Annotated in this window: 51 protein-coding genes and 1 tRNA gene (1 of these 52 running past the window's edge); 23 read left to right on the forward strand and 29 right to left on the reverse strand. The window is 66.5% G+C overall.

The features are described from left to right. Window positions 1-46 precede the first annotated feature (46 nt). From ACOGXC_RS09410 to ACOGXC_RS09420, 3 genes are all read left to right on the forward strand, one after another. Entirely contained in the window at window positions 47-217 is a 171-nt protein-coding gene (locus tag ACOGXC_RS09410; RefSeq protein ID WP_419917940.1) for a hypothetical protein, read from the forward strand. A gap of 95 nt (window positions 218-312) precedes the next feature. Further along, on the forward strand, window positions 313-936 hold the full coding sequence (locus tag ACOGXC_RS09415; protein ID WP_419917941.1) for a thermonuclease family protein: 624 nt from the start codon (window positions 313-315) through the stop codon (window positions 934-936). 64 nt (window positions 937-1,000) lie between these two features. Continuing rightward, on the forward strand, window positions 1,001-1,834 hold the full coding sequence (locus tag ACOGXC_RS09420) for a ChbG/HpnK family deacetylase (RefSeq protein ID WP_419917942.1): 834 nt from the start codon (window positions 1,001-1,003) through the stop codon (window positions 1,832-1,834). Window positions 1,835-2,072: 238 nt separating this feature from the next. Here ACOGXC_RS09420 and ACOGXC_RS09425 read toward each other — a convergent pair whose 3' ends face one another. Together ACOGXC_RS09425 and mca are read right to left on the reverse strand one after the other, a co-directional pair. After that, a complete protein-coding gene (locus tag ACOGXC_RS09425) occupies window positions 2,073-2,468 on the reverse strand; it encodes an SCP2 sterol-binding domain-containing protein (protein ID WP_419917943.1) in 396 nt (131 codons plus the stop codon). A gap of 5 nt (window positions 2,469-2,473) precedes the next feature. Continuing rightward, window positions 2,474-3,412, reverse strand: coding sequence for a mycothiol conjugate amidase Mca (mca, locus tag ACOGXC_RS09430; protein WP_419917944.1), 939 nt, complete (start codon window positions 3,410-3,412; stop codon window positions 2,474-2,476). A 157-nt stretch (window positions 3,413-3,569) separates the two neighbouring features. Here mca and ACOGXC_RS09435 point away from each other — a divergent pair, with 157 nt between their 5' ends. Then, window positions 3,570-4,472: an alpha/beta hydrolase gene (locus tag ACOGXC_RS09435; RefSeq protein ID WP_419917945.1), complete on the forward strand. Its 903-nt coding sequence runs from the start codon at window positions 3,570-3,572 to the stop codon at window positions 4,470-4,472. Window positions 4,473-4,535: 63 nt separating this feature from the next. On the opposite strand, the gene ACOGXC_RS09440 is transcribed toward ACOGXC_RS09435, so the two are convergent. The 3 genes from ACOGXC_RS09440 to ACOGXC_RS09450 all read right to left on the reverse strand — a co-directional run bounded on the left by ACOGXC_RS09440 (window position 4,536) and on the right by ACOGXC_RS09450 (window position 6,328). After that, window positions 4,536-4,826, reverse strand: coding sequence for a WhiB family transcriptional regulator (locus ACOGXC_RS09440; protein WP_419917946.1), 291 nt, complete (start codon window positions 4,824-4,826; stop codon window positions 4,536-4,538). Between the two features lie 226 nt (window positions 4,827-5,052). Further along, window positions 5,053-5,817 (reverse strand): SDR family NAD(P)-dependent oxidoreductase, encoded by a 765-nt coding sequence (locus ACOGXC_RS09445; protein WP_419920053.1) that lies wholly within the window; start codon window positions 5,815-5,817, stop codon window positions 5,053-5,055. A gap of 46 nt (window positions 5,818-5,863) precedes the next feature. Next, window positions 5,864-6,328 (reverse strand): cupin domain-containing protein, encoded by a 465-nt coding sequence (locus ACOGXC_RS09450; RefSeq protein ID WP_419917947.1) that lies wholly within the window; start codon window positions 6,326-6,328, stop codon window positions 5,864-5,866. A gap of 262 nt (window positions 6,329-6,590) precedes the next feature. Between ACOGXC_RS09450 and ACOGXC_RS09455 the strand changes: the two genes are divergently transcribed. Next, complete coding sequence (locus tag ACOGXC_RS09455; RefSeq protein ID WP_419917948.1) at window positions 6,591-7,721, forward strand: Fic family protein; 1,131 nt, start codon at window positions 6,591-6,593, stop codon at window positions 7,719-7,721. Between the two features lie 39 nt (window positions 7,722-7,760). Here ACOGXC_RS09455 and ACOGXC_RS09460 read toward each other — a convergent pair whose 3' ends face one another. Next, entirely contained in the window at window positions 7,761-8,699 is a 939-nt protein-coding gene (locus ACOGXC_RS09460) for a zinc-dependent alcohol dehydrogenase (RefSeq protein ID WP_419917949.1), read from the reverse strand. A 29-nt stretch (window positions 8,700-8,728) separates the two neighbouring features. Continuing rightward, entirely contained in the window at window positions 8,729-11,284 is a 2,556-nt protein-coding gene (locus ACOGXC_RS09465; RefSeq protein ID WP_419917950.1) for a CaiB/BaiF CoA transferase family protein, read from the reverse strand. A gap of 208 nt (window positions 11,285-11,492) precedes the next feature. Between ACOGXC_RS09465 and ACOGXC_RS09470 the strand changes: the two genes are divergently transcribed. Together ACOGXC_RS09470 and ACOGXC_RS09475 are read left to right on the forward strand one after the other, a co-directional pair. Then, window positions 11,493-12,767 (forward strand): cytochrome P450, encoded by a 1,275-nt coding sequence (locus tag ACOGXC_RS09470; protein WP_419917951.1) that lies wholly within the window; start codon window positions 11,493-11,495, stop codon window positions 12,765-12,767. Window positions 12,768-12,843: 76 nt separating this feature from the next. After that, window positions 12,844-13,707 (forward strand): MaoC/PaaZ C-terminal domain-containing protein, encoded by an 864-nt coding sequence (locus tag ACOGXC_RS09475; protein ID WP_419917952.1) that lies wholly within the window; start codon window positions 12,844-12,846, stop codon window positions 13,705-13,707. 19 nt (window positions 13,708-13,726) lie between these two features. Here the strand turns inward: ACOGXC_RS09475 and ACOGXC_RS09480 are convergent, their stop codons facing one another. Both ACOGXC_RS09480 and ACOGXC_RS09485 read right to left on the reverse strand, forming a co-directional pair. After that, window positions 13,727-14,563 (reverse strand): NAD(P)-dependent oxidoreductase, encoded by an 837-nt coding sequence (locus ACOGXC_RS09480; RefSeq protein ID WP_419917953.1) that lies wholly within the window; start codon window positions 14,561-14,563, stop codon window positions 13,727-13,729. A gap of 138 nt (window positions 14,564-14,701) precedes the next feature. After that, complete coding sequence (locus ACOGXC_RS09485) at window positions 14,702-16,015, reverse strand: PQQ-binding-like beta-propeller repeat protein (protein WP_419917954.1); 1,314 nt, start codon at window positions 16,013-16,015, stop codon at window positions 14,702-14,704. A gap of 88 nt (window positions 16,016-16,103) precedes the next feature. Here ACOGXC_RS09485 and ACOGXC_RS09490 point away from each other — a divergent pair, with 88 nt between their 5' ends. The 3 genes from ACOGXC_RS09490 to ACOGXC_RS09500 all read left to right on the forward strand — a co-directional run bounded on the left by ACOGXC_RS09490 (window position 16,104) and on the right by ACOGXC_RS09500 (window position 19,908). Then, on the forward strand, window positions 16,104-16,289 hold the full coding sequence (locus ACOGXC_RS09490) for a hypothetical protein (protein WP_419917955.1): 186 nt from the start codon (window positions 16,104-16,106) through the stop codon (window positions 16,287-16,289). Between the two features lie 232 nt (window positions 16,290-16,521). Then, on the forward strand, window positions 16,522-17,394 hold the full coding sequence (locus ACOGXC_RS09495) for a DUF6159 family protein (protein ID WP_419917956.1): 873 nt from the start codon (window positions 16,522-16,524) through the stop codon (window positions 17,392-17,394). 45 nt (window positions 17,395-17,439) lie between these two features. After that, window positions 17,440-19,908: a CaiB/BaiF CoA transferase family protein gene (locus tag ACOGXC_RS09500; protein ID WP_419917957.1), complete on the forward strand. Its 2,469-nt coding sequence runs from the start codon at window positions 17,440-17,442 to the stop codon at window positions 19,906-19,908. Between the two features lie 118 nt (window positions 19,909-20,026). Here ACOGXC_RS09500 and ACOGXC_RS09505 read toward each other — a convergent pair whose 3' ends face one another. From ACOGXC_RS09505 to ACOGXC_RS09515, 3 genes are all read right to left on the reverse strand, one after another. After that, window positions 20,027-20,518 carry a beta-class carbonic anhydrase gene (locus ACOGXC_RS09505; protein ID WP_419917958.1) on the reverse strand — a complete coding sequence of 164 codons (492 nt, stop codon included), beginning with the start codon at window positions 20,516-20,518 and terminating at the stop codon, window positions 20,027-20,029. A gap of 77 nt (window positions 20,519-20,595) precedes the next feature. Then, window positions 20,596-21,402, reverse strand: coding sequence for an SDR family NAD(P)-dependent oxidoreductase (locus ACOGXC_RS09510; protein WP_419917959.1), 807 nt, complete (start codon window positions 21,400-21,402; stop codon window positions 20,596-20,598). 117 nt (window positions 21,403-21,519) lie between these two features. After that, window positions 21,520-22,530, reverse strand: coding sequence for an LLM class flavin-dependent oxidoreductase (locus ACOGXC_RS09515; RefSeq protein WP_419917960.1), 1,011 nt, complete (start codon window positions 22,528-22,530; stop codon window positions 21,520-21,522). Window positions 22,531-22,751: 221 nt separating this feature from the next. Between ACOGXC_RS09515 and ppgK the strand changes: the two genes are divergently transcribed. After that, window positions 22,752-23,516 (forward strand): polyphosphate--glucose phosphotransferase, encoded by a 765-nt coding sequence (gene ppgK, locus ACOGXC_RS09520; RefSeq protein WP_419917961.1) that lies wholly within the window; start codon window positions 22,752-22,754, stop codon window positions 23,514-23,516. Window positions 23,517-23,590: 74 nt separating this feature from the next. Here ppgK and ACOGXC_RS09525 read toward each other — a convergent pair whose 3' ends face one another. Then, window positions 23,591-25,771 carry a DEAD/DEAH box helicase gene (locus tag ACOGXC_RS09525; protein ID WP_419917962.1) on the reverse strand — a complete coding sequence of 727 codons (2,181 nt, stop codon included), beginning with the start codon at window positions 25,769-25,771 and terminating at the stop codon, window positions 23,591-23,593. 151 nt (window positions 25,772-25,922) lie between these two features. On the opposite strand from ACOGXC_RS09525, the gene ACOGXC_RS09530 reads away from it, so the two are divergent. After that, a complete protein-coding gene (locus ACOGXC_RS09530; RefSeq protein ID WP_419917963.1) occupies window positions 25,923-26,138 on the forward strand; it encodes a helix-turn-helix domain-containing protein in 216 nt (71 codons plus the stop codon). Between the two features lie 85 nt (window positions 26,139-26,223). Here the strand turns inward: ACOGXC_RS09530 and ACOGXC_RS09535 are convergent, their stop codons facing one another. After that, a complete protein-coding gene (locus ACOGXC_RS09535) occupies window positions 26,224-27,939 on the reverse strand; it encodes an N-acyl-D-amino-acid deacylase family protein (protein WP_419917964.1) in 1,716 nt (571 codons plus the stop codon). 101 nt (window positions 27,940-28,040) lie between these two features. Here ACOGXC_RS09535 and ACOGXC_RS09540 point away from each other — a divergent pair, with 101 nt between their 5' ends. Then, entirely contained in the window at window positions 28,041-29,279 is a 1,239-nt protein-coding gene (locus ACOGXC_RS09540) for an amidohydrolase family protein (protein ID WP_419917965.1), read from the forward strand. Between the two features lie 54 nt (window positions 29,280-29,333). Here ACOGXC_RS09540 and ACOGXC_RS09545 read toward each other — a convergent pair whose 3' ends face one another. Both ACOGXC_RS09545 and ACOGXC_RS09550 read right to left on the reverse strand, forming a co-directional pair. Continuing rightward, on the reverse strand, window positions 29,334-30,485 hold the full coding sequence (locus tag ACOGXC_RS09545) for a cystathionine gamma-synthase (RefSeq protein WP_419917966.1): 1,152 nt from the start codon (window positions 30,483-30,485) through the stop codon (window positions 29,334-29,336). Then, window positions 30,482-31,966 carry a cystathionine beta-synthase gene (locus tag ACOGXC_RS09550; protein ID WP_419917967.1) on the reverse strand — a complete coding sequence of 495 codons (1,485 nt, stop codon included), beginning with the start codon at window positions 31,964-31,966 and terminating at the stop codon, window positions 30,482-30,484. The genes ACOGXC_RS09545 and ACOGXC_RS09550 overlap by 4 nt, the downstream gene beginning before the upstream one ends. A 21-nt stretch (window positions 31,967-31,987) precedes the next feature. On the opposite strand from ACOGXC_RS09550, the gene ACOGXC_RS09555 reads away from it, so the two are divergent. Next, complete coding sequence (locus tag ACOGXC_RS09555; RefSeq protein ID WP_419917968.1) at window positions 31,988-32,977, forward strand: D-isomer specific 2-hydroxyacid dehydrogenase family protein; 990 nt, start codon at window positions 31,988-31,990, stop codon at window positions 32,975-32,977. 69 nt (window positions 32,978-33,046) lie between these two features. Here the strand turns inward: ACOGXC_RS09555 and ACOGXC_RS09560 are convergent, their stop codons facing one another. The 3 genes from ACOGXC_RS09560 to ACOGXC_RS09570 form a co-directional block, all read right to left on the reverse strand. Further along, entirely contained in the window at window positions 33,047-34,333 is a 1,287-nt protein-coding gene (locus ACOGXC_RS09560; protein WP_419917969.1) for an ABC transporter substrate-binding protein, read from the reverse strand. Next, window positions 34,333-35,664, reverse strand: coding sequence for an acyl-CoA dehydrogenase family protein (locus ACOGXC_RS09565; protein WP_419917970.1), 1,332 nt, complete (start codon window positions 35,662-35,664; stop codon window positions 34,333-34,335). Before ACOGXC_RS09565 ends, ACOGXC_RS09560 begins: the two co-directional genes overlap by 1 nt. A gap of 102 nt (window positions 35,665-35,766) precedes the next feature. Beyond that, complete coding sequence (locus tag ACOGXC_RS09570) at window positions 35,767-36,237, reverse strand: hypothetical protein (RefSeq protein ID WP_419917971.1); 471 nt, start codon at window positions 36,235-36,237, stop codon at window positions 35,767-35,769. 23 nt (window positions 36,238-36,260) lie between these two features. Between ACOGXC_RS09570 and ACOGXC_RS09575 the strand changes: the two genes are divergently transcribed. The 6 genes from ACOGXC_RS09575 (at window position 36,261) to ACOGXC_RS09600 (ending at window position 41,997) form a co-directional block, all read left to right on the forward strand. Then, the gene (locus tag ACOGXC_RS09575) at window positions 36,261-37,667 is read left to right on the forward strand and encodes a serine hydrolase (RefSeq protein ID WP_419917972.1); all 1,407 of its coding nucleotides are present in this window, start codon (window positions 36,261-36,263) and stop codon (window positions 37,665-37,667) included. Between the two features lie 122 nt (window positions 37,668-37,789). Then, on the forward strand, window positions 37,790-39,688 hold the full coding sequence (locus ACOGXC_RS09580; protein WP_419917973.1) for an AMP-binding protein: 1,899 nt from the start codon (window positions 37,790-37,792) through the stop codon (window positions 39,686-39,688). A 108-nt stretch (window positions 39,689-39,796) separates the two neighbouring features. Further along, window positions 39,797-41,005, forward strand: coding sequence for an amidohydrolase family protein (locus tag ACOGXC_RS09585; protein WP_419917974.1), 1,209 nt, complete (start codon window positions 39,797-39,799; stop codon window positions 41,003-41,005). A 49-nt stretch (window positions 41,006-41,054) separates the two neighbouring features. Beyond that, window positions 41,055-41,140 (forward strand) — tRNA-Leu (locus ACOGXC_RS09590). 195 nt (window positions 41,141-41,335) lie between these two features. Further along, window positions 41,336-41,584, forward strand: a complete 249-nt coding sequence (locus ACOGXC_RS09595; RefSeq protein WP_419917975.1) for a CopG family transcriptional regulator — start codon at window positions 41,336-41,338, stop codon at window positions 41,582-41,584. Further along, complete coding sequence (locus ACOGXC_RS09600) at window positions 41,581-41,997, forward strand: type II toxin-antitoxin system VapC family toxin (RefSeq protein WP_419917976.1); 417 nt, start codon at window positions 41,581-41,583, stop codon at window positions 41,995-41,997. The genes ACOGXC_RS09595 and ACOGXC_RS09600 overlap by 4 nt, the downstream gene beginning before the upstream one ends. A gap of 86 nt (window positions 41,998-42,083) precedes the next feature. On the opposite strand, the gene ACOGXC_RS09605 is transcribed toward ACOGXC_RS09600, so the two are convergent. From ACOGXC_RS09605 to ACOGXC_RS09615, 3 genes are all read right to left on the reverse strand, one after another. Next, on the reverse strand, window positions 42,084-43,313 hold the full coding sequence (locus ACOGXC_RS09605; RefSeq protein WP_419917977.1) for a cytochrome P450: 1,230 nt from the start codon (window positions 43,311-43,313) through the stop codon (window positions 42,084-42,086). Window positions 43,314-43,350: 37 nt separating this feature from the next. Beyond that, a complete protein-coding gene (locus ACOGXC_RS09610; RefSeq protein ID WP_419917978.1) occupies window positions 43,351-44,268 on the reverse strand; it encodes an SDR family NAD(P)-dependent oxidoreductase in 918 nt (305 codons plus the stop codon). 117 nt (window positions 44,269-44,385) lie between these two features. Next, the gene (locus ACOGXC_RS09615; RefSeq protein ID WP_419917979.1) at window positions 44,386-45,249 is read right to left on the reverse strand and encodes an SMP-30/gluconolactonase/LRE family protein; all 864 of its coding nucleotides are present in this window, start codon (window positions 45,247-45,249) and stop codon (window positions 44,386-44,388) included. Between the two features lie 123 nt (window positions 45,250-45,372). Between ACOGXC_RS09615 and ACOGXC_RS09620 the strand changes: the two genes are divergently transcribed. Beyond that, window positions 45,373-46,302 (forward strand): TauD/TfdA dioxygenase family protein, encoded by a 930-nt coding sequence (locus ACOGXC_RS09620; protein WP_419917980.1) that lies wholly within the window; start codon window positions 45,373-45,375, stop codon window positions 46,300-46,302. A 69-nt stretch (window positions 46,303-46,371) separates the two neighbouring features. Here the strand turns inward: ACOGXC_RS09620 and ACOGXC_RS09625 are convergent, their stop codons facing one another. The 3 genes from ACOGXC_RS09625 to ACOGXC_RS09635 all read right to left on the reverse strand — a co-directional run bounded on the left by ACOGXC_RS09625 (window position 46,372) and on the right by ACOGXC_RS09635 (window position 51,123). Further along, window positions 46,372-47,733 (reverse strand): TrpB-like pyridoxal phosphate-dependent enzyme, encoded by a 1,362-nt coding sequence (locus tag ACOGXC_RS09625; RefSeq protein WP_419917981.1) that lies wholly within the window; start codon window positions 47,731-47,733, stop codon window positions 46,372-46,374. Between the two features lie 101 nt (window positions 47,734-47,834). Then, window positions 47,835-50,192 carry a CoA transferase gene (locus ACOGXC_RS09630; protein ID WP_419917982.1) on the reverse strand — a complete coding sequence of 786 codons (2,358 nt, stop codon included), beginning with the start codon at window positions 50,190-50,192 and terminating at the stop codon, window positions 47,835-47,837. Window positions 50,193-50,334: 142 nt separating this feature from the next. Further along, window positions 50,335-51,123 carry an enoyl-CoA hydratase/isomerase family protein gene (locus tag ACOGXC_RS09635; RefSeq protein ID WP_419917983.1) on the reverse strand — a complete coding sequence of 263 codons (789 nt, stop codon included), beginning with the start codon at window positions 51,121-51,123 and terminating at the stop codon, window positions 50,335-50,337. A 134-nt stretch (window positions 51,124-51,257) separates the two neighbouring features. On the opposite strand from ACOGXC_RS09635, the gene ACOGXC_RS09640 reads away from it, so the two are divergent. Continuing rightward, window positions 51,258-52,130, forward strand: coding sequence for an LLM class F420-dependent oxidoreductase (locus ACOGXC_RS09640; protein ID WP_419917984.1), 873 nt, complete (start codon window positions 51,258-51,260; stop codon window positions 52,128-52,130). Between the two features lie 113 nt (window positions 52,131-52,243). Then, window positions 52,244-53,179: an SDR family oxidoreductase gene (locus tag ACOGXC_RS09645; RefSeq protein WP_419917985.1), complete on the forward strand. Its 936-nt coding sequence runs from the start codon at window positions 52,244-52,246 to the stop codon at window positions 53,177-53,179. Window positions 53,180-53,182: 3 nt separating this feature from the next. Here ACOGXC_RS09645 and ACOGXC_RS09650 read toward each other — a convergent pair whose 3' ends face one another. From ACOGXC_RS09650 to ACOGXC_RS09665, 4 genes are all read right to left on the reverse strand, one after another. Continuing rightward, window positions 53,183-54,238, reverse strand: coding sequence for a hypothetical protein (locus ACOGXC_RS09650; protein ID WP_419917986.1), 1,056 nt, complete (start codon window positions 54,236-54,238; stop codon window positions 53,183-53,185). Between the two features lie 96 nt (window positions 54,239-54,334). After that, window positions 54,335-55,489: a sulfotransferase family protein gene (locus tag ACOGXC_RS09655; protein ID WP_419917987.1), complete on the reverse strand. Its 1,155-nt coding sequence runs from the start codon at window positions 55,487-55,489 to the stop codon at window positions 54,335-54,337. A gap of 107 nt (window positions 55,490-55,596) precedes the next feature. Beyond that, a complete protein-coding gene (locus ACOGXC_RS09660; protein WP_419917988.1) occupies window positions 55,597-56,478 on the reverse strand; it encodes a TIGR03619 family F420-dependent LLM class oxidoreductase in 882 nt (293 codons plus the stop codon). Between the two features lie 107 nt (window positions 56,479-56,585). Then, window positions 56,586-57,296, reverse strand: the 3' portion of a protein-coding gene (locus tag ACOGXC_RS09665) for an ABC1 kinase family protein (protein WP_419917989.1). 684 nt of this gene lie beyond the right edge of the window; only the last 711 of its 1,395 coding nucleotides appear in the window; its start codon lies off the right edge, out of view; it ends in the stop codon at window positions 56,586-56,588.

The raw sequence follows: 57,296 nt of genomic DNA on the forward strand, positions 1-57,296 counted from the left end.
CGGGGATTCGGGCGGTAATTGTCGCTCCCACCGGGATACTGGGGGTATGACTGTACAACTCGCACTGCTGGAGGCACCGCCCGACTGGCGGATCGACGAGCACACCAAGGAGGTCGGGCGACGGGGCCTGGCTCGGGCCCGGGCCGTTCTACAGAGCCACCCCCCTGCCGATTGGCCCACCACCCCGCCCGTGGACGATGTTCCCCGAGCGGCATGAAACCCCGTGGACGATGTTCCCCGGGCGGCATGAAAACCCGTGGACGATGTTCCCCGAGCGGCATGAAACCCCGTGGACGATGTTCCCCGAGCGGCATGAAGCCGCCGGCAAACCTCTCCAACCGGTTATATCCGGTGGGGGTGGCGGTTGCCGTGCTGGTGGTCTTCAGCCTGCCGGCGGCTTTTGGCTGTGGGGTCAACACCGGTGGTTCGGCGGACCGGGCAACCGTCCCATCCGCGACGGTGGAGGGAGCTCCCGGAATCGTCACGGAGGTGGTGGACGGGGACACCATAATGGTGAGCATTGCCGGCCGGAAAGAAAGCGTGCGGCTGATAGGTATCGACACCCCCGAGGCCACCGGTGGATTCTTGCCGGTTGAGTGCTATGGCGACCGGGCCAGCGCCCTCACCGGATCGCTGCTTCCGGTGGGAACCAGTGTGCGGTTGACCCGCGACGTCGAGGCCCGGGACCGTTACGGCCGACTCCTGGCCTACGTCCATCGGGCCGACGACGGCCTGTTCGTCAATCTCGAGATAGCCACCCGCGGGTACGCCGAGGCTTTGGTGATCGAGCCCAACACCACCCACGCCGATGACTTTTACCGGGCGGCGGCTCAGGCCCGCGACCGGGGTTTGGGGCTCTGGGGCGCATGCGGCAGCGCAGATGTGGAGATCACGGGACCACCCGCCCCCGAGCGGGTAGCCGGCGCGGTAGCTTGAGGTACACGTGAGCGAGCTACTGGAACACCTGGGCGGGTAGCCGGCGCGATAGCTTGAAATACACGTGAGCGAGCTACTGGAACGCCTGGGCGGGGCCCCCGGGGGCCGAGCCCTGATAATCACCTGTGACAACCTGGGTCAGTCGCATGCGGCCAACGCGGCCATCGCCGAGTGCCTGGACATCGGGGTGGCCGTATCGGCCGGGCTGATGGTGCCGTGCCCGTGGTCCAGGGACGCGGTCGGCCACCTTGCCGGTACCCCGGTGGGAGTGCACCTAACCCTCAACGCCGAGTTCGACAACTACCGGTGGGGCCCGATAACCCAGGCCCCATCGCTGCTGGACGGCGACGGTGGCTTCCCCCGCACCCCGGCCGACTCCTGGGAGCACAGCGACCTCGACGAGGTCCGCCGGGAGTGCCGGGCCCAGATCGAGCGGGCCGTCCAGTGGGGCAGCGATCCGACCCATCTGAGTTCCCATCTGGACACCTTGTTGATGCGCCCCGAGTTTTTCGACATCTACCTGGAGCTGGCCACGGAGATGGCTTTGCCGTTACGCCTGGGGGGGAGCGAACAGGAGCGCCGAGCCGGGTTCCCGTTCCGCCGCCTGGCCGCCGGCGCGGGCGTGCTCACCCCCGATCACCTGGTGTCGATTCGGGACCGCCCCGTCCGGCGAACGCTGGAGGACACGGTGGGGAATCTGGCCCCGGGGGTGACCGAGGTGGTGGTCTCGCCGGCCATGGACACCCCCGAGCTGCGGGAGCTGGACCCGGGCTGGCTCGGCCGGGTGGAGCAGTACCTGCTGGTGGCCCACGATCCATCGCTACGCCGAGCCATCGAACGATCCGGCACCCGGCTGCTGAGCTACTCCGACCTTAGAGACACCCAACGCTCAGGCTGAACACCAATCACCGGGGCTGAGACACTGAGCTACTCCGACCTTAGAGACACCCAACGCTCAGGCTGAACACCAATCACCGGGGCTGAGACACTGAGCTACTCCGACCTTAGAGACACCCAACGCTCAGGCTGAACACCAATCACCGGGGCTGAGACACTGAGCTACTCCGACCTTCGAGACACCCAACGCTCAGGCTGAACACCAATCACCGGGGCTGAGACACTGGGGGCTGAGCCGATCAAAAATCGGTGTACTCAGCCAGAAGCGAGCGGTAGGTGAGGTGTTCGGGTGAGTTCAGCAGTGCCCGCAGCCCGTACACCCAGCGGGGGTAATCGCCCTCCAACTTCATCCGGCCCGTCATGAAAGCCAGGTCGGGATGATCCCCGCCGACCACCTCGGCCAGGGCATCCTCGTAGCGGTACACCATGCTGACGGCGGCATCGGCCCGGTGACCCCCGGCCATCTCGACCAGACGACCGTCGCGGATGACGGCGTGGTAGCGGACCTTGCCTTCGGGTGCGCCGGTAACCTCGAAATTGGCCGTGCAGCTCACCCCCGGCCGCTCCGGCCAGCCGGACGCGGCCTCCAGGTTGAGCCGGAACCAGCCATCGCTGAGATACCGGGACCGCTGCACCGGCCCTACTCGGTCTCGATGCCCGCGAACAGGTCGGACTCGGGCAAGCTGGGGTCGATGCCCGCGAACAGGTCGGACTCGGGCAAGCTGGGGTCGATGCCCGCGAACAGGTCGGACTCGGGCAGGTCGGTGTCCACCAGGCTGCGGGCCAGTATGTAGTCCTCCCAGGGATAGGCATCGGCCATGTGGTGATCGGGCAGGCCGAACCAGAACTTGGAGTCGGGGTCCACCTGCGTGCGGTGAGCCAGCAGGGCCTTGGAGCGGCGATCGAAGTAGTCAGCGCAGTTGATGCGGGTGGTGATGGCATCGTCGTTGGAGGGTCGGCTGAACCAGCGCTCGTCGTAGGGTGACTCCAGGTTCAGCTCGCCGAACTTGGCGTGCAGGGCACTGATGCGGTTCCGGGACCAGGTCACGTAGTACATCTTCAGCACCTGCCACGGTTCGCCGCCACCGGGACAGGCATCGGGGTCGGCAGCCGCCTCGAGGGCCGGAGCGCTGATCTCGGCCACCCGGAGATGGTCGGGATGCCGGTAGCCCTGCTGATCCTCGCCATAGGTGACCACCACATGGGGGCGCTCCGCCCGAATGATGGCCGCCAGGCGGTCCACGGCCTCCGGCAGGGGGGCTTGGGCGAAGCAGGCGGGATCGGAGTTGGTGTCGCTGCCTTCCATCCCCGAATCCAGGTATCCCAGCCAATGCACCCGGTGGTAGCCCAGAACGGCGGCCGCTTCGGCCAACTCGTCCCGGCGGACTTGATGCAGGTTGTCCCGGACCTCGGGACGATCCATGGCCGGGTTCAAGATGTCGCCCTGCTCGCCCCCGGTGCAGCACACCAGCGAGGCCACCACTCCCCGGTCGGTGTACATGGCCACCGATGCCGATCCCTTGGACGACTCATCGTCGGGATGGGCGTGAACGGTGAGAAGTCGGCGGGAGCCAGTCATCGCCCGCCCAGGCTACCGCCCACCCGGCTCCACCAAGAACCCGTAAACCCCCAACCAGCCGCCCACCCGGCTCCACCAAGAACCCGTAAACCCCTAAGCAGCGGTAATCCCCAACCCGCCGTAACCCCCAACCGACGGCGCGGATTAGGCTTTGGGGATGCCCAGCGCAGAATTCGAAGCGGTGCGAGCCATGCTGGCAGCCGCGCCCGCACCCGATCCCTCGGAGACCCCGGCCCAGCGCCGGGCCCGGTTGGATGCCAACTCTTCAGCCACCCCGCTGGCCGAGGGGGTTACCAAGCAGATGATCGAGATGCCCGGTGTCCCCGGTGCCGCCTGGTTCCGGCCCGAAACGGAGGATCCCGAGAGCTTGCCGGTGCTGCTTTTCTTCCACGGCGGCGGCTACCGGGTGGGGTCCATCATCTCGCACCAGGGCTACGGATCGCATCTGGCCTCGCTGATCCCGGCCCGGGTGCTGCTGATCGACTACCGGCTGGCCCCGGAGCACCCCTTTCCCGCCGCGGTGGACGACAGCCTGACCGCCTACCGCGGGCTGCTGGACCTCGGGATCGACCCGGCTCGCATCGCGCTCATCGGGGACTCCGCCGGGGGTGGGCTGGTGGGAGCGGTCCTGCTGGGGGTTCGTGACCGGGGGTGGCCGCAGCCCGGCGCGGGGGTATGCATATCGCCGTGGGTGGATCTGACCAACTCATCGACGAGCCACACCGAACGAGACGAGTTGGACGTGATGTTCTCCCACCAGGACTCGGTAACCGCAGCCAGTTGGTATCTCGGCGATCACGACCCCCGGGACCCGTTGGCCTCGCCGCTGTTCGGCAACTGGGAGGGGATGCCCCCGATGTTGATCCACGCCGGTGACCACGAGGTGCTGCTGGACGATGCGGTGGCGTTCGCCGCCGTGCTGGAGGCCGCCGGGGTGGAGGTGGATCACCGTATCTGGCCGGGGATGATCCACGACTTTCAGATCATGTACCCCAATTTCCCCGAAGCGGTGGAGGCCACGGAAGCCATCGCGGCCTTCGTGCGGCGCACGGTGGGGTAAATCGGTTGGGGCTCCCGGGCGGGGTCGATGACCGGGCGGATCAGCGCCCCGGAATCGGAGGGCTCAGGCCGATTCCCGCTCGGTGCGGTGCCGCCTGAGGCCAATGACCGGGGTGGAGGGAGCAAAACCCGCCTCCGCCCGCTCTATCTCCGACTCGCCGCCCCAGAACCCGAGCTCGCGCTGGTCGCGGGCCCATTTGCGGCAGGCCCGGATCACGTCGCATTCAACGCAAATGCGCCGGGCGGCGTTCTCCCGTCGCTCGCGAGCCGACGGGCGCTCGCCAGCCGGGGGGAAGAACAACTCGCTCCTCCCCTTGCAGTTCGCATTTTCCATCCACCAAGGACGAGGCTCCATTGCCATCTCCAACCATCGCCTCCCGTCCGAGTCCGGGGGCTTTATTCATTTGCTTACTTGTCCCACAAGCAAAACACCGGCCACAGGCCCGGTGCCCCTCTTGCTTTACATATAGAAAGTTAGACGCTCGAACCGCGATCGTCACGATACCCTATATGAATAGTTTTGATAAATCTATCTCTAAAAGTGATAGTAGCTCTAAAAGTGATAGCAGGGCAAGCAGCGGTCACCAGGTGGGGTTGGTGAGGACACCGCCGTCGACCACCAGATCGACACCGGTGATCCACCGGGCCAGATCGGAACAGAGGAACACGCAGGCATCCCCGATGTCCTCGGGGGTTCCCAGCCGACCCAGGGGAACCGCCGCCAGCCAGCGCTGCACCCCCTCGGGCCAGCCTTCCGCCAGACCAGGCCGGTGGATCAACCCCGGCGACACCGAGTTGACCCTGATCCCATGGGGACCCCAGGCCAGGGCGGCGGCTCTGGCGTGCATCACCAGTCCGGCCTTGGCCGTGGCGTAGTGGCCGTGGACCGGGGTGGGGTGCCGGGCCTCGATGGAGGCAATGTGAACGATGGCACCGCCGGTTGTTGAATCACGCATGGCCGAGGCGGCGGCCTGGGTCATCCGGTGGGCGGCGGTAAGGTTGGTGTCGATCATCTCGATCCACTGCCGGTCGTCCAGATCGGTGAACGGGACCACCGGCTGCATGCCGGCGTTGTTGACCAGGGCATCCAGCCTCCCATGATGCTCCAGGGCGGCCTCGACCACTGTTGCGGGACCGTCCTCGGTGGTCAGATCGGCCCGCACCTCGGTGACCCCTCCCCCGTCCGGGCCGGCGAGACCTTCTACCGGCGACGACCGGGTGTGAGCCACCACCGATGCCCCCGCCTGCGCCATGCGCCGGACGATGCCCCCGCCGATCCCGCCACCGGCACCGGTGACCACCACGACCCGACCGGTTAGATCGAGCAACTCGGTGGGTGGATGCAACCCGGTCACGGGCAACCCTGATCCCAATGAAGCGAGCGCAAACCGGTCACGGGCGTACCAGGGCGGCAATGTCGGTGGCCACCGAGGGGTACTGGCCAATCAGCCGGCCAGCGTCACCGAGTTCAAAGCCGCCATGATGGTAGGGCGGAGCCATCGTGGTTCCCACCAGCGACCACTCACCCCGGGTGGAGGCCCCCATCCAGGTGCGAGCCGGGACCACCACGCAGGGCCGCTCCCCACCGGCGAGGTCGTCGCCCAGAACCGGCTTATCCACCGATCCGTCCGGCCCCAGAAGGAGCATCTGCACCGCGGCCCCGGCGTAGTGGTGCCACAGCTCCGGCCCGTCCAAGCGATGCAGGGCCGAGAAATCCCCCGGCTGGAGCAGGAAGAAGATGGCGGTGCTGTTCTCGTCCCGCCACACCTCCCGCCACATTCCCCCCTCCTCGGGCAACACCTTCAACCCCAGCAGGGCCACCACATCATCTCCCGCCAGACCATCCCCGCTGCTCACTACCTGGACCCTACCCTTGCAGCCCTCTTGCTGCTTCGTAAGTGAAACACTCCTTACTGGCCCGCAATCTAAGTAAAGCGATTGCGGGATTGCTTTACTTAGCTCGGCTCCAAGTAAAGTGTGTTTTCCTTGGAGCCGGGCTAAGTAAAGTAATTGACAGTTTGCTTTACTTACTGTGGGCACGGCCAGAACATCAACTCGTTGCCGATAGGTAGGTAGGTTCATGACCCCCGAAGCGTTCCCTTCCTCGGATAGAGGCACAGTGGAAAGGGAGAGGGAGGGTTTCTGGGCGTTCAACCCCAAGCCGTTGCCCCGCAACTACCGCATCCCGCAGGAATTGGCCGCGAAGCTGGATGAGGCCACCGGCACGGTGCATCGCCTCGGGGGTGTGGGCCTGCTGCTGCCCAACCCCCACCTTCTGATCGGACCGCACCTGAGGATCGAGGCGGTCCTGAGTTCTCGCATCGAGGGGACCCGCACCGAGATCACCCAACTGCTACGAGCCGAAGCGGGTGAGACCCAACCAGCAGCGGAAGCAGCGGAAGCTCAAGAGGTGCGCAACCACGTCGTGGCGATGGAGCACGGCATCGCCCGCATCCGGGGTGGCTTCCCGATTTCGATCCGGCTCTTTCGGGAGATGCACCAACACTTGCTCCGTGGAGTACGCGGCCACCACCGTGATCCTGGAGAGCTGCGCAGGAGCCCGGTATGGATCGGGGGCGAGAACCTCAACGAGGCCGTCTTCGTGCCACCACCGCCCGAAAAAATGCGCCAGGCCCTTAACGACCTGGAGCGGTTCCTCCACGAGCAAGACCTGCCGCTGCTGGTTCAGCTAGCCATGGCTCACTACCAGTTCGAGGTGATCCACCCGTTCCTGGATGGCAACGGTCGGATCGGCAGGCTGCTTATTCCGTTGATGCTGCTGGAGCGGGAGGTACTTCCCCAACCGCTGCTCTACCTGTCGGCGTTCTTCGAGCAGCATCGGTCCCAGTACTACGACCACCTGCTGCGAACGAGCCAGCACGGTGACATGGCTCCCTGGATACGGTTCTTTCTGGAGGGGGTAAGCCGCCAGGCCCGCGATGCCGAGAAGCGCACCATCCGCCTGGTGGAACTCCAACAACGGATGCGCGACGCCCTGCTCGAGGAGGGTAAGTCGGGTTCTGTCCTGCGGCTGGTGGAGTTGCTGTTTGTAGCACCGCTGCTCAGCGCCCCGATGGCGGCTTCCCGGCTCGGGGTGTCTTCGCCCACCGCATACAAGGCCATCAGGGAACTGGAGGAGCGTGGCGACCTTCGGGAGGTCACGGGACGCCAACGACACCGCCTTTACGAGGCACCCCGGATCTTCCAAGCCGTGTACGGCCCCGTTGACGCGGGAAGCGAAACCAACTAGCGGGATCAGGGCTCCATAACCCCAATACCTCCAGCGTAATCAGGGCTCCAGAACCACCTTGATGGCGCCGGAGGAACGGTCGGCGGCGGTGGCGAAGGCATCGGCGGGGGTGTCGAGGGGGAAGCGGTGGGTGATGATGGCGGCGGGCAGCTCGGGGAGCTGGGCGAGGGCCGCGGCCGCGACATCCACGTCGCGAGCAGGACCCCTGCGGCCGTACATGGAGGATGGGACAACGGTGATCTCCTTCATGCTGAGGTCCATGCCGGGCAGCTCGACCCCTCCCCAGTAGGTGCCGAGGATGATGATCGTGCCCCCGGGGCGGCATCTTTTGGCGGCATCAGCCAGCGCCGAGGCGGTGCCGGCGGCCTCCACCACGATGTCGTAGGGCTGGTCGGTCGGAGCGACGGCCCCCAACCGCTCGGCGGCCTCCTTCTGGGCATCGTGACGAGCCGACATGGCGGTCTCGCAACCGGCCAGGCGGGCCACGGCCAGCGCGGTCTGACCGACGGTGCCGCCGCCGATGACCGCCACCCGCATGTCGCCCCGCAACCCGGCCATGGCGAAGCCGTGCACCGCAATTCCCAGCGGCTCCACCAGGCAGGCATCCCGGGCATCCACTCCTGCGGGCAAGGGGACCACCGCTTCGGGCCATATGAGCACCTCGTCGGCCATGCCCCCGTCGCGGGAGATACCGGCAATGTCGGTAAGGGTTGCGGGGCAACGGTTGTAGTCACCGGCCCGGCACAGCTCGCAGGTGCCGCAGCCGTGGATGGGCTCGATCGCCACCGGTCGGCCATCCTCCAGCCAGCCGGCGAACTCGTGACCGATGGTGAAAGTGTCGAGCATCCCGAGTTCGATCATGTGCAGGTCGGAACCGCACACCCCCGCGGAGGCGACCTTGATTCTCACCCCCTCGCCCCGGGGAATGTCCACCTCCACAACCGTGGGGCGACCATCAACGCATCGCACTGCTCTCATGGAAAAGTCCTTTCTACCCGCACCCATCTTCACAGGCCCTTGGGGCGGGTACCTATGATTTGATCGGCCTCCAATCGGGCGATCTCATCAGGCGACAGACCCAGTTCGGTCAGGATCTCGTGATTGTGCCGGCCCAGGGTGGGCGACGGGGAGGTGATCCAGCGATCCACCGAGGCGAACCGGTAGGGCATGCCCGGAACGGGGTGGGTACCCACCACCGGGTGCTCCACCGTCTCGAACAGGCCCCGGTGGACGAACTGGGGGTGCTCGCTCTGAAGGCGGGGATCCCAGGCGGGGGCGGCGGGCACGCCCGCGCTCACCAACCGGGTCACCGCATCCTCCAGATCGTGCTCGGCGGCCCAGGCCGAAAGCCCGGCATCGAGAGCGTCGTGGCCCTCCCGGCGGCCGGCATCGGTGGCGTACTCCGGCCGGTCGGCCCATTCGGGCGCACCCAGCACCTCCACCAGCGCCCGCCACTGCTCGTCGGTGGCGACGGCCAGCGCCAGCCACCGCTCATGCGACTGCTCATGGCTCCGGCAGGGGTACAAACCCTGAGGAGCGGCATACGGACCCCGGTTGCCGGCCCGCTGCATCACGTTGCCGTAGGCGGTGTACTCCACGATCTGCTCGGCCGAGCAGTTCAGCGCGGCCTCGACCATGGTGGACTCCACGAACACCCCCCGGCCGGTGCGCTCCCGTACCGCCAACCCCAGAAGCAGGGCATAAGCGCCGTGCATCCCGGCAATGGGGTCGCACGGGCCCCGCATGATGCGGGGCTGGTCGTAGGAGTGGCCGGTGACCCAGGCCATTCCGGTGAGCTGCTCCATGGTCTGGGCGAACCCCACCCGCTCCCGCCACGGCCCGCTCAGCCCGAACGCGGGCATCCGCATGAACACCAACCGAGGGTTGCGGGCCGATATGGCCTCCCAGCTCAGACCCCACTTCTCGGTAACCCGGGGGGAGAAGTTCTCCACCACCGCGTCGGCCCCATCAATGAGCCGCCACAGCAGGTTCAGGCCGGCCTCGGTGTCCAGGTCGAGGGTCAGGCCCCGCTTGTTGGAGTTGACGGCCACGTACATCGACCCCCACTCCCACCAGTCCTCGGTACCGAACATGAACCCGGTCATGCGCATCCCGTCGGGGTGACCGGTGGACTCGATATGGATGACATCGGCTCCCAGCATGGCCAGGGTGCCGGTGGCCGACGGGCCGGCCCACCAGCTCGTGAGATCCACCACCCGGATACCGGCCAGCGGCCGCTCGGGACCACCATCGGGGGCGCGGCCCGAAAGTAATGGCTCGGGACCACCATCGGGGGCGCGGCCCGAAAGTAATGGCTCGGGACCACCATCGGGATCGCGGCCCGAAAGTAATGGCTCGGGACCACCATCGGGATCGCGGGCCAAAGGCGGAGGCTCGGGGCGGGGGCGGGGCGGCACCGAAGCGGTGTGCTCACCCAGCCTGGGGGCGGGCGAGGCCGGGCGAGGCTCACCGGCATCGTTCATCAGGTAGGGAGGTCGGGGCTGGAGGAAGCCTCCGGGGTTGGGCACGAAAACCCCCCGGGCTGCGAACTGCTCGTTGTCGAGCACGGTGCAGCCGTCGTTGACCTCGGCCACCGGTACCCGCAGCTCGGAAGCCGCCTCAATGATCTGGGCCACGGTGTGGCGGGATGTCCACGGGTGAACCATGGAGTTCCACTCGTCGAGGCGGCTGGCCCGAACCCCGATCTGGCTCCACTCGGTGTCGATCAGGTCGGGGCGCTCGATCATCAGCACGAAGCCCTGGTACTGAAGGGCGGTGTTGGTGTTGAACCCCACCCAGCCGTCGGCGGCGGGCTCGATGGACGGTGCCTCCACCGACCGGGCCACCCGGTCGAAGTCGTGGCCGCCACCCCGCATGGAGTGGGCCAGATCACTGAACGTGGTGGCGGCAATGCCAATCACATCGGCCACCGCCAGGTCGATGTACTCGCCGTGCCCGGTGCGCCGGGCCCGCAGCAGGCACGACAGGACGGCGGGACCGGCGTAGGCCCCGGCCGTCCAGTCGGCGATCCCCCCGCCGGCGTGGATCGGGGGCTGATCGGGGCGACCCCGGCAGGCGATGGCCCCGCTCTGGGCCTGCACGGTGTACTCGGTGAACGGGTGGGATGCCAGCGGTCCGTCCTGCCCGTAGGGCGTTACCGACAGGACCACCAGGTGGGGATGCCGCTTGGCCCAAGCCCGGCCCGTACCCCGCCCGGCGGGAAACGACTCCACCACCACGTCGGCGGTGGCCACCAGCTCCTCTACCTCGGGATCACCGGGGTGGCCGAGGATGCCTCGCTTGGAGGCGTTGAGAAACTGGAACAGCGCGCTGTCGCCCTCGAAGCCGGCCCGGGTGGCCGACCAGCGGCGCACCGGATCGCCCTCCCCGCTCTCCACCTTCACTACCTCGGCCCCGGCATCGGCCAGCAGCTTGGCTGCGTAAGGGCCGGCCACGCCGGTTGAGAAGTCCATCACCCGGATGCCGTCCAACATCGACCCCTGCTGGTGCATGCCGGCGCTCCCGTTCCCCCCACCCGACCGATCCCGGACCTCTGCGATCATTCGTAACCCTCCCCCACCCGATCATGCCCCATCATTCGTAACCCTCCCCCACCCGATCATGCTTGATCATGATGAACCATGATGGGCTAGCTGGCTTTTGTCTCGGCTATCTTGTCCCATCAGCGGTTTCAATACACTTCTCATGCTTGTCAACCGCCGGCAACCGGCCCGATAAGGGGCACCACCGGGAAACAAAGGGGATACCACCATGAAGCTCAGTGAAGTCAACCTGCTCGACCCCGACCGCTTCGTGCGCCAGGAACACCACGAGATGTTCAAGGTGCTTCGGGAGCAGGCCCCGGTAATGCTCCATCAAGACCCCAACGGTACGGCCTTCTGGAACGTGGTCAAGCACGCCGACCTGGTGGACGTGAACCGTGACACCGAGGCCTTCTCCTCCGAGACCGGCGGCATATCCATACCCGACCCGGACAGCCCGAACCGGAACAGCGAGATGGACACCCGGGGGGTGATGATGCTCACCACCGACCCGCCCAAGCACACCCGCTACCGGCGGCTGGTCAGCAAGGGCTTCACCCCCCGCATGATCGGGCTGATCGAGAAGTATCTGCGGCACCGAGCCATCCTGATCGTGGACAACGTGATCGAGAGGGGCGAGGCCGACTTCGTGGTGGATCTGGCCTCCGAGCTGCCCCTCCAGGCCATTGCCGAGATAATGGGGGTGCCCCAGGAGGACCGCATGATGCTGTTCGAATGGTCCAACCGGCTGATCGGCATCGACGACCCCGAGTACAACGCCGATAAGTCCGACGGCTCGGCGGCGGCCATGGAGCTGTACGCCTACACCAACCGGTTGGCCAAGGACCGGGCGGCCAACCCCCGCGACGACATCGTCACCAAGCTCATCAACGCCGAGATCGACGGTGACCGGCTGAGCGAGCTGGAGTTCGACATGTTCATGCTCCTGCTCACCGTGGCCGGCAACGAGACCACCCGCAACGCCACTGCCCACGGGATGCTGGCGCTGATGGACCATCCCGAGCAGTTCGAGATGGTCAGGAACTCCCCCGACGGGGTGACCGACACCCACATCGACGAGATACTCCGGTGGGCCACCCCGGTGCTGCACTTCCGGCGCACCGCCACCAGGGATGCCGAAATCCGGGGTCGGCACATCGACAGCGGCGACAAGGTGGTGATGTGGCACATCTCGGCCAACCGGGACGAGGAGGTCTTCGACGACCCGTTCACCTTCGACGTCAACCGCACCCCCAACGATCACATTGCCTTCGGCGGCGGCGGGGCCCACTACTGCCTGGGGGCCAACCTGGCCAAGATGGAGTTGCGGCTGATCTTCCAGGAGATCGTGGACCGGATGCCCGACATCCACCGGGTGGGTGAACCGGAGTGGTTGCGCTCAAACTTCATCGGAGGGATGAAACACCTTCCGGTGGCCTGGACCCCGGGCCGGCGGGTCAACCCCGGCTCAGCGCCGAAGGAGAACCTGTCAACGCTGGTTTGATCCAGTATCCAGCAATGGAATGATAATGATGCCCGCGATGTCCACCTCCATCCCGACTACCCGCTAGGAGCCCCCCATGCCTCTCGACCCCACCGCTGCCGGCACTCGGAGCGCCCCGAACACATCGAGCTGGCGCTCGAAGGATGCCCTTCTCTATGCGCTGGGGGTAGGTGCCGGCGTGTCCGACCCCACCGGGTTCGAGCTGGAGTTCACCACCGAGAACACCAAGGGGGTCGAGCAGAAGGCCCTGCCCACCATGTGCGTGGTGCTGGGGGGCGGCCTGGGGGGTCCCGACAGCCCGCTGGCCAGGATCGGCACGTACAACCCGGCCATGCTGGTTCACGGCGAGCAGGGGTTCACCCTGCACAAGCCGCTCCCGGTGGAAGCCACGATCAGCTCGGTGAGCCGTATCGCCGGCATATACGACAAGGGCAAGGCCGCCCTCGTGGTGACCGAGACCGAAGCCACCGACACCGCCGACAACCAGCTTCTGTTCACCACCACCAGCGCGCTCTTCATCCGCGGCGAGGGTGGTTGGGGCGGTGACCGGGGACCGGCCGGCCCCCAGAAGGTGCCCGAGCGGGAGGCCGACCATGTGGTTACCTACACCACCCGCCCCGACCAGGCGCTGCTGTACCGGCTCAACGGCGACCGCAACCCGCTGCACTCCGACCCGTCATTCGCGGCCGCCGGGGGGTTCGACACCCCGATCCTGCACGGCCTGTGCACCTACGGCTTCACCGGTAGGGCGCTGCTGCACACCCTGTGCGCCGGCGATCCGGCCCGTTTCCGAGCCATGCACGGCCGGTTCTCATCGCCGGTACTACCGGGCGAAACCCTCGACATCCACATCTGGCACGGGGACAGCGGCACCGCCCAGTTCCAAACCCGAGTAGGAGACCGGGTAGTACTCGACACCGGAACCGCCACCTATCATTAGCTAGCTACTCACTAGGTGGCTACTCGCCGAAGGCGGCGGCGATGTGCTGATCAACCAGGGATGTCAGGGGAAGATCGATGCCCAATTCCTGGCCCAGGGTCAGCGCACCACCGAGGTCCTTGTGGGCCACCTGAACGAAGCTGCCCCCCAGGGCCGGGGGTGGGTGGTTGATGGGTCGGGTGAAGATGCCCATGTGAGGGCCGATGTTGCGGTCGGAATGGTTCACTATGGCGGCGAACGCCCTCAAGTCCACCCCCGAGGCCGCCGCCAAGGATATGGCCTCCTGGGCCACCACCATCTCGGCGTAGCTGATGAGGTTGCGGGCCAGCTTGGCCCGCAGGCCCGCACCCAGGGGGCCGACATTGACCACCAGAGCCCCGTAGCGCTCCAGGTGGGGGCGACCCCGTTCGGTATGGGCATCGTCACCCCCGCAGATCACCACCAGATCCCGGTTCCGGGCCCCGCCAGCACCGCCGGTGACCGGGGCATCGATCACCACCACCCCCATCTCGGCGGCCTCGGCAGCCAGCTCGATCACGGTGGCGGGCAGAACGGTGGAGTGGATGGCCACCAGCGCTCCCGACTCGGCCGCTCCGGCGATCACCCCGCCGTCGCCCCGGCACACCCGGCGCACCTGGTCATCGTCGATCACCACCACCGCTACCAGATCCACCCGGCGGGCCAGTTCCCCCACCGATCCGGCCGGCGTACCGCCCAATTCGGTGAACCGCTCCATGGCCGCCCCGGAGACGTCGTAGCCCATCACGGTGACGTCGTCGTCCCACCGGCCGGTGAGCACCCCCTCGGCAATGGCCCCACCCATGTTTCCCAAACCGATTATTCCCAACCGGGTCATGGCTGCTCCCCTTTCCTCTCCAGCCAAGTCATGGCTGCTCCCCTTTCCTTCCCAACCGGGTCATAGAGGCTCCCTTATTCGTCCCCAACCGGGTCATAGAGGCTCCCTTTCTTTCGTCGAGCTTGGTGGGCGAGCCGGTCAGCGGTCGCCGATGGCATAGAAGCTGCCACCACGGGCCCCCACGTACATGACACCGTCCCATACCGCCGCGGTGGACTCCACACAGCCGTTCAGCGACACCCGCCACAGCTCGGGGGGATCGGCCCCGGGATCGGAGATGTCGTAGCCCCGGATCACCCCGGCGCAGTCGGCCTGGATCAACACGTCGCCGATCACCACCGGCGATGCCCACACCGGCCCGGCCATCCGCTTGGACCACACCACCTCGCCGGTGTCACGGCGGAGCCCGTACAGGAAACCGGCGTTGGTGGGCACGTACACCATCTGCCGGGTCAGTGCCGGAGTGGCCCATACCCCGTCGGGCAAGGCGTTGCGGATGTCGGTCCCCCACACCAGGGGATCTTCGGCCCCGGGATCCAGCTTGAGGATCTGGCCCAACTCCTGGCTGCGGATCGTCTCCCGCTCGTACTCCACCCCCACGTAGAGGTAGCCCTCGGCATCGGCCACCACGGTGGCGTCCACATCGTCACCGACCCAGTAGCGGAACACCCGCTCGGGTTGCTGCCCGCCGGCCAGCCCGGTGATGTCCCAACCCTGCACCAGGCCGCCGGAGTTGGCGAAGTACAAGGTGTTGCCCACAACGGTTATCCCCGCCTCGATGGACACGTTCCCGTCACCCACCGCGGCCAGCAAATCGTCGTCCCAACCGGGGGCGTTGAACACCAGCTCGGGGTCTACGGTCACCAGGCCGTCGGGGCCGTAACCGCGATTCAGCTTGACGATGTGGAGGTGGCTGTTCTCCCCCCCCTGGAACAGGTAGTCGCCCAGTACCAGGGGGGCACCGTCCCAGTCGTTGTTCCACCTCACCGGGGACACCGCGTAGGCGTTGAGCGACCACAGTTCGACGGGTTCGTCACGGTCGAAGGCGACGATACGGAAATTGTCGTCCCGGGAACCGAAGTAAACCAGGGGATGGCCGTCGGGATCGATGGCGACCGACCCCTTGATCAGGTCGCCCACCACGAAGTCGGGACGCAGGCGCTGCCCGGTGGCGGCATCCAGGAAGTGCACCGCGGGGGCGAACGAGCCCACCACCACCCAGGTGCGCCCCTCCCGCTCGAACACCGCGGGCTGGCCGGTCCAGCCGGTGCCGCACCACAGGGTGACCCCCCCGGACCAGGAGGTGGGCGAGCATAGGTCGCGGTCGGGGGCACCGGTGAACCGCCACAGCTCCTGCGGGGCTCGAGGGGCGGGGCCGGTACCGTAAAAAGTGCGGGTGGGGTTGCCCCGGAAGGTGAGCAGGCCCGCAACCGAACCGTGCGGTTGCCCCACGGTGGCCGGGTCGACCCACCCCGGATAGGGAGTTGCCGCCGGGAGAGGGGCAGGGGTCGGGCTGGCGGTGGGCGGGGGCGGGTCGGCAGTGGGTGCGGGGGTTGATGGGGCCGGGGTGGGTGGGGGCGATGGAGGGGCCGGAACCGAAGATGTGGTGAGCATCGACTCTTCCCCGGCGAAGAACTGCGCATTGAGCACCATCACCCCCGCTCCGACCACAGCAGCCGCTACCGCGATAACCCCCCACACTCTCCAAGACCTCACCGGCAGGTAACCCCCCACACTCTCCAGAACCTCATTTGCAGGTAACCCCCCACACTCTCCAGAACCTCATTTGCACTACCGTAGAGCCATGGCGATCGAGTTCTTGGACCCGAGGGCGGAACCGGCGGAACCGGTAACTCCCTACGGACGGTGGTATGCACCGAGGGGCCGCACCGGAACCCCGGCGATACGACCAGCGGCCAGGGCTGAATATGTCGGTCGGGGCTGGTAGGGTTGATTACATGGGTCGATTTCGCCGCACGTTGGAAACCGCCAAAGCTTCATGGGCAGTCCTGCAACACGATCGGGAGCTGGCGATGCTGCCGGTGATAGGAGCGCTGGCCTCGCTGGCGGTGTTAGGGGTAATCGGCATCCCCATATGGCTGGCCACCGGTGGGATCAACGACGGCGGCAACGGCTCGGGCGGCGAACCCATGCTCTGGATCGGGGGCATCATCATCCTGGTGGCGGTCGCCATCATCACCGTGCTATTCAACGCCGCGGTGGTGTCGGGGGCCCGGGAGCGGTTCAGCGGCGGCGACCCGACCATCTCCAGCGCCATCAAGGGGGCGTTCTCCCGGCTGCACGTGATCGTACCCTGGGCCCTGCTGGCGGTAACCGTGGGAATGATCCTGCGGGCCATCCAGAGTTCCGACAACGCCATCACCCGTTTTCTGGGCAGCCTCCTGGACATGGCCTGGGGGGTGCTCACCTTCCTCGTGGTGCCCATCCTGGTGGTTGAGCAGACCGGTCCCATCAACTCGGTTAAACGTTCGGGCGAACTCCTGCGGCAAACCTGGGGGGAGAACCTCATCGCCCAGGTGGGGTTCGGCCTTATCGGCCTGGTGGCCGCCCTGCCGGGCATTCTCGTAATCGTCATTGGTGCTGCCGCCGGATCGGCCGGGACCGCAATCGGGCTCATCATCGGTATTGCCTGGATCGCTCTGGTATCGGTGGTGATCAGCACGCTCACCGCCATATTCCAGATGGCCCTGTACCTCTATGCCACCACCGGGCAGGTGCCCTCGGGCTTCGAGAGCTCCGGCATCGGCGATGTCTTCCACGAGCGGTCGCAGGGCCGCCTGATGCGAGGCTTCGGTTCCGGAGGCTTCTAGGCAGGTAAGGCAACCACCCATCAGCCGTTGTCCGGGCGGAGAATCGTGTCTCGCATTGAACTCCCGCTGAGCGACCTCCGGGTCATCGACATGGCCGATGTCAAGGGTGAACTGGCCGGGCGGCTGCTGGCCGATCTCGGGGCCGACGTGATCCGGGTCGAGCCCCCCGGCGGGGCCGCATCCCGGTGCCTCCCCCCGTTCGCCCCCGATGGCGAAACCAGCCTGTACTTCGCCTTCCGCAACTTCAACAAGCGGGGCATCACCGTTGACCTCACCACCTCGGACGGTCAGGCCCGGCTCCGGGAGCTGCTGGCCGGGGCCGACGTATGGATCGAGTCGACCAAGCCCGGAACGTTGGCCCCGTTCGGGCTCGACCCCCGGGAGGTGTCGGCCGAGTTCGAGCACCTCCTGGTGCTGTCGATCACCGATTTCGGCCAGGAGGGGCCGTATTCCCGATTCGAGGCCACCGACGAGGTCATCCAGGCTATGAGCGGGCATCTGGCCGCCTCCGGCATCCCCGAGAAGCCGCCGCTGCTCATCCCCGGGGCGTTCGCCTACGACGCCGCCGGGGTGGTCGGAGCGCTGGCGGCAACCATCGGCCTGGTGGCCAGGCAAAGCACCGGGCGAGGCCAGCACCTGGACCTCTCGGCACTGGAAGCGGCCATCCAACTGAACACCTGGCAACTGGCCAACATGCAACCCACCCTGGACGCGGGCCTGGATCCGCCCATTGTCCGGTCGGGTACCACCGTGGTGTACCCGCTGTTCGAGACGGCCGACGGTTTCATAACCATGGTGATCCTGAGCCCCCGCCAGTGGTTCGCGATGTGGGAGTGGATGGGCCGCCCCGAGGCTTTTGCCGACGAGATGTGGGCCCAAACCCTCACCCGGCTGATGAACGGTGACGTGCTCAACCCGGTGATCGCCGAGCACTTCGCGCCCATGACGATGGAGGCGGCCGCCGCCGAGGCTCAGCGCCGGGGGGTGGTGGTCACCCCGATGCTCAAGCCCTCGGACATCCTGGTGAACGAGCACTACGTATCCCGATCAACCTTCGTGCCGGTGGAGGTGGCCCCGGGCACAACCGCGGCCACCGCATCGGGGTTCCTGGAGATCAACCGGCAGCGTCAGGGCTACCGCTTCAAGGCCCCAAAGGTGGGCGAGCACAACAACGAGGTGGCTGCTAAAACAACGGCCCACGACCCAGTACCAGTGGCTGCGACAACAACAGCCCACGACCCGGTACCGGCAGGTACGGCAGCAACAACCCACGACCCGGTACCGGCTGGGGGCGAGCCGGCTCAGCCGCTGGCCGGCATACGGGTGCTGGATTTCGGCCATGGCGGGGTGGGCGTGGAGGGCGGGCGGATGCTGGCCGAGTACGGGGCCGATGTCATCAAGATCGAGACCCGAACCTACCCCGACTTCATGCGACTGGTGACCGGCACCGAGATGACCCCCTCGTTCGCCTCGTCGAGTCGCACCAAGCGCAGCTTCGGGGTCAACTCCAAGATCCCCGAAGGTCTCGCCGTGCTGAAGGAGCTGGTGAAAACGGCCGACATCGTGATCGAGAACAACTCCACCGGAACCATGGATGCCATGGGAGTGGGCTACGAGACGCTGAAGGAGCTGAACCCCGGCGTGTGCATGGCCAGCAGCCAGCTCATGGGCTCCACCGGGGCCTACGCCGACTGGATCGGCTACGGCCCCACCATCCAGACGGTGGGGGGCATCAAGTACCTGTGGAACTTCACCGACGGGGACCCGCCCCCGGGGTCCAACGCCATCCATCCCGACCACCTGGCCGGGCGACTGTGCGCCCTGGGGGCGCTGGCGGGGCTGGTCGGCCGTGAGCGCCGGGGTGAGGGAGCCCACGCCGAGATCAGCCAGGCCGAAGCCCTGGTCAACACGCTGGGCGACCTGTTCATGGCCGAGTCGCTGAGCCCGGGGTCGGTGCAACCGGTGGGCAACGATTCCGAGCGGGGCGCACCCTGGGGGGTGTTCCAGTGCGCCGGCGACCAGCAATGGAGCGTGGTGTGCGGGCGCGACGATTCCGACTGGGCCGCTCTGAAGCAAGCCATGGGCAACCCGGAATGGGCCCAGAACCCAGCCTACGACAGCGCGGCCGGCCGCCGGGCCGCCCGGGAGGCGGTCAACGCCGGAGTGGCCGGGTGGACAGCCACCCTCTCACCGCTCGAAGTGCAGGAGGCCTGCCAGGCGGCCGGGGTGCCCGGCGCGGCCATGCTCACCGCCCTGGACCACCTCACCGACCCCCAACTCACCGAGCGGGGGTTCCTGCTCGAGGTGTTCCAGCCCGGGGCCGGCAACCTGGTGCTGGAGGGGCCCTGCTTCTACGGCAGCGAGATGCCCACTCCCCCGGTCCACGCCGCCCCCCTCCTCGGCGAGCACACCCGCCAGATCTGCCTCCAGGACCTCGGTATGGATCCGGCCGAGGTTGACCGCCTCATCGAGATGGGGGCCTTGGAAATACCCCTTCCCGACACCCCTTCATAAGCCATCTTGATCTTGGTAGACGCCTTATGAGGCTCATGTTGGCGGTGTTGGTAGACGCCTTATGAGGCTCATGTTGGCGGTGTTGATAGATGCCTTATGAGGCTCATGTTGGCGGCGATCAGGTCACCTCGTTCAGCTTGCCCGTGGCGCAGTCGTAGACGAACCCGCGGATGTCGTTCTTGTTGGGGATGAACGGGCTGGCCTGGATGCGGGCGATCGACTGGCGGATGTCATCGTTCAAGTCCGGGAAAGCTTCCAGGGCGAAAGGCGGGCGGATACCCGTGTCCGCAGTGATCGCATCCTTCAGGTCGTCGTCGCGGAAGGTCTGCATGCCGCAGTCCGTGTGATGGATGAGCATGATCGAGACCGTCCCCAACAACCGCTGCGAGATCATGAGGGAACGGATGGCGTCGTCGGTCACGACACCCCCCGCGTTGCGGATCACATGGGCATCCCCCTCGTCGATGCCGAGGATGGCGTGGGGAACCAGGCGGGCATCCATGCACGCCACCACCGCCAGCTTGAGCCTGGGTGGAATCGGCAGGTCGTACCGGTCGAAGCTCGCGGCATAGCTCGCGTTGTTCTCCAGCAAATCGTCTACTAATGCCATCAAAAGCCTCCTGTGCCTTCACCCGATGTTGCCGAGAACCACCTTACCGGCCCCTGGCTCAGGATCAGCCGACGACATCAGCCGATGACGAGCCCCCCGTTGGGGGTGATGGTCTCGCCGGTGACGAAATCGCTCTCGTCGCTGGCCAGGTAGAGGGCGGCGTAAGCGATGTCGTCGGGTACCCCTATGCGACCGGCGGGGGTAATCATCTTGAGCCCCTCGATCATGGCGGCATCCACGCCCTTCACCATCGGCGTGTCGATCACCCCGGGGCACACCGCATTGGCCCGTATCCCGATGGGGGCGCAGAACCGGGCCAGGGCTCGGGTGAACCCCAAAAGGCCGGCCTTGGCGGTGGCGTAGTGAACCGGCCCCCACCCGGCCAGACCGGCGATGGACGACATGTTGACCACCGAACCCTTCTGCCCGGTGTCCAGCAGGCGATTCACCATGGCACGGGTGCAGTAGAAGGCACCGTTCAGGTGGATGTCGAGCATCCTCTGCCAGCCGTCGTCGCTCATCATCGCCACCTGCCGATCACCACCGGTGTTCCCCTCCCCCGAGCCGTCCCCCGGGGTGTGGTCCACTCCGGCGTTGTTCACCAGCACGGTGACCGGACCGAAACGGGTGTCGATGTCGGCGAACATGGCCTCGATGGCCTTGCTGTCGGACACGTCGCAGGCCGCGCTCATGGCCTCGCCCCCGCCGGCCATCGCTTGATCGGAGGTGGCGGCCGCGGCCGCTTCGTCCAGGTCCTGCACCACCACTCGCGCCCCCTCGCCGGCGAACAGGACGCTTATGGCCGTTCCCAGCCCACCCCCACCCCCGGTTATCAGGGCAACCTTGCCGTCCAGCCTTCCCATGAGCGACCTCCAAGTTCTCACCGTCGGCGAGACTCTACCGGGTCAGCGAAACCACCGGCCCGCGAAACCCATAAATCCGGCAAGGAAACGATCGACGGTCAGAAGTACCCATAAATCTGGCAAGGAGACGATCGACGGTCAGAGGTTGGCCAGTGAGGCCACCACCGGGGCGAAGCTGGTGATGGTTTCGGCCAGGCCCTCGGCGGCGGTGGGGCGGGCGGTGGCCGCCAGGTTGAGGCTGGCGCTGGTGAAACCCATGTTGAGCACGGCCGCCAGTTGGTCGGCGCACTCGGCCGGGGTGCCGGCAATGGTGAACGCCTGCACCAGGCGGTTGTCGATCAACCGGTCCAGTTCGGGATCGTCGAACCGGCTGTGGTCGAAGTACCAACCCCGGCTGCGGGCCAGAGCGGCCTCGATGGCGGCCATGCGGTGGGGGCTCACGTCCAACTCGGGAGGGCGGATAAGGGTTAGGTAGTGGGCCGCGTAGCGCTTGACGCTGCGGCGGGCCAGGTCGCCGTCGCTCGAGCAGCACAGGGTGAGGCGGGGGGCGATCTCGAAATCTTCCGGTGCGCGCCCGGCCCGGGCGGAGCCCTCGGCCAGCCAGACCCGGTAGGTGTCGGCCAGGTGGGGTGACAGGTAGCGACCCCCCACCAGGGCAATATCGGCCACTTCTCCGGCCAGGCGCATCACCTGGGGGCTGCGGGTGCCGATGGAGATGGGCACCGGATGAGCGGGGGGACGGGCCAGGCGCTCACCGCCCACCTCTCCACCAGCCAGCAGCGTGCGGATATCGGCTATCGCCCGGCGGAGGGTGGCCACGGGTTTGGGGTAGTCAATGCCCAGCGGTTCCAGGCCCGCGCCCACTCCCAGCCCGCAGAATGCCCGACCGGGGGCGATGTCGTTCAGGGTGGCCAGGGCTCCGGCCAGCACCACGGGGTGACGGGTGTAGGGGTTGGTGACCATGGCCCCCACCGCGATCCGGCTGGTGGCCTGGGCGCACAGGGCCTGGAGCATGAAGCAATCGGGCCAAAAGGCCACATCGGATAGGCCCAGCCGGCTGAAGCCCGCCTCCTCCACCAACCGGGCCAACCCCACCGCATCCGCGGCCGCCATACCGGGACTTATCTCAGCCTCGAGCACGATGTTCATCTGAGCAAAATGTTAATCAGGACACAATCTTCATCAAAGCAAGAAGCGGGGGCCGCTGGTACTTTCAACCGGAAGGACCCGGAAAACCATGAGCACAGCTTTCGGCATCGACAGCGGGGGCCGCTGGTACTTTCAACCGGAAGGACCTGGGAAACCATGAGCACAGCTTTCGGCATCGACATCGGGGGCAGCCGGCAAACCGGAACACGGAGAATACACCCATGAGCACAGCTTTCGGCATCGACATCGGGGGCAGCGGCATGAAGGCCGCGCCGGTTGATACAAGCACCGGCGAGCTGCTCGACGACCGCCTCCGGATCCCAACCCCCGAACCGAGCACGCCCGACCGGGTGTCGGCCGTGCTCAACGAGCTGGTGACATCATTCGGATGGACCGGACCGGTGGGATGCGCCTTCCCCGCCCCCATCACCGGGAGAAGCATAAAGTGGGTGGCTCACCTGCACCATTCCTGGGCCGGGGTGGATGTCGCCGGAATTATGAGCGACCGTATCGGGGCTCCGGTGACGATCATCAACGATGCCGATGCCGCGGGAATCGCCGAGATGACCCACGGAGCCGGGGTGGGGCGGTCGGGAACCGTGTGCTTCACGGCCTTCGGCACCGGGATAGGCAGCGCCATGTTCGTGAACGGCATCCTGGTCCCCAACACCGAGTTCGGCCATCTCCACCTCGACGGGCAGGTACAGGATGTCGAGACGTGGGCATCGGCCAGGGCCCGGGAGCGCGACAACCTGGGCTGGCCGGCGTGGGGGGCCCGGGTGCAGCGCTACCTGGAGCATCTCGAGAAGATCATCTCCCCCAGCCTCTTCATCCTCGGTGGCGGCATCAGCAAGCAGTTCGACGAATGGGGTCCGCTACTGGACATCGAAACCGAGGTGGCCGTCGCCCGGATGCGCAACAACGCGGGCATCGTCGGGGCCGCCATGGTGTCGGTCGGAAAGCACCTCCCCCCTACCGAGACATGAACTCAACCCGGGCGGCTGGTTCCGGGTAAGTTCCCACTCGTCAAGAAGACTGGCCCCGGGTAAGTTCCCACTCGTCAAGAAGACTGGCCCCGGAGATGTTCCCACTCGTCGAGGAGGCTCGAGTCGGTGGTGTGCAGCAGGGTGCGGAGGTCGGTGGTAAGGGTGGCGAGGGGATCGTTGACCGCGGCGGCGGGAACGGTCTGGACCAGGGCCTTGTAACAGTCGGACAGGTAGCGCAGCAGCACGCCCTCGGAGCGTTTGATGCCGTAGCGGGATACGTACTGGTTGAAGGTGTCGCCGTGCTCCATGAGGTCGCGGGCCACCGACTTGGGACTGGGACGGTCGCGGCCCACCCAGGGGTGGTGGCGGGCGAACACAGCGAAGGCGGGCTCGATGAACTCGGCCTCGGGGCGGGGCCAGATGACCTCCGCCAGCCGCTCGAGGCGCTCGTCGTAGGGCACCCGCTCGGCCTTCAACCGGGCCATGAGGTCGTCGCGGGCCTTGTCCCTTTGGGCCAGCAGAACCACGGTGGGATCCTCCAGCACCGACTCCACCACGCTGAGCGCCTGGAGGTGATAGTCGAAGGAGTCGATATCCAGCGCCTCCAGCGCCTCCACCGCGAACAAACCGAGCGGCTGGTTGAGCCGGAACTCATCCTGAAGATCGAGGTTGACCCGCACCGGGCGGCCCCGGGCGTCGGGCGCATCCAGCACCTCCACGATATTGGCTTCGGTCAGCGACCGGAACACGCCCACCGCCCGGCGGATGTGGTCCCGCTGCCGAGAACGGGGCTCGTGGTTGTCGATCAGCAGGCGCTTCATGGCCGTGCAGCCGTCGCCGGAGCGGTCGAGAACGTTGAGCATCATGGCGTGGGTAACCGCGAAGCTCGACTCCAGGGTCTCGGGGCGACCCTGCCACAGCCGGACCAGGGTGTCGCCGTCGTAATGGGCGTAGTTGTGCTCGGGTGGCTTCTTTCTCACCAGCTTGCGCCGCTTGACCGGGTCGGCGGCGGCTCGGGCCTCGATCCGCCGGTTCTCGATCACGTGCTCGGGGGCTTGCACCCACACGCTGCCCTCGGTGTCGAACCCCCGGCGCCCGGCCCGGCCGGCGATCTGCTGGAAGTCCCGCACCGACAGCACCCGGGTACGGCGGCCGTCGTACTTGTAAAGGCGGGTGAACAGCACGGTGCGGATGGGAACGTTGACCCCCACCCCCAGGGTGTCGGTGCCACAGATCAACCGCAGATGCCCCTGTTGAGCCAGCTTCTCCACCAGCAGCCGGTACTTGGGCAAAAGCCCGGCATGATGCACCCCCACCCCGGCCAGCACGAATCGGCGCAAATCCCTGCCGAACGGGGTGTCGAACCGGAAACCCCCAATCGCCTCCTTCACCGCAGCCTTGCCCCCGGCATCCAGCACATCGAGGCTGGTCAGGTTCTGGGCCTGGGCGGTTGCCTCCCGCTGGGTGAAGTGGACGATGTACACGGGTGCCCTGCCGGTGGCCAGCAACTCGGCGATGGACACGTGCAGGGGAGTATCCCGGTACTCGATGTCGAGGGGTACCGGCCGCTGGGCCGAGGCCACCAGGGCAACGGCTCGCCCGGTTCGCCGGCTCAGGTCGTTGCGCAGCGCGGTGGTGTCGCCCAGGGTGGCCGACATCAAAAGGAACTGGGGACGGTTCAATTCGAGAAGCGGCACCTGCCAGGCCCAACCCCGATCCCGGTCGCCGTAGTAGTGGAACTCGTCCATCACCACCAGGTCGGTGTCGGTGTCGCGGCCCGACCGCAGAGCCCTCTGGGCAAGAATCTCGGCGGTGCAGGCGATCACCGGCGCGCCGGCGTTGACCGTGGCGTCGCCGGTGACCATGCCCACCCGCTCGGCACCGAAAGCCGCCACCAACTCGAAGAACTTCTCGCTCACCAGGGCTTTGATCGGCGCGGTGTAGACGGCTCGCCGACCCTGGGCCAGAGCGGCAAACACCCCCGCCATCGCCACCAGCGACTTCCCCGAGCCGGTGGGCGTGGCCAGAACCACGCTGTCTCCCTCCAGCAGCCGTAGCACCGCTTCCTCCTGGTGGGGGTACAGATCCAATCCGGCCGCATCGGCCCAATCGCAGAAAGCCCCGAGCAACTCGTGGGGGTCGCCCGCAGCGGGCATGAAATCACCGAGGCAAGTTGAGGACGGAACCGCTACTGCGGATGGTGCCGGGTCGCCCGCAGCGGGCATGAAATCACCCAGGCAAGGAGGCTCAGGCATGGCAACAACCAGGCTAAAGGGGCCAATTACCCCCGGGGCGACTTCCAGCACCCGCCCCGATGGGAACAATTTGACAGTTCACCTGGCGACAATGCCCGCTCCTGATGCCGTGATCAGCGGCTTGGGGAAGCCAAGAAAAAGGAGCAAATGCATGAACCACCTTGGGGAAGATCTTATCGGCCCGGCCGCAGCGTGCCAGATGCTGGGTATCGATGATCACTGCCTTCTGCAAGGCATCAACGACGGGATCGTGCCCGCCTACCGTATCGGTGAGGCCGTCCGGTTCCGCCCTTCGGAGCTGCGCCATCCCGCTCTGTCGGGCCTGGCTGAGTGCTACCTCATCAGGGACGAAAACTTCGCCGCCTGACCCCCACACCCGCCACCCCCGGTCGTTGCCGCATCCGAACTCCCCGACCGGGGGTGGCGGGGGTGGCTCAGGGCGGCGGGGCCGATCAGGGCAGCACGGTCTCGGTATCGCGACCAGAACGCAACAGGGTTCCAGGGGTGGCACCGGTGGGGCGAGCGGCGGTGATGATGCTGGTGCCGTTGACCATCACATGCTCCACCCCGATGGCTCCGGCGTAGAGGCGTTCGCAAGCGGCGGGCAGATCGGTTCGCCCCACAATGGGCCCGGAGGCCACGGTGCCGGGGTCGAACACCACCAGATCGGCATGAAAGCCCTCGGCCACCCGCCCCCGACCCCTCAACCCGAACAGGCGGGCCGGCAAGTCGGTCATCAGCCGCACGCACTCCTCCAGCGACAGCAGACCCCGGTCGCGCACGCAGGTGGCCAGCATCTCGGTGGGATAGCGGGCACCGCACATGCGATCAAGGTGGGCACCGGCATCGGAACCGCCCACCAGCACCCGCTGGTCCCGCCACAGCTCGGCTCGCTGCTGCCAGGCCAGGTCGATGTCGTCGGACGATTGGGGCCACAGCGCCGTTTGCAGGTCGTCGGCCACCACGATGTCCAGCAGCGTGTCGAACGGATCCTTCCCCCGCTCGGCGGCCACATCCCCCACCCTTCGCCCGGTGAGCCCGTCGTTCTCCGCAGCGTAGGTGTCGCCGATCTCCATGTTGGCCCATTCGGATATGAACTGGAAGGGCCCCTCCGAGCTGCGGGCCTGCTCGTCGAGCCAGCGCCGCACCGCCGGGTCGGCCAGCTTGGCCTTCTTGTCATCGTGGTCCAGATACAAGATGTCGCCCCAGTTGGGCAGCAGGTAGAGCGCGCAGTAGGTGGCGAAGCTCATCTTCAGACCCCCGATGGACGGCATCGACAAAGCCACGATGCGCCCGCCGGCCCGGGCCGCCACATCGGAGGCACCGAGCTGGTGCTGGGTGCGATCCATGGTGGTGGAGGCGTGGGACAGGACATTCCAGTTGAGCGACCGCTGGGCCCGCACCGACATCTGGGTCATCAAGTCGATCTCGTCATCGCTGAAGAACCCCTGGCAGCCGGTAATGATGAACTCCAGCCAGGTTCCGGGATGATCGGACACCGCCCCGGCCAGCGCCAGCATCTCGGCCCGGTCGGCGAAATAGGACGGGACCGGGTCGTTGTTGCCGTCGGAGTGGGTGGTGGACTGCGAGGACGAGAACCCCAACCCCCCGGCTTCCAGGGCCTCATGCAGCACCCGTACCATCTCGGCCACCTGCTCGGGCGAGGCGGTGTTGCCGGTGGCATCGGGCCCCATGACGTAGCGACGTATGGCCGAGTGCCCCACCAGGAACCCGGCGTTCACCCCTATGCGTCCCTCCAGCGCATCCAGGTATTCGGCAAAGCTCGACCAACTCCAGGGCAGACCTTGCTCCAGTGCCGGTAGGGGCATGCCCTCCACCTTGGCCATCATCCGGCGGATGTAGTCGGAGTCTTCGGCTCGAAGCGGGGCCAGCGTGAACCCGCAGTTGCCCCCCAGCACGGTGGTCACCCCGTGCTCATTGGAGGGGGAGGCCGCCGGATCCCAGAACAACTGGGCGTCGTAGTGAGTGTGGACATCCACGAAACCCGGGGCCACCACCATCCCCGCGGCATCGATGATCCGGGCCGCAGGCCGATCAACGGTGCCGACCGCAGCGATGCGCCCCCCGCTGATGCCCACATCACCGGTGAACCCCGGTGAACCGGTGCCATCCACCACGGTGCCGCTCTTTACAATCAGATCCAACATGCAGCCAGACTAGGCGCGGTCACGATCAGATCGAACATGGCAGATCGAACATGGCAGATCGAACATGCAGCCAGACTAGGCGCGGTTACTATATCGAACCCATGATGATCTCCTCCGACTCGCACATCATCGAACCACCGGATCTGTGGACCGAGCGGGTCAGGGGGCCTATGGCCGAGCGGGTACCGCAGGTGCGCCGGGAGCCCGGTGGCGACTGGTGGTACATCGACGGTAAGCGCTCCATGTCGTTTCTGGGCATCCAGACCGGCGACCGGTTCGACAAGGATGCCACCGAGCTGCGCATAGAGGCATCGTTCGACGAGGTTCGACCCGGGGCTTACGACCCGGCTGCGTTCATAGCCGAGAACCGTACCGATGGGGTGGTGGCATCGGTGATCTACCCCAGCGAGGCGCTCCTGGCCTACAGCATCGCCGACTCCGAGCTGTGCTCGATCACCATGGCTGCCTACAACGACTTCATCGCCGAGTTCTGCGCCCACGACAGCGAGAGGCTGAAGGGCATCGCCCTCATCAATGTGGACGACATCGACGAGGGCATAACCGAGCTGACCCGGTGCCGGAACATGGGCCTGGCCGGGGCGATGATCAGCGTGATGCCCCCGGCCCACCAGGGCTACGACCATCCCCGCTACGAGCCCTTCTGGGCCGCCGCGGTGGATCTGGACATACCCCTGTCCATGCACGTGGCCACCGGCCGGGCACTCATCAGCGCCAGCGGGCAAACCGGACCTGACGGGCAGACCAGCAACAGCGGGCAAACCGGATCCGATGGGCAAACCAGCAACAGTGAACAAACCAGCAACAGTGAACAAAACGGGTCCGATGTACGGTCGGTGTCGGAGTCGGCTTTCTACCTGCAAGATCATTTTGTGCGCAAGTCACTGGGAGAGATGATCTTTGCCGGCGTGTTCGAGCGTCATCCCGGGCTTCGGGTGGGATCGGTGGAGCACGAGGTGGGGTGGATCCCGTTCTGGCTGTTCCAAATGGACTACTGCTACACCGACCGACCGCTGCGGGGCAACTGGCACCGTTTCGCCGACCCCGATGCCCGCCCCAGCCACTTCTTCGGTTCCAACTGCTTCGTCAGCTTCCAGGAGGACGCGGTGGGCGTGCGAGTTAGGGACACCTACGGCACCCACACCCTCATGTGGGGGTCGGACTATCCCCACACCGAATCGACGTTCCCCCGCTCCCGCGAAGTGGTGGCCGAAACCCTGGCCGACGTTCCCGCCGATGAGCGACGGATGATCGTGCGGGACAACTGTGCCGCCCTCTACGGCTTCAACATTCCCCTGCTGGAATCAGACATCCGGGAATAACACCGCGGCAACCAGGGGGGGTTCGAGGTCGGGGGCGGTCCCGCTAGCTCAGGGCTAGCTCAGGGCGCGCTCCAGGTCGGCCAGCAGATCGTCGATGGTCTCGATGCCCACCGACAGCCGCACCAGCCCGGGATCGACGGCCAGCGGGGAATCGGCCACCGACAGGTGGGTCATGGTGGAGGGTTGCTCGATGAGCGACTCCACCGCCCCCAGGGATTCGGCCAGCCGGAATACCCGGGTGGAGCCGGCCAGAGCCGCGGCAGCCGCTTCGCCCCCGGCCAGGATGACCGACACCATCCCGCCGCCGGCCCGCATCTGCCGGGCGGCCACCTCGGAGCCGGGGTGGCCGGGCAGTCCGGGATACAGCACCCGTGACACCGCTGGATGCCCGTCCAGGAACCGGGCCACCGCCTCCGCGTTGGTGCAGTGGCGATCCATGCGCACCCCCAGCGTCTTGACCCCTCGCAGCAGCAGGTAGCAGTCGAACGGGCTGGGCACCGCTCCCACCGCGTTCTGGGCGAAGGCCAGCCGCTCGGCCAACTCGTCCCGGTTCACCGCGATGAAGCCGCCCACCACATCGGAATGGCCGCCCAGGTACTTGGTGCTGGAATGCACCACCACATCGGCCCCCAGCATCAGCGGGTTCTGGAGATAGGGAGTGGCGAAGGTGTTGTCCACCACCACATCGGCCCCCGAGGCGTGGGCCAGATCGGCCACCGCAGCAACATCCACCACCGTGAGCATGGGGTTGGTGGGGGTCTCCACCCACACCTGGCGTGTCTCGGGACGGATGGCTGCGGCCAGCGCATCCAGATCGGTCATGTCCACCGCCGACCATTGGATGCCCCGCTCACCGTACACCCGGGCGATGAGCCGGAAAGTCCCCCCGTAGACATCGATGCCCATAACCACGTGGTCACCGGGACGCAGAAGCCCCACGACCGTGTCCTCCGCCGCCATGCCGCTGGCAAACGCCAACCCGTGGCGAGCCCCCTCCAGCCCGGCCACGCACTGCTCCAGCGCAACCCGGGTGGGATTGGAGGTGCGGGAGTACTCGTAGCCCCGGGGCCGGCCGGGGGCATCCTGAACATAGGTGGTGGACAGATGGATGGGAACGACCAGGGCCCCGGTGGCCTCATCGGGCTCCTGGCCCACGTGGATGGCCCGGGTCTCGAACCCCCACCGCTCCGGGGTAGAACCGCTCATGGCCATGTTCCTCCTGTTCCTGAGGGTGCCGAGGTTCCCGATGGATCCAAAGCCACCGAGGAGTCCGGGAACGCCGAGGTTCCCGATGGATCCAAAGCCACCGAGGAGTCCGGGAACGCCGAGGGTGCCGAGGACAGGAACCCGAGAACGTCGGTGCTGGTCATCACCGCCCGGGGTCGCCCACCGTCGAGCACCAGCAACGCCGGGGAACGCTCCAGCTTGGTCACGGCCAGCGCCACCGACTCGCCGATGCCTATCTGCTCCAGGGGCCGGCTCATGACGTTCTCCACCGGCTGGCCCAGCAGGTTACCGTTGAAAGCCAGTTCCATGAGCTGAAGCTCGTGGACCGCTCCCATCACCTCGGCCGCAGCCAGAGGCATCTCCCCCTTGGCCACCGGCAACTGGCTAACCCCGTGGTCACGCATCCGGGTCACCGCCAGGCTGACCGGATCGTCGGGCCTGACATAAACCAGCGGGGGTGGAGCCCCCTCCTTGGCGTCGAGCACGTCCTTCACGCTGGGGTGCTCACCGATCAGGAACCCGTGCGACGCCATCCAGTCGTCGTTGAACACCTTCGACAGGTAGCCCCGTCCGGCATCGGGCAGCAGAACCACCACCACATCGTGGGGGCCGCAGTCCCGGGCCACCTCCAAAGCGGCGCATACCGCGGTACCACCCGACCCTCCGATGAGCAAACCCTCCCTACGGGTCACCAGCCGGGCCATGTCGAAGGAGGCCTGGTCGGAGATGGGGATAACCCGGTCCACCACCGCAGGATCGTAGGTCTCGGGCCAGAAGTCCTCACCGATGCCCTCCACCAGATAGGGCCGGCCCGAACCACCGCTGAACACCGACCCCTCGGGATCACCGGCAATGATCCTGATCTCGGGGTTCCGCCGCTTGAGGTAGCGACCCACCCCGTTGAGCGTGCCCCCGGTTCCCGCCCCGGCCACGAAGTGGGTTATGCGCCCACCGGTCTGGTTCCACAGCTCGGGGCCGGTGGTCAGCTCGTGGGCCCACGGGTTCACCTGATTGAAGTACTGGTTGGGCCGGTAGGCACCGGGGATTTCGGCCACCAGCCGCTCGGCGGTGGAGTAGTAGGACTCGGGCTCCTCGGGATCCACCGCCACCGGGCAAACCACCACCTCGGCACCGTAGGCTCGTAGAAGCTGCACCTTCTCCTGGCTCACCTTGTCGGTCATGACGAAGATGCATTGGTAGTCCCGCTGGGCCGCAACCATGGCCAGGCCCACCCCGGTGTTGCCCGAGGTGGGTTCGATGATGGTACCGCCCGGCTTCAGCAACCCCTCCCGCTCGGCCGCGTCGATCATGGCCACCGCGGGGCGATCCTTCACGCTACCGCCGGGGTTCAGCATCTCCAGCTTGGCCAACACCTCACACGACACCCCGGTCGCAACCCGCCGCATCCGTACCAGCGGGGTGTTACCGATGAGGTCGAGGATCGAATCAGCGACCTCCACGCTTCTAAACTACCCAAAGGTATGGGTCGGCCAAACATCACGGTGGAGCCCGAATGCCGGCCTGGCCAACATGGGGGTGGACCGGCAACCGGACAAGGCCGGCCAAACATCGCAGTTGAACCCGAATGCTGGCGGCAACCGGCGCTGGTTGATGCGGTGCTGGCCGGTGGCGGCCATGTGGTGGCTCCCGCAGAGGCCGAGGCCCTGATCTGGGCCGAGCCGGCGGCCTTTGACCTGTTGCCTGCGGTGCTGGCGGCCGGGCCGAGCATCAAGTGGGTGCAGCTTCCTTACGCCGGTGTAGAGAACCTGATCCATTTGCTCGACGGTGACCACCTATGGACCTGCGGCAAGGGGGTCTACGCCGAGCCGGTGGCCGAGCACGTTCTGATGCTGGCCCTGGCCGGCCTGCGGGGGATGGGGGCATACGCCCGGGCCCGGGGCTGGATGCCACCGGTGGGGCGTAACCTGTTCGGGGCCCGGGTGACCGTTCTGGGCGGCGGAGGAATCACCGAGTCACTGATCCGGCTGCTGGCCCCATGGGACTGCCCGGTAACGGTGATGCGCCGCCACCCGGTGCCCATGTCCGGTGCCGACAGGGTGGTCGGCCCCCGAAACCTGCCCGATGTGCTGGGGGATGCCGATCTGGTGGTGGTGGCCCTGGCCCTGACCCCCGAAACCGCCGGTATCATCAACGCCGGCACGCTTGAGGCCATGCAACCCCACGCCTGGCTCATCAACGTGGGGCGGGGCGGCCACGTGGTCACCGGCGATCTGACCGGGGCCCTGACCGCCGGAACCATCGGTGGCGCGGCCCTGGATGTGACCGACCCCGAACCCCTCCCCGACGGTCACCCCCTCTGGGGGCTGGACAACTGTCTCATCACCCCCCACGTGGGCAACACCCCCGAAATGGGGCTGAAGCTGCTCGCCCACCGAGTCACCGAGAACGTTCGCCGCTACGCCGCCGGAGAAGATCTACTCGGCCCCATCGACATCGACCTGGGCTACTGAGCTACTCGGCCCCATCAACCTGGGCTACTGAACTACTCGGCCCCATCAACATCAACCTGGGCTACTGAGCTACTCGGACAAGGACGGGGGGACGAGGATGCGTTGGTAGCGGGCGTAGGGACCCTGGAGGGTGATGATTCGCATGGGGCGACCCACCGCAGCGTGGACACCGGGACCGAAGGTGGTGGGGCCGGCGGCCAGTTCCTCACCGTCGAACCGTTCCAATTCGCCGGCCACCGCCCCGGGCTCGGTGGTTCCGGCCCTCTTCACCGCCCGCGCGTAGGCTTCGATGGCATCGGCCCCGGTCACCACCCGGCCATCGTTGGCCCGGTGCCCGGTAACGGCTAGGTATTCGGCCAGCAATTCCCGGACCGCGGGGCTGGGGTCAGGGGTATCCTGGAAAACCGAGGCATACGACAGCATGGTGAAGTCCCCAACCCCGGAAACCCGACCTATCCAGAAGTCGCCGTCCATGGTGGAGTTGGCGAAGATGGGCTGGACGATCCCCGCGGCGCGAATCGGGGTCAGTATCTCGGGAGCCACCAGCCGGGTTCCGCAGAACACGATGGCCTCGGGATTGCGGTCGGCCAGCCCCCCCAGGATGGGATCCAGCAACCAGGGGGAGCTGGAATGGTAGCGGTAAAAACCGACCACCCGGCCTCCCGTGCTCTCGAACTCCCGCTTGAACTGCTCGCACACGGACACCGCTTCGGTGCTGGTGCGATCAATCACCACCGCGGCGGTCCCGAACCCCCGATCGGCCAGCAATTCAACCAGGATCATCGCTTCGGTGCCGGCCGGAGTAGCCATGGAGAAGACCCGTTCACCCAACTCTCCGGTGATCCACGAATCATCGGTCCCGCAGGGGCTTATCACCAGGGTTCCTGAGCCTTCAAGCACGTCCAGGGCCGGGACGGCGAAGGCGGCATCGCATGTCATCAGCACCATGTCCACACCGTCCAGCAACAGTTGCTCGGCCCCGTTTCGTATCGAGGACATCTCGGTATGGCTGTCGATGAGGCGCAGGACCACCGGCCGCCCCAGCAAACCGCCGGCCTCATTCAGGGCATCGATCCTGATCCGAGCGGCAACAAGAGCAGGCTCGTCATAAACAGCCAAGAGCCCGGTGGATGCCATCAGGGCCCCTATCACGATGGCATCATCGGGCAGCGGCTTCCCGTCGGGAGTGGCTATGGGTATGGGAGATGCCTCCTGAGGTTGCTGGTCGGCATCATCGGCGGCGGGGGCCCGGCTCACCACCGTGCCCTGGCTGAACAGGCCACACCCCGAACAAACCAGCAGCACCACCACCGCCAGCCGGACCAGCCGGGCCAACCGGGCTTTAGGCGCTCGCATCACCCTTTGAGTTCGCGGAAGGGAATACCTTTGTCCGCTCTCGGCTCGCGGGGCAGGCCCAGAATGCGCTCACCGATCACGTTTCGCTGAATCTCAGGAGTGCCGCCGCCGATCTTGTGAGCGAAATGGCTTACCATCATCGACACCCAGCCGTCGCCGTTCACCATCCCCGACGGTCCCAACACCTCCCCCTCGCCCTGGTAGGAACCAGCCTCGTTAATCATCCCCGACGGTCCCAACCGCTCCCCCTCGCCCTGGTCGCGCCGGTAGGAACCAGCCTCGCTCAACATCCCCCACGGTCCCAAAACCTCCATGGCCACCTGGCTGGTGTCTCGAATGTGATCCCCGGTCAGGATCTTCATGATCGATGCCTCCGGCCCGATCTCGGTACCCCGGCTCAGCGCGGTGTACACCCGCATGCCCAGATAGCGAAGCACCTCCGACCGGATCCAAGCCCCGGCCAGGGCCTGGCGAACCACGGGGTCGGTGGTTCGGCCCCGGCTCCGAGCCAGGCTGGTGAGCGCAACCACATCGACCACCGACGACTGTGCCCCCACCGCGGCCCGCTCGCTGTTGAGGGTGGTTTGCGCCACGGCCCAGCCATTGTTGACCCCACCGATCACGTTCTCCGCCGGGATCCGCACATCCTCGAAGAATGTCTCGTTGAACTCGGCCCCTCCGGTCATCTGGCGCAGCGGCCGCGGTTCCAGTCCCTCGGTATCCATCCTCACGAAGAAATAGGTGAGCCCCTGGTGCTTGGGTACATCCGGATCGGTACGGGCCAAAAGGATGCCCCAGTCGGCCAGGTGGGCGTAGGAGTTCCACACCTTCTGGCCGTTGACCACGAACTCGTCTCCGTCCCGCACGGCCCTGGTCTGCAACCCGGCCAGATCGGAGCCGGCGTCGGGTTCGCTGAACAGTTGGGCGAACACCATCTCCCCCCGGCGTATGGGGGCCAGGAACCGCTGCTTCTGCTCACCGGTGCCCCACGCCATGAGAGTGGGGGCGGCCATGGACAGCGCCGCCATGAACATGGACATCGACACGCCGTACCGGCTCTGCTCCTCCTCGAAGATGATGGTTTGTACCGTGGAGGCACCCCTTCCCCCGTACTCCGGAGGCCAGTCCAGGCAGGCCCAACCCTCGGCAGCCAGCTTGGCCTGCCAGCGGCGGGCCCGCCCGGCCAGTTCCTCCTCCTGGAGCGCACTCTGGCCCGGGCTGCTCATACCGTCGAATGCCTCCGGCGAGCCCTTGGCCGGTGCGTTGGCCTCCAACCAGGCCCGAACCTCAGCCCGAAACGCCGCCTCTGCGGGGGTGTCGCCGAAATCCACGGTACCAGGCTAATCGGAACACCGGTGCTGCCAGCACCCGCGCAGCGGCGTTGCTCGTGTCGCCGAAATCCACGGCGGCAGGCTGAAGGGTTACCGGCGGTTTCAGTCCTCGACCCAGACCCAGCGACCCGATGGTGCCGCTACCCCCTCGGGTCGCTCCAGGCATTGCACGTCCAAATGGATGGGCAGCAGGTGGCGAACGTAAAAAGCATGAACGGTCACTGTGGGCATCACCAGGTCTTGGTACCTCTTGATCTCAACCCGGGGATCCTTCTCCTGCCAGGCCTCGCAGCGGGCCAGCACCGTGTCCACCTCGTCCCGGGTATCCATGAGCACGCCGAGGTGGTCGAACGGTGGCGGGGCCATGGGCTGCTTGTGCTCGGCCAGAAGGATGAACTGGCTGGTGGCCGGATCGGTGGACAAAAGCAGCGCGGTCTGCTTGAGGATCCGGGTGTCGGTTGCCGTCCACCCGAACACATCGCCGTAGAACTCGCGCACCTCGGCCCGGTAATCGTCGGTCAGGGTTCCCAGCGGCAGGGTCAACTCCATGTGGTTGAAGCGCACATTGGCCATACGGCAGCGTAGCCTCTGAGACCATGAGACGATTGTCGACGACCGGACTGTTCGTAGCGCTGCTCCTGTGGGCCCTGCTGGTTGGGGGTTGCAGCAGCGACAGTGGGGAGACAGCCGAGCCGACCCCACGGACATCCCCACCGGTTGAGGTCACCGAGACCGCCGCACCCGAACCCGAGACCGCCGCACCCGAACCGACCGCCGCACCCGAACCCACACCCACCGCCGCACCCGAACCGACCGCCGCACCCGAACCCACACCCACCGCCGCACCCGAAATCACCCCTACGCCCGAACCCGAGACCGAACCTGGGTCTCACCCCTCGGGGTTGGACATCGGAGCCATCGAGGATGCAGTGGCCGGCTGGATGGATCAAGCCCGAGCCCCCGGCTTGGTAATGGCCGTGACCATGGGCGATGACAAGTCGTGGGCTTTCGGCTGGGGGGTACGGGATCTGGACACCGGCGACCCCATAACCCCCGACGACTACGTCCGCATCGGCTCCATAACCAAACCGGTCACGACCGTCGCAGTACTGTCGCTGGTTGATGAGGGGATCCTCGACCTGGACACCCCGGTCACCGCTTACCTGGGCGAGGACTGGTACGGGGACTACGAGTACGGCCCCCAAATAACGCTGCGGCATCTCATGGGCCACACCGCCGGGTTCGTGGAGTACGCCTTTGATCCGGGCTTCTTCGTTTTGGCCTCCGCACGGCTGAATGTGCCCATCTCCCCCGAGGAGATCGTGCGATTCTCCACCCGCTACGGACCGGTGGCCGAGCTGGGCACCGAGTACAACTACAGCACCACCGGCCATGTGATCGCCGGAATGGTCATCGAGGCGGTAACCGGCAACACCGCCCATGCCGAGATCCGGTCCCGCATACTGGATCCTCTGGGTGTGGAACACACCTACCTGCCACCCGGCGAGTTTCCGCCCCAGATGGTGGTCAACAGCTACAACGGGGGCATCCTGGCCGCCGCGTTCGATGCGCTCAGCGATGTGCCCGACGAGGCCCGTCACACATTCAAGGGGGCCGACTACATCGCCACACTGAGCTACCCCCAGGAGTTCCTGCAATCGGCCGGTTGGACCGGAGGGGGGATGGAGGCCCGGATCGGGGACGTACCGCACCTTTTCCGGGGACTGTTCACCGGCGGGTTGGTCAGCGACGAGATCCGGACCGAGATGACCACTCCGGGGGTCAACCCCGGCTACGGGCTGGGCGTAGGCATGGAGGTCGTGGGGGGCCGCAACGCTCTCAGCCACGGGGGCGGTGTCCCGGGATTCAGCAGCAAGGTGGTGTACCTCCCGGAACTCGACCTGGCGATAGCGGTGTCGTCCAACGTGCTGCCGGCCGATCCCGGTCTTGGCGAGCTGGCAGATGCTCTGACCAAGATCGTGATCCAGAGTTGGGATTTGTAACCATATCCACTACTCACGGCATTGAATTAGCGTTGCGCCCACACCGAGAGCAGAGGAATAGCGTTGCGCCCATACCGAGAGCAGAGGATTAACGTTGCGCCCATACCGAGAGCGGGAATGATTTGACCCTGGCCGACGACTGGAACGAGGCCGCCGCGCAGCTCACCGCACCGGGGGCCCCCTTTGCCTGGTCGGTGCGCGACATCAATGGGGTGCCCATGCGGGTATTCGACAACGCTCCCGACTCGCTGAGGGACCTGTTCACCGGCACTGCTGCCTACAAGGATGCCGACTACCTGGTGTTCGGCGACGAGCGCCTGTCATACAGCGAGGTCCACCGGCAGGTCAAGGCCCTGGCCGCGTGGCTGGCCGGCACCGCCGGAGTGGGCCGAAGCGACCGGGTGGCCATCTCCATGCGCAACTATCCGGAGTGGATCGTGGCCTACTGGGCGGCGGTGTCGATGGGCGCAGTGGTGGTGGGTATGAACGCCTGGTGGACGGCTACGGAGATGGCCTACGGGCTGGACGACAGCGACCCGGCGGTTCTGGTGGTGGACGGCGAGCGCTGGGAACGGCTGAGAACGCTGGATTCCCTACCGGATATCCCGGTGATCGTGACCCGACACGGCGGGGCGCTGCCCGATGGGGCGCTGCCCGATGGGGCGCTGCCCGATGGGGCGCTGCCCGATGGGGCGCTGCCCGATGGGGCGCTGCCCGATGGGGCGCTGCCCGATGGGGCGCTGCCCGATGGGGCGCTGCCCGATGGGGCGCTGCCCGATGGTGTGACCCGCTGGGCCGAAACGGTGGCCGATCCCGATCCTCAGGACACCCCCGCAGTGGCACTGGAGCCCGATGACGACCTGTGCGTGTTCTACACCTCGGGCACCACCGGTTTCCCCAAGGGGGCGGTGATGACCCATCGGGCTGCGGTACACAACGTGATGAACATGGGCTTCTACTCGGCCGCCCTGGGCAGGCTCAACCAAAAGGGGCCCGCCCCCCGGAACCGCAACATCGCTCGCATGCAGGACCCCCATGGCACCGCTGGACCCAACGAAAAGGAGGCTGTTACCCGGAACCGGAGGGATCAACCGGCCGGCCTGGTGTGCGTGCCGCTGTTCCACGTCACCGGATGCAACTGCTACATGCACCCCACAACCGTGGTGGGCGGCAAGCTGGTGCTCATGTACCGCTGGGATGCCACCGAGGCCCTGAGACTGATCGATGCCGAGCGGCCCAGCACCCTGGCGGCGGTGCCGGCCATGTCCCGGGAGATAGTGCTGCATCCCGACTTCGACCGCTACGACACCTCCAGCCTGGGCTCGCTGGGTGGTGGTGGTTCGCCGTTGCACCCCGACCTGGTGGACAGGATCTCCCGAACCATCCCCAGCGGCAACCCCGGCACCGGGTACGGCCTGACCGAGACCAGCGGGGTGGTCACCATGAACATAGGCCGGATATACCGGGACAAACCCACCACGGTGGGCCGGCCGCTACCAACCGTGGAGGCCCGGGTGGTGGACAACCTCGGGGTTGAACTTCCCCCCGGCCGGCCGGGAGAACTGCTGGTGCGGTCACCCATCGTCATCCGGGGATACCTCAACAAGCCCGAGGCCACCGCCGAGACCATCATCGGCGGCTGGCTGCATACCGGCGACATCGCGACCATTGATGAGGACGGCTTCATCTCCATCGTCGATCGGGCCAAGGATCTGGTGATCCGGGGCGGCGAGAACATCGCCTGCGCCGAGGTGGAGAACGCCATCTACCAGCACGATGCCGTCGAGGAGGCCATCGTGTTCGCGGTGCCCGATGAGCGCCTCGGAGAGGTTCCCGGTGCCGCGGTGGTGCTGCGCGCCGGAGCCGACCTGGACGGCGGCGACCTGCGGGCCCACCTCTTGGAGCGGCTGGCCGCTTTCAAGGTGCCCGCCCACATCTGGTTCCTCGAAACCCCCCTGCCCCGCAATGCCTCCGGCAAGTACCTGAAACGCCAGGTTCGCGACCAGCTCCTGGCCCCCTGAGCGCCGCCGCTCGAAGGTAGAGCGGCAGCCGATCAGAACCCAGCGGGGCCCGCGACCAGCTCCTGGCCCCATGCGCAACACCACGGTCGGGCCGGTAGCCTGGGGCCCGTGAGCACCACCACCGCAGACCGTTACACGATCATCTCCTCCGACTGCCACGCCGGAGCCAACCACTCCACCTACCGGGAGTACCTGGAATCGAGCTGGCACGATGAGTTCGACGCCTGGCGGGGCAAGTACCGCAACCCGTTCCGCGATCTTCAAGACGACGGCCGATCCCGCAACTGGGACAACGACCGCCGCATCTCCGAGCAGCACGGCGACGGGGTGGTGGCCGAGATCACCTTCCCCAACACCGTGCCCCCCTTCTTCCCCACCGGCACTCTCATCGCCCCCCAACCCACCGCCGAGGACCTCCCCCGCCGCCTGGCCGGTATCCGGGCCCACAACCGGTGGCTGGCCGACTTCTGCGCCGATTACCCCGAACGCCGGGCCGGTATCGGCCAGATCTTCCTGAACGACATCGACGAGGCGGTGGCCGATGTGGCCTGGATCGCCGAGCACAACCTGCGGGGCGGGGCGCTGATTCCCAGCATCGCCCCCAACTCCGAGCTGCCTCCGCTGTTCCACCCCCGGTACGACCCGGTGTGGGCCGCCTGCGAGGAGCACGGGGTGGTGATGACCCTGCACTCGGGGGGCACCGGCATGCCCGACTACGGCGATTCCCCCGCCGCCGGACCGATGTTCGTGATCGAGACCCCGTTCTTTTCCAACCGGTCCATGTGGCACCTGATCATGGGCGGGGTGTTCGAGCGATTCCCCACCCTCAAGGCGGTGTTCACCGAGCAGGGCTTCGGCTGGGTGCCCGACATCCTGCGCCGCCTCGATGGGCTGCACGACCAGATGGCCAGAACCGGGCGTACCGGCGAGCTGGGCTTCTCCAGCAAATCGGTGCTGGCCGAGAGGCCCAGCTTCTACTTCGACCGCAACATCTGGATAGGCATCAGCTTCCCCGGCCCCAACGAGATGCGCCTATTGGACCGGGTGGGCGACCACAAGGTTATGTGGGGCTCGGACTATCCCCATGTGGAGGGCACCTACCCCTACAGCAGGGAGGGCATCCGCTACGCCCTGCACGACCGCAGCGAGGAGTCCATGCGCCGGATCCTGGCCGGCAATGCCGCCGAGGTGTACGGCTTCGATCTGGATGCCCTGGCCCCCCTGGCCGCCGAGCACGGTCCTACCGTGGCCGAGATCGCCGAACCCCTGGCCGAGGTCCCATCCGATGCCACCTCGCCCGCCTTCTGGGGCAAGTAGCTCGAAATAAGCCCACTTTCACCGGCCAGTCCCGATACCTTGGGAACGGGCCCGGGTGGCGGAATAGGCAGACGCAGGGGGCTTAAACCCCCCAGTCTCCAAGGAGACGTGTGGGTTCGAATCCCACCCCGGGCACCCGGACAGTAGTAACGGGGGAGTCAAATCTGCTTGAGGGTGAGAGGATCCGGACCGCCGTGCTTCGTTCATCCAACCTCCACAAGAATCCGCGAGGCCCTCACCCCCTCCCCGCTTAAACGCGAAGAGCCTGCCTAGATTGATCATGCATTAATGTTTGCTGTTATGATGTAGTGTCATGTACGCTTCATCATTATGCGTACTCAAATAGCTCTTGAACCTGAACAGCACGCGAGCGTAAAGCGAAAGGCCGCTGAGTTGGGCATAAGCATGGCCGAGTACATCCGGTGCCTCATTGAGCGCGATCTCGCCAGTCCCGGCACCCAGGCCGACATTTCCACCATTTTCGGGCTTGGAAATTCCAGCGGAAGCGACCTCGGCACAGAGGGCTATTCGGCAATCAGCGAGGCGATCGAGGCTCACTGGATGCAACGAACGCGGTGACTGTCTTCGTCGATACCTCGGTCTGGTATGCAGCAGCGGATGCTGGCGACACCAACCACCACCGATCCAAAACTTTGTTGCAAAGATTCCAGGGAAGCCTGCTGACCAGCGATCACGTTCTGATTGAAACATGGCACCTGACAGCCAGGCGACTAGGAACAGATGTTGCTGAAACACTTGTTAAGGCAATCAGGAACGGCCAGGCCCTAGTGGAAATGGCCACGCTCTCCGATCTTGAAGTTGCCAGCCAAATCCACGATGAATTCCGGGACCAGCAATTCTCGATTGTTGATCGTACAAGTTGGTCGCTAATGCAGCGCCTCGGAATCCATGAGGCCATTTCTTTCGACCGGGACTACTCGATCTTCAGATTCGGCCGTGACCGACGCATGAGCTTTACGGTCCACAGATAGCCTCCGGCAGGCAGCCTTGAACTTCGATGAATATTCCATGCATCCAAACATATGCAATTAGCCCTCTTACATTGTTGGGAAGCCTCTCAGCCGATGGCGAGCATTAGCTTGTCCCAGCCTCGCACTGTGGAGGTGTGAGCCTGCTCCGACTGCTCGAGATTTACGGTCCAGTCGGGGAAGCGTTTGAGCATCTCGTCGAGCGCGACCCGGGCCTCGAGGCGGGCCAGGGCGGCACCCAGGCAGAAGTGCAGGCCGTAGCCGAACGAGAGGTGGTGGTGAATCGGGCGATGGATGTCGAACTCATCGGCGCTCTCACCCCATCGGCGGTGGTCGCGGTTGGCCGAGCCGTTGAGCAGGAGGATGGCGCTGCCCTTCGGGACAACCGTGCCGTGATACTCGATGTTCTCGTTGACGTAACGAGCCTGCACCGGGGAGGGGGCCTCGTACCGTAGCGCCTCCTCAATGGTGTTGGGTACGAGCGCGGGATCGGCGACGATCTCCCGGCGCTGGTCGGGATCTTGACCCAGCAGCAGCATCGTCCAGCCGATCAGCTTGGTGGTGGTCTCGTTTCCCGCCCCCGACAGCAGGGTGATGTAACCGAGGATCTCCTCCCGGGACAGCCTCCGGGTAACCCCGGTGTGGTCCTCGAACTCCGCCTGGATGAGCTGGGTCATCACATCGTCGGACGGGTTCTTCGCCCGCCAGTCCAGGTACTCGCCGTAGCTCCCCTCGGCCGCGGCAACGGAAATGCTCTGCGCGGCGGCTGCATTGGGCATCTCTCCCGATTCCAGCTTCAGGCCGCTGTCGATCCGATCACGAATCGCCTGCTGGTCGGTCTCGGGGATGCCCAGCAGCATGCCGATCACCCTCATGGGCATCGGTGCTCCCAGCGCCTCGATCACATCGAAACGTTCGGCCCCCCGAAGGTCGTCCAGCGCTTTGGAGCAATACCGGCGCACCTGGGGCTCGATGGAGTTCATCCGCTTGGGAGTGAACACTCGCGACAGCAGCCCCCGGTACACCCCATGGCGAGGCGGATCGTCGAACAGGATCATGCCCGGGGGCATCTCCACCCCCGCCTTGAGAAACTCGAGGACGGTGCCCCTGCCGGAGATCAACCGATGGTGATCCTTGAGACCGGCCTCAACATCGTCCCACCGGCTGAGCGCCCAGAAATCGTGCTGCTCGTTGTAATAGAGCGGGCACTCGTCCCGCAGCCGCTTCCACACCGGGTGCGGATCGGCATCGATATCGAAATCGTAGGGGTCGTAGTAGGGGCCGTCCCCGGCCGGCCGGGGTGACGCTTGGTCAGTCATCGCAGTACTTCCTCCGTTTTTGATCGACCGGTGAACCTCAGGGGCTGGGGCTGTTGACCCGACCGAAGGTGTAGGCATCGGGCCAGCCCCGATTGGCCAGATTGGCTTCCTGGCGGGCAATCACCGCGGGAAGATCCTCCGGCTGCCAACCCTGCACCAGTGCCTTCCCCCTGAGGTCACGCACCGGCCGGTTCAGCTCCACCAGCAGTTGCAAGCTGTACGCGATTCGTCCGGTGAGGGCATTCGGGTCGCCGGTGAGCAAGACCAGGGCGGCTTCGGCCATGGTCTCCAAGGGCTCGTACATCACCTCGTCGATCCACCCGGCTTCCACCAGGGCGGGGGTGGCAATGGCGGCCTGGGGGGTGAGGGCGTTCACCGACACCCCCTGGCCCTCGCACTCGCTGGCTGCCGACACGGTCAGCTTGTTCAGCGCCGCCTTGGGGGCCCCGTACACGAACCCGGCCTTGGAGGGCTTGCTGGAGGGAAACGGGGGTCCGGGCGGCAACTCGGCAGACATGGTGGTGATGTTCAGAATCGACCCACTGCCCCGCTCCCGCATACCCCCCACGACGGCCTTCATCAGCTCCCAGGGGGCCCACAGGTTCACTTGCAGGCTCAGCTCCAACTGCTTGGGGGTGACCTCCTCGAATGGCCGGTAGCCGTTCATGGCCGCGTTGTTCACCAGCAGGTCGATGGGACCGAACACCTCCGTTGTCCTCGGAACCAGCTCGGTGCGGGCCCCGGATGGATCACTGAGGTCGGAAGGGAGCACCAGGCACTGCCCGCCGAACGACTCGATCCGCTCCCTGGTGGCGGCCAGGCCCTTCTCGTCGCGAGCCGTTATCGCCACCCGGGCCCCTTCGGCAGCCAGGCGCAGGGCAATGGCCGTTCCGGTACCCCCCTTGCTGGCCCCGGTTACCAGCGCCACTTTGCCTTCACAGGCCCGCTCAGACATGACCATCGCCTCCCCGAGAAAATATAGCCGCAGCCCAAAGCAGCAGGACCGTCAAGGCTTGCCCGCGCCCCAGGGTTCGCGCCCCACTACAACGAGCAGCCTCAACAAGCAGGACCATTAAGGCTTGCCCGCGCCCGGCACCGTCACCTCGGTGGCGTAGATGGCACCGGTGGTTGAGGCGGTCACCACCTCTCGCCTCCAGTCGTCGGCGGCACAGATGAGCAGGGTGCGGCGATCCTGGGCCCCCAGCACACAGGCCACAGGTACTTTGGGGGCCATGTCGTAGGAGTCGGTGACCTCGCCGCCGGCAAGCACCCGAAACACCCGAAGGCCCAGGGGATCGGCCACCCACACCGCCCCCTCCGCATCCAGGCAGATGCCGTCGGGCGGGGCCACCGGTACGTCTTCGGACTCCGGCACCAGATCGGCGAAGGTGCGCCGATTCGACAGGGTGCCATCAGCGGCCACGTCGAAAGCGGTGAGACAAAAAGCCGCGCTCTCGGCCACGATCAGGGTGGTCTCGTCAGGGGTGAGGACATGGCCGTTGGGGGCTTCCAACCCGCCGGCCCCCACGCCCACCGAGCCGTCCGGAGCCACCCTCAAGGTCTGGGCGGTGCGCCGCTCGCCCCCATCATGGATGCGAGCCCCCATGTCGCCTACGTAGGCGGTGCCGTCGGCCCGCACGATCATGTCGTTTATATCCCCAATGGCCAGGGGGGACAGATCGGCGTGCTCCACCATCGAGCCATCGGGCTCCTGGCGCAACAGCTTCTGGGTGCCCATGGCCACCACCAGCATCCGCCCGTCGGGCAGCCAACCCAACCCCGACGGGTCGTCCCGGTCCACTACTGCCACCGTCTCGGAGTTGCCCTCCAGGTCGGTGCGGATCACCCTGTGGGCATGCATGTCGGAGAACCACAGTGCCCCGTCGCGCCACCGGGGGCCCTCCGAGAAGTTGAGACCGTCCAAGACCGTGCGCATCCTAAGAATCCGTTCCACCAATTTCCACGAAGACAACCTCCGAGAAGTTGAGACCGTCCAAGATCACACGCATCGGGTTACTCCTAACCAGCCGGATCGACAACAATCTGGCACAATACCGCCATGAGCATCACCGTTGCTGCCGGCATCGACAACGAGGAGCGCTACGACACCATCCAGGTGGATCGGATCGGGGGTTCGCTGGGAGCGATTGTGTCCGGGGTCGATCCCCGCGACGATCTCACCGACCAGCAGTTCGCCGAGATCCACGAGGCGTTGCTCCGCCACGAGGTGATCATCTTCCGCAACGTGCCGATGAGCGCCGATGCCCAGTTGGAACTGGCGGCCCGCTGGGGTTCGCCCAGCATTTACCCGCTTTCGGCCATCATGGGTGCCACCAAGCCCTCCACCTCGGTAATCCGCGACGATGCCGACAGCCCTCCGACCACCGACAACTGGCACACCGACGTTACCTGGATCCAGGTGCCCCCCAAGATTGCGTTCCTGCAAGCCACCGTGGTGCCCCCTTACGGGGGTGACACCATGTGGTGCAGCACCACTTCGGCCTACGATGCCTTATCGGCACCCATGCGGGAAATGGTGAATGGCTGGGAGCTGCGCCACTCCAACTACCCGCAGTTCTGCACCAGCATGGCTGAGAAGTCGGGAAGCTGGGACTTGGTTCCCCGGTTGCGGGAGGCCTATCCCGGGGTGAACCACCCGCTGGTGCGAACCCATCCCGAGACCGGGCGGCGGGCGCTTTATCTGGCCACCAACTTCCACCAGTACGTGGTGGGGCTGAATCAGGCCGAGAGCGCAGCCCTGCTGGACTTCTTGACCCGCCACATCGACCAACCCCGTTTCTGCTGCCGATGGTCGTGGTCCGAGGGCGACCTGGCCATCTGGGACGAGCGCTCCACCAACCACAGGGGCGTGGCCGACCACTACCCCGAGGTTCGCGAGGTGCGCCGCTGCACCGTTGACGGCGACCGCCCCTATTTCGACCCGTCCGTGCCCTACCGACCCAAGAACTCCCACCACCAACCCCGGTAAAAAGCAAAACCGGGGTGACCCAACCCCACTCACCCGACCGGGGTGACCTCGTTCTAGGGGTTGGGGGTTCTAGAGTTCGGGGACGGTGGCCATGGCCGCGGCTATGGCCTCATCGCTCAGATCGAAGTCCACCATCGAACCCGACAAATAGCTCTCGTAGGCGGCCAGGTCGAGGTGCCCATGGCCGCACATGGCCGTGAGGATGACCTTCTCCTCACCCGACTCCCGGCACGCCAGAGCCTCGCGCACCGCCGCCGCAATGGCGTGGGTGGGCTCGGGGGCGGGCACGATGCCCTCGGTGCGGGCGAATTGCAGGGCCGCCGCAAAGCACTCCGACTGCGGGATGGCCACCGACTCCACCAGACCCAAGTCATGGATGTGGGACACCAGCGGCGACATGCCGTGGTAACGCAGCCCGCCGGCGTGGATGGGGTCGGGGATGAAGCTGTGGCCCAGCGTATACATCTTCAACAGCGGGGTCATTTGGCCGGTGTCGCCGAAGTCGTACCGGTACTGCCCCTTGGTGAGCGATGGGCAGGCCGCGGGCTCGACACAGCGGATCACCGGGTCCATCCGCCCGGCCAGCTTCTCCCGCAAAAACGGGAACGACAGCCCACCGAAGTTGGATCCCCCACCGGTGCAGCCCACCAGCAAGTCGGGGGTCTCGCCCACCATGGCCAACTGTTTCAGAGCTTCCTCACCGATGACCGTCTGGTGCAACAACACATGATTCAGCACGCTACCCAGCGCGTAGCGGGTACCGGGGTCGGCCGCAGCCACCGCCACCGCCTCGCTTATCGCGATGCCCAACGACCCGTTGTGGTCGGGATCCTCGGCCAGCAGCTCCTGCCCGTAGGCGGTGACATCGGAGGGACTGGAATGCACCGTGGCCCCCCACACCTCCATCATCGTCTTGCGGTACGGCTTCTGGCGGTAGGAGGCAGCCACCTGCCAGACCTCGCAGGCCATGTCGTACTGGGCACAGGCGAACGCCAGTGCGCTTCCCCACTGCCCGGCCCCGGTCTCGGTGGTCAACCGGGTTATCCCCTCCTGGTGGTTGTAGAAAGCCTGAGGTACCGCAGTATTGGGCTTGTGCGAACCGGCGGGGCTGACCCCCTCGTACTTGTAGAAGATCTTTGCCGGGGTATCCAGCGCCCGCTCCAACCGGCGGGCCCGAAACAGCGGGCTCGGCCGCCACAGGCGGAGCACATCGAGCACGCCACCGGGAATGTCCACGAATGAGTCTCCGGTAACCTCCTGCATGATCAGAGCCATCGGGAACAAAGGGGCCAGGTCGTCGGGTCCGGCCGGTTCCAGCGTGCCCGGATGCAGCGGGGGTGGGGGCGGTGCCGGAAGGTCGGGGATGATGTTGTACCACTGCGTGGGCAGTTCCGAATCGGGCAGCGCAACCCGGTAGTACTCATCGGTCATGGGTGTCCTCCATACAAGCTCTGAACAAAAAAACCTACACCAACCCACCCGCCCCCGGTGAAGGTCAGACCGAGGCTTGCAGGTGGGCCAGGATCTGATCCTCAGCGGCACACTCCGGCCGCGGCCAGCGCCGAGACCTCATCGGGTGTCATACCCAGAACCTCGCCCAGCACCTCGACGGTGTCGGCCCCCAGTAGCGGGGACGGGCCGGCGGTGCGCCTGGCGGTGAGGCCGAAACGGATGGGGTTGGCCACATGGGTCTCCCGGCCCACCACCGGATGCTCCAGCACGTCGAGGGCACCCCTGGCGGCCAGATGCTCGTCGCTCCGGTGGTCGAAGGGACCCATGACCGCCATGGCCGAAACCCCGGCGGCCTGCAAACGCTCGGCCCGGTCGTCGGCCCCACCCCCGGCCATCCAGGCGGACACCGCGGCATCCACCGCTTCCCCGTTGGCCAGCCGGGCGGCGGTGGTGGGCCAGTGGTTCTCTATACCGATCACGCCGCAGCATCGCCGCCATGACTCGTCGTCGTGACAGGCCAGCGCCACCCAATCGTCATCACCCCCCGCCCGATACACATCATGGGGGGCCACCGTCTCGGATCGGTTGCCAATGGGCCGGGGATCGGCACCGGTTGCCGCCGCGGCCATGTAGACCTCGCCGATGAGGTAGGCAGCAGCCTCGGTTTGGGCCATGTCGATTAGCTGGCCCTGCCCGGTGCGCCGGCGGTGGTGGATGGCGGCCAGCACCGCCACGGCCAGCAGCTTGCCGGCAATATGGTCGGGGTGGTTCAACGAGGTGCTGCACGGGTACTCGACGTCGGCATGGTTCCAGAGCCAGTGGGCCCCGGCGAACCCGGAGTTGAGCGGCCCGTAAGCCGGCATCCTGCCCATGGGGCCACCCCGGCCGTAGCCCTGCGAGCACACGTACACCAGGTCGGGGCGGGCGGGCGAGAGGTCGTCCCACCCCAGTCCGAGCTTGTCCAGCGACCCGCCCCGCAGGTTCTCGGCCACCACATCGGCGGCGGTGCATAGTTCCCGGGCCAGCTCGAGACCCCGATCTGTGGTCAGATCGAGGGCCACCGACCTTCGCCCCCGGCTTTCGGCGTTGAACGGGAAGGCCTTGTTGAGATCGCCCCGGCCGGCAAGACGCAGCGAGTCGGGGTGGACCACCGATTCGATCTTGATTACATCGGCCCCCAGTTCCGACAGCATCCAGGTGGCTTCGGGTACAACCGCGGCCACCCCGAACTCAACCACCCGCACCCCGGCCAGCAACAGGCCTCCGGCGCCCGCCAGGTCGCCAGTACCCACCAGGTCGCCAGTACCCGCCAGGTCGCCAGTACCCACCAGGTCGCCAGTACCCGCCGAACCCTCGAGGGACCCCGGGGCCCACCGGTTGGCGGAGGCACGGGGGCTGAAGCGGGCCGGCTCGTCGGTGGACATCGGGGCCCGCCTGCGTATCCCGGCGGGGGTGGCCGACAGCTTCCACGGGGCATCGGGCACCGGCAACCCCTCGGAACCCTCCACGTCGTGGCGGAAGAACCCCCGGCCCACAACCTGCGGGTGGGCCACGAACTCGCGGGGCGACTGGATCACGCCAATGGTGGTGGCCGCGGCCAGGCCACGCTCGAACAGATCCACCCGGTCGTGCTGAGCCAGGATCCCGTCGGCCACCATGTGAATCACGTCCCGGTTCCGGGCCCGGAAAACGCCATCGCTCCACTCCGGTCCGGTCAGGGCATCGGGGCCACCCAGCACCTCCACAAAGCCGTTCCACTGTTTGGGAGTGCCGATCACCGTGCGCACCCAGCCGTCACGGGCCGGGAAGATCCAGTAGTTCCCGTCGGCGTTGCGGTGGCCCTTGGCCGGCAGCTCGGGAAAGTGCGCCAAGTAGTCGGGGATGAGCACCGACCAGGGGTTCAACCCACCCAGGGCTGCCTCCTGCACGCTGATCTCCACCACCTGACCCCGCCCGTGGCGGCTGCGACCCATCACCGCGGCCAGCCCACCCAGAGCACCGAGCACCGAAGCGCAGTCGTGGGCGATGTAGCCGGGGTGCCAGCACGGAGACCTGTCCATGAAACCCGACAGGTGCTGCGCCCCCGAGGAGGCAAACGCGGGTAGCGGCTCCAACCGCCAGCCCGACCGGGGGCCGGTCAGACCCATGTCGGTCAGCGCCACCACCACCAGTGCGGGGCAGCACCCGGCAAGCTCGACGTAATCCAACCCGGAGTTGTCGATGAGCAGGTCGGCACCGGCAATCAGCGCCTCCAGGTCGGCGGGATCGCCCATTGCCTTGTTGGCGTTGCGATGGGCATGGGCCGGGCCGCCGGCATCGGGGATCGGCGGCACCCGGATGATCTCGGCTCCCAGGTCGCCCAGCACCCGACCGCACAGCGCCCCCCGCATGTCGGTGTGATCCACCACCCGAAGCCCCTCCAGCGCACCCGGCCTCATCTCGCCCCTGCCCCGGCCCCGATCATCGGATACGGGATACCCGCGCCCTGGTTACAAGCCATACCCCCCGCCCCCGTCCCGATCATCGGATACGGGATACCCGCGCCCTGGCTGCGGGCCATCTCCCCCGCCCTTGCCCCAATCATCGGATACGGGGTTCGATACGGGTTTGTTCCTTGATGCCCCGGGCCTTTTCGGTGATCTGCTCCTCGGCTCCGGCCAGGCTCAAAAAAGCCACCCCGCTGTTCATCGCGTTGGCCAGCGTGGTGGACTGCGCGGTCCACAAACCCCTCATGGTGGCCTCGATGGCCACCGGCTCGGGAGCCGCCACGATCGCCTCCGCGCACCAGCGGGCCGCGCCCATTAGCTCACCCACAGGCACCACCTCCTGAACCAGCCCGATCTGGAAGGCCCGCTGGGCCGACATGCGCTCGTGGCGGCCCAAAAGCGACAGCCGCATGACCTCGCCCAGCGGCATCCGCTGGAGCATGAACATGGGCTCGTTCACCGCGGCCATACCGTGACTGACGTGGGGATCGAAGAAGGTGGCGTGGTCGGCGGCGATGATGAACTCCACCTCGCCCAGCAGGTAGAAGGCCCCTCCCGCGGCCATGCCGTTAACCGCAGCTATAACCGGGCGCCAGTAGTCGTTGGACTTGGGGCCGACGGTGGAAATCGGATCGTCCACCATGAACGGTGAGCTGGGCTGCCGCCAAGAACCGGTGATGTCCACCCCCGAGCTGAACGCCCGCTCCCCCGTGGCGGTGAGGATCACGCACTGCACATCGTCGTTGTAGCGGAGATGGGCCCACACGGCCCGCAACTCATCGCAGGAGGTGTTGTCCAGGGCGTTGAGCCGTTCGGGCCGGTTCAACGTGATTACCGCCACCCCGTCGGACTCCTCGTACAGCAGGTTCTCATAACTGGGCACGGCTCGAAGCGTAGTCCCAGCAATGCGACCTCGGGGAAGGGGGCAACTTACGGATCATGGGCAACCGCGAAGGGCATTACCCGGTAGTCCCAGCAATGCGACCTCGGGGAAGGGGGCAACTAGAGTCGCCGGCTATGGATATCGGAAGGATCGGTTTGTGGCAGGGCGTTCTGGACCAGCAGCCCTCGAACCGGGTGCGGGAGATCGTCGCCGAGCTGGAGGAGTTGGGCTGGCCCACGCTGTGGATCCCCGAGGCGGTGGGCCGGGATCCGTTCGTGTCGGCATCGGTCATGCTGGGGGCCACCAGCACGCTGAAGGTCGCCACCGGGATAGTGCAGATCCATGCTCGCCATCCCATGACCACCGCGGCGGCCCAGAAGACGGTGGCCGAGGCGTTCGGCAACCGGTTCCTGCTGGGTATCGGGGTCAGTCACGGCCCGTTCATCGAGGGAATCCGCAAACTCGACTACTCCAAGCCCTACTCGTTCATGGTGGATTACCTGGATGCCATGGAGGGGGCGATGTTCATGGCCGCCGGCCCCGAGCAGAGCCCACCGCTGGTTCTGGCCGCCCTGGGTCCCAGGATGCTGGCGCTGGCCACCGAGCGCACCGCCGGGGCCCACCCCTATTTCGTGCCCCCCGAGCACACCGCCGGGGCCCGGGAGATCATGGGTCCCGATGCTTTGCTGGCCCCGGAGCAAAAGGTGTGCCTGGAGACCGATCCCGACAAGGCCCGGTCGCTGGCCCGGGAGAACATGGCCATGTACATGGGGTTGCCCAACTACGTGAACAACCTTCACCGCCTGGGGTTCACCGAGGCCGACACCACCGATCTGTCCGACCGGCTGGTGGATGCCATTGTGGCTTGGGGCGACCTCGATTCCATCGCGGCCCGCATCCAGGCTCACCACGATGCCGGGGCCGACCACGTGGCCGTGCAGGTGCTCACCCCCCGGGGCGAGTTGCCCATCGCCCAGTGGCGAACCCTGGCCGGTGCTCTTCTATAGTTCGACCGCAACATAATCTCGACAGCAAAAAGGGGTTGAAATCATGAAAAAGCTTTGCGAGGGAAGGATCTGGACATCATGAAAAAGCTTTGCGAAGGAAGGGTCTGGATATCATGAAAAAGCTTTGCGAGAGAAGGGTCGCGGTGGTCACCGGTGCCGGGCGGGGCATCGGGCGGGAGTACGCCCTCATGCTGGCCGAGCACGGGGCCAGGGTGGTGGTGAACGACTTGGGGGCCGAACCCGACGGGCGGGGTGGCGACACCGGACCCGCCGGCGAGGTGGTCGAGGAGATCCGGGCCCTGGGCGGCGAGGCGGTGGTGAACGGTGCCGACGTGAGCGACTTCGAGGCGGCCCGGGCCATGATCCACCAAGCCATCGACACGTTCGGAACGCTGGACATACTCATCAACAACGCCGGCATCCTGCGGGACCGCATGGTGTTCTCGATGAGCGAGGCCGACTGGGATGCGGTGGTACAGGTGCATCTCAAGGGCACCTTCGCCCCCGTCCACCACGCCGCCGCCTGGTGGAGGGAACAAACCAAGGCCGGGCGCAGCTTCGATGCCCGGATCATCAACACCTCGTCCCCGTCGGGGATATTCGGCAATGTGGGACAGACCAACTACGGTGCCGCCAAGGCGGGCATCGCAGCCTTCACCGTCATATCGGCCATGGAGCTGGTGCGCTACGGGGTCACGGTGAACTGCATAGCCCCCAGCGCGTTCACCCGGCTCACCGCCCCGCTGATGGGCGGCGGCCAGATCCCCGACGATGCCATGGAGTCGATGGCCCCCCGGTGGGTCGCACCAATCGCGGTATGGCTGTGCAGCCCCGAGGCATCCAACGTGACCGGGCGGGTCTGGCTGGCCGGCGGTTCCTCGCTGGCCATAGCCGAGGGCTGGGTCCGGGGGCCGGCGGTGGAACTCGATTCCCAGGATCCCACCGTTCTCGGCCCCATCGTGTCCGATCTGATGGCCAGGGCCGAGCTGAACGCCGACATGGGCGGAAACCCCGCCGGCGGCCCCGGCCGTCCCGAAAGGGAGATCTAGGATCTAGATCGGCTCCACCCGGCAGCGAACCTCGGGGTCGTAACCGGCACCCACCCAGCGAAGGGCCAGACCTCCCCGGGCGTGGCCCGCGGTGTCCAGCCAGTTGGGGTGACCGGGATCGCGCCGGGCCACCACCGCCCGCACCGTGCCACTGCCCTCAACGACGGCAGTGTGATGGTTGAGGCTGGTCCGGTAGTGCTCGAAGTCCAGCGACTCCAGCCAGTGGTTGCCGAGCTGGATGTTCCAGTACTCGCACTCCGGGGGTTCGAACTCGATGATCCAGGCCTCGTCGGGACCCAGGTCGTAATAACCGTAGTTGTAGGATGTGTCGGGGTCGCCCTGGGCGAAAGCCAACAGCTCGGGGTCGATGGGTCTGATCCGGTGGGGGTGAGCTGCGAAACCGGCCGACCAGCCCAGGAACTGATCCACCACCGCGGTCACGGTGAAACCGGCCCGGCCCAGCGCACCGGCCAACCGCTCGGGATCCACCGGCTGGGGCGGGCTGCCACCGTCGGTGCGCTCGAGAGTCAGCTCGGCGGGGGTTTGATTGGGCCTATCCAGCAGGGTCTGGCGGATGGTCAGCGAGTTGGTGCCCTCCTTCATGGCCAACCACGGCCCGGGCCGGGGTTCGGTGCTGATGGTCACCTCGAAGAGGCCGCCGGTTGCGACCGAGAGGTCCTCGGTGGTCAGGTAACTGTCCCGGATCAACCCCTCAGGGGTGCCCAACCCCCCGCTGAAGGCCCCCATCCGGATGGAGTGGGCATCGTTGAGCCGGCCCCGAAGCCGGTATTCGAAGCTCGGTGAAAGCCGGGCCGCACCGTAGACGTAGTCGGGGTTGTCCAGGCCGATCTTGACCCCCGACTGGTTGAGTAGAGCCCGGGCCGGATCGGCCTCCTCCAGGTTGGCCCGCAAGAAGTTGGTGGCCAGGCGGGTGACGTAGCGCAACCCCTCGGCCCGGTCGAAGTCATCGTCGGGAGCAGCCTCCAGCACCTGGCGGCCCGCACCCCTCAGAGCATCGCAGAACCCCTCCCAGCTCCCGGCCAGATCGATCTCGCTCACCGCTGCCGCCGGTTGTTGATACCCCATACTCCCGGGGTCATCGCCACACCCAAACTGATGCGCTCACCGCTGCCGCCGGTTGCGAATGGCCCATACCTACACCACCGATTGCTCGACCGCCACCCCGCAGGTCTCGATGTAGCGGGCGAAGCGTTCGTTGAGGTCCTCGGCCCGCAGGCCATAAGATTCGGGGCTGTAGTCGTGAACGCCGTGTTCGCCCCGGGGATGATCGGCCGCCCACCGGGCCATCCTCCGCTCGGCGGCGGTGTCGAAGGGGTAGCCGAACCGGTCGCAGATGGCGGCCACGCTACCCAGCGGATCGGCCTGGAAGTCGCTGAAGTGCAGGTCGTGGAACCGATCCTTTCGACCGGCTCGGGCCGCCAGCATACGGTCGATACCCCGGGCCCACAGCTCGGTCTGCTCGCGGCCGTGGGCGATGCCGTCGGGATGCTGCTCGAATCCCCGGCGGCTCACCGCGGTGAGGCTGCACACCGAGGCCACCGCCTTCAGCGGATCCCGGTGGGTCATCACCACGTTGGCGTCGGGGTAGGCGGCGAACAGCGCCTCGGGGGCGAACAGATGGCTGGGGTCCTTGAGCAGCCAGCACGTGTCGGGCTCGTCCACGCCGATCAGCCCGATACTACGGCGATGCTGGGCGTAGGCCGGACCCATGTCGCAGGCCGCCCACCAGGCCGAGTAGGTGGGGATGCGGAACAGGCACTCGAAGGTCACGCTGGCAAACGACTGGCGGAGCAGATTCCAACACTCGTCCACCAGCTCGGCCGATTGCATGTGAATGGCGGCCCGCTCCGGATCCATCTCGGCGATGGCATCGGTCTTGGCCCGGCAAGCGGTGTAATCACCGATCCGGTCCCACTGGTCACGGGGTGGGCGGGGGCGGGGCATCTCCGCCAGCCACAGTTCCAATCCCTGGAAGTGAGGGCTGGCCGCCATGAGTTGGTGCAGGGCGGTGGTGCCGGTGCGAGGCAGGCCGACGATCACCAGCGGGCGGGCAATGGTGGAGGAAGCTGCCTCGGGCCGGGCTTTCAAACCGGCCTCGGCCCTGAGCCGCCCCATCAGGGCCTGGATGATGATCTCGGTGATCGCGTGGCGGCCGGTGGCGGTCATGGCCGCCTCGATCTCCAAGGATTCCACCAACACGTTCAAACCCTGCCAGTAATCACGGGAACCAAAATCTTCCAGGCCGGTGCGCTCGATGGCGGCGGCATGAACCTTACCAATGGGAATCATTGATCGCGGCGGGATGAACTTTATCGATGGGAATCATTGATCGCGGCGGGATGAACTTTATCGATGGGAATCATTGATCGCGGCGGCATGAACTTTGTCCATAGCAATCATCCTTGGGTTTGGGCTGCGGATCGAAGCTGCTCGCCGAAGGCCGCCATCGTCTCGGCGGTGTCGGCCAAGAACAAGAACGAGGGGACGATCAGGCGGTGAGCCCCCAGGTCGGCCACCTCCTGCACCAACCCGGCGGGATCGTCCATGGGCGTGTTGGGCAGGCCAACGGTGATCTCAATGCTGCCGGGGTCCCGGCCGGCGGCCGCGGCTTCCTGATGCATCACGTCGATGAGTTCGGCGATGGACACCCCCTGGCGGGGACCGGGCCAGAAACCGTCACCCAGCCGGCCCGCCCGGCGAGCCGCCGCCCTCGAGTGCCCACCGATCACGATGGGTACCCGACCCCCGGCCGGTTTGGGGTTCATGCTCACCCCGGAGAACGATACGTGGTGGCTGGAAAACGATGTGCTGTCACTGTCCCACAGCGCCCGCATGGCTCCGATGTAGTCGTCGGTGCGCTGCCCCCGGTGCTCCCACGGAATACCCAGAGCCTCGAACTCCTCCTTGAGCCAACCCACGCCCACCCCCAGGGTGACCCGGCCACCGGCCATGGAATCCAGCGTGCCCAGGGCTTTGGCCAGCACCACCGGGTTGCGCTGGGGCAGGATCAAGATACCGGTGCCCAACCGCAGGTTCGTGGTGGCCGTTGCCACCCATGCCAGCCATATCAGAGGATCGGGCAGGGGGGAGTCGGGAGTCATCGCCATCCTGCCCGACGGGTCGTAGGGATACTGCGAGGCGTACTCGTCGGGATAGACCACGTGTTCCACTGTCCACACCGAGTCGAATCCGGCCGCCTCCGCCGCCCGACCGAACTCCACCGCACCCTGGGCGGTGGTCCATTGGAGGATGTTGGCGAAACCGATGCCGAACTTCATGACCCGCCAGCGTAGGACACCGGACGACCCGATGTTTACGGTGGGGATAGGGATTCGCGCCAAGCCTGAGCATCCGTGCCCACCAGCAGCGTGGCATCGGGGCCTCCTCACGGTGGGGATAGGGATTCGCGCCAAGCCCGAGCATCTCTGCCCATGGGGGTGGATGGCGGTCCGTCCACGAACGGCCATAGCTCCTCGGCTATACCCCGCCAGTTGGCGGTGGCACCGAGTTGGGCGAAAAGTGATATCAGCCCCAGGTTTATCCGCTGGAGGATCACCAGCGACGGGGGCACGTTCAGCACCTTCTTCAGCTCGCCGTGAACCCCGGAGGCCTCGAAGATGGCCCGCACCCCGGCAGCGGCGTACTCGGGGGTGAAGGTTCGGGGTTCGTCCTCCAGTACGAACTCGTAGAAATGGGTGAAGTACGACTCCACCGCGGCGTTGTCGAACGGGGCTTCGGCCGGCAGCAGCCCGGCGGCCACCACCTCGGCGCGGAACCGAGCGATGTCCCGGTCGATAACCATGGCGGTGAGCATGCGCTCGAACTGGGCGGTCTCGGCCGGGGTGAACCGCTTCACCAGGCCGAAGTCCAGGAACGTGACCCGGCCGTCGGGGTGGAACAGGTAGTTCCCCGGGTGGGGATCGCCGTTGAAGGCCCCCAGGCGGTAGATCGACCCGAACGAGAACCGGTAGATGGTCTCAGCCACCCGGTTGCGCTGCCGACGAGGCCAGTTCAGCACCTCCTCGAAGACGGATCCGGTAACCAGCTCGGTGGTCAGCACCCGGGGCGAGCACAGATCGTCGTACACCTCGGGCAC

The sequence above is a fragment of the Candidatus Poriferisocius sp. genome, assembly GCF_965202595.1.
GTDB lineage: Bacteria > Actinomycetota > Acidimicrobiia > Acidimicrobiales > Bin134 > Poriferisocius.

What these genes read in the sequence shown, in the direction of transcription:
- ACOGXC_RS09495 (WP_419917956.1), top strand. Translation starts at nt 16,522, where the DNA reads ATGGGTCGATTTCGCCGCACGTTGGAAACCGCCAAAGCTTCATGGGCA.
- ACOGXC_RS09645 (WP_419917985.1), top strand. Translation starts at nt 52,244, where the DNA reads ATGAAAAAGCTTTGCGAGAGAAGGGTCGCGGTGGTCACCGGTGCCGGG.
- ACOGXC_RS09555 (WP_419917968.1), top strand. Translation starts at nt 31,988, where the DNA reads ATGGGTCGGCCAAACATCACGGTGGAGCCCGAATGCCGGCCTGGCCAA.
- ACOGXC_RS09560 (WP_419917969.1), bottom strand. Translation starts at nt 34,333, where the DNA reads ATGCGAGCGCCTAAAGCCCGGTTGGCCCGGCTGGTCCGGCTGGCGGTG.
- ACOGXC_RS09460 (WP_419917949.1), bottom strand. Translation starts at nt 8,699, where the DNA reads ATGAGAGCAGTGCGATGCGTTGATGGTCGCCCCACGGTTGTGGAGGTG.
- ACOGXC_RS09530 (WP_419917963.1), top strand. Translation starts at nt 25,923, where the DNA reads ATGAACCACCTTGGGGAAGATCTTATCGGCCCGGCCGCAGCGTGCCAG.
- ACOGXC_RS09545 (WP_419917966.1), bottom strand. Translation starts at nt 30,485, where the DNA reads ATGAGCGGTTCTACCCCGGAGCGGTGGGGGTTCGAGACCCGGGCCATC.
- ACOGXC_RS09470 (WP_419917951.1), top strand. Translation starts at nt 11,493, where the DNA reads ATGAAGCTCAGTGAAGTCAACCTGCTCGACCCCGACCGCTTCGTGCGC.
- ACOGXC_RS09475 (WP_419917952.1), top strand. Translation starts at nt 12,844, where the DNA reads ATGCCTCTCGACCCCACCGCTGCCGGCACTCGGAGCGCCCCGAACACA.
- ACOGXC_RS09570 (WP_419917971.1), bottom strand. Translation starts at nt 36,237, where the DNA reads ATGGCCAATGTGCGCTTCAACCACATGGAGTTGACCCTGCCGCTGGGA.
- mca (WP_419917944.1), bottom strand. Translation starts at nt 3,412, where the DNA reads ATGACTGGCTCCCGCCGACTTCTCACCGTTCACGCCCATCCCGACGAT.
- ACOGXC_RS09440 (WP_419917946.1), bottom strand. Translation starts at nt 4,826, where the DNA reads ATGGAGCCTCGTCCTTGGTGGATGGAAAATGCGAACTGCAAGGGGAGG.
- ACOGXC_RS09480 (WP_419917953.1), bottom strand. Translation starts at nt 14,563, where the DNA reads ATGACCCGGTTGGGAATAATCGGTTTGGGAAACATGGGTGGGGCCATT.
- ACOGXC_RS09465 (WP_419917950.1), bottom strand. Translation starts at nt 11,284, where the DNA reads ATGATCGCAGAGGTCCGGGATCGGTCGGGTGGGGGGAACGGGAGCGCC.
- ACOGXC_RS09630 (WP_419917982.1), bottom strand. Translation starts at nt 50,192, where the DNA reads ATGAGGCCGGGTGCGCTGGAGGGGCTTCGGGTGGTGGATCACACCGAC.
- ACOGXC_RS09605 (WP_419917977.1), bottom strand. Translation starts at nt 43,313, where the DNA reads ATGACTGACCAAGCGTCACCCCGGCCGGCCGGGGACGGCCCCTACTAC.
- ACOGXC_RS09615 (WP_419917979.1), bottom strand. Translation starts at nt 45,249, where the DNA reads ATGCGCACGGTCTTGGACGGTCTCAACTTCTCGGAGGGCCCCCGGTGG.
- ACOGXC_RS09415 (WP_419917941.1), top strand. Translation starts at nt 313, where the DNA reads ATGAAGCCGCCGGCAAACCTCTCCAACCGGTTATATCCGGTGGGGGTG.
- ACOGXC_RS09410 (WP_419917940.1), top strand. Translation starts at nt 47, where the DNA reads ATGACTGTACAACTCGCACTGCTGGAGGCACCGCCCGACTGGCGGATC.
- ACOGXC_RS09515 (WP_419917960.1), bottom strand. Translation starts at nt 22,530, where the DNA reads ATGAACATCGTGCTCGAGGCTGAGATAAGTCCCGGTATGGCGGCCGCG.
- ACOGXC_RS09595 (WP_419917975.1), top strand. Translation starts at nt 41,336, where the DNA reads ATGCGTACTCAAATAGCTCTTGAACCTGAACAGCACGCGAGCGTAAAG.
- ACOGXC_RS09620 (WP_419917980.1), top strand. Translation starts at nt 45,373, where the DNA reads ATGAGCATCACCGTTGCTGCCGGCATCGACAACGAGGAGCGCTACGAC.
- ACOGXC_RS09435 (WP_419917945.1), top strand. Translation starts at nt 3,570, where the DNA reads ATGCCCAGCGCAGAATTCGAAGCGGTGCGAGCCATGCTGGCAGCCGCG.
- ACOGXC_RS09575 (WP_419917972.1), top strand. Translation starts at nt 36,261, where the DNA reads ATGAGACGATTGTCGACGACCGGACTGTTCGTAGCGCTGCTCCTGTGG.
- ACOGXC_RS09525 (WP_419917962.1), bottom strand. Translation starts at nt 25,771, where the DNA reads ATGCCTGAGCCTCCTTGCCTGGGTGATTTCATGCCCGCTGCGGGCGAC.
- ACOGXC_RS09655 (WP_419917987.1), bottom strand. Translation starts at nt 55,489, where the DNA reads ATGATTCCCATTGGTAAGGTTCATGCCGCCGCCATCGAGCGCACCGGC.
- ACOGXC_RS09505 (WP_419917958.1), bottom strand. Translation starts at nt 20,518, where the DNA reads ATGGCATTAGTAGACGATTTGCTGGAGAACAACGCGAGCTATGCCGCG.
- ACOGXC_RS09610 (WP_419917978.1), bottom strand. Translation starts at nt 44,268, where the DNA reads ATGTCTGAGCGGGCCTGTGAAGGCAAAGTGGCGCTGGTAACCGGGGCC.
- ACOGXC_RS09625 (WP_419917981.1), bottom strand. Translation starts at nt 47,733, where the DNA reads ATGACCGATGAGTACTACCGGGTTGCGCTGCCCGATTCGGAACTGCCC.
- ACOGXC_RS09640 (WP_419917984.1), top strand. Translation starts at nt 51,258, where the DNA reads ATGGATATCGGAAGGATCGGTTTGTGGCAGGGCGTTCTGGACCAGCAG.
- ppgK (WP_419917961.1), top strand. Translation starts at nt 22,752, where the DNA reads ATGAGCACAGCTTTCGGCATCGACATCGGGGGCAGCGGCATGAAGGCC.
- ACOGXC_RS09540 (WP_419917965.1), top strand. Translation starts at nt 28,041, where the DNA reads ATGATGATCTCCTCCGACTCGCACATCATCGAACCACCGGATCTGTGG.
- ACOGXC_RS09660 (WP_419917988.1), bottom strand. Translation starts at nt 56,478, where the DNA reads ATGAAGTTCGGCATCGGTTTCGCCAACATCCTCCAATGGACCACCGCC.
- ACOGXC_RS09535 (WP_419917964.1), bottom strand. Translation starts at nt 27,939, where the DNA reads ATGTTGGATCTGATTGTAAAGAGCGGCACCGTGGTGGATGGCACCGGT.